This window comes from Streptomyces sclerotialus, assembly GCF_040907265.1.
Classification (GTDB): domain Bacteria; phylum Actinomycetota; class Actinomycetes; order Streptomycetales; family Streptomycetaceae; genus Streptomyces; species Streptomyces sclerotialus.
Genome location: NZ_JBFOHP010000002.1, coordinates 2,935,208 through 2,992,558, shown reverse-complemented (window position 1 = coordinate 2,992,558; position 57,351 = coordinate 2,935,208). Strand labels below are relative to the sequence as shown.

Sequence of the window (57,351 nt, the reverse complement as noted above, 5' to 3'; positions counted from 1 at the left end):
CGCAGTATGAAATACGGCATGGCCGGGGCCCGCGCCCCCGTTAGGCTGCGGGCCATGACCAGCGCATCCGACGCCGCCCAGCCCTCGCCCGTCCTCGACACCGCCCGCCGCGCCAGGGAGGCGGCCGCCGTGCTCGCCCCGCTGCCGCGCACGGCACGGGACGGCGCCCTGCTGGCCGTCGCCGACGCGCTGGTGGCCAGGACCGAGGAGATCGTCGCCGCCAACGCGGAGGACGTCGCCAAGGCCCGCGCGGCCGGCACCAGCGACGCCATCGTGGACCGGCTCACCCTCACCCCCGAGCGGATCGCCGCCATCGCCGCCGACGTCCGGCACGTCGTCGCGCTGCCCGACCCGGTCGGCGAGGTCGTCCGCGGCTCGACCCTCCCGAACGGCCTGGACCTGCGCCAGGTCCGCGTTCCGCTGGGCGTCGTCGGGATCATCTACGAGGCCCGCCCGAACGTCACGGTCGACGCCGCGGCCCTCTGCCTGAAGTCCGGCAACGCCGTCCTGCTGCGCGGCTCGTCCTCCGCGTACGCCTCGAACACCGCCCTGGTCGCCGTCCTGCGCGACGCCGTCGCCGCTGCCGGGCTGCCCGCCGACGCCGTCCAGCTGGTACCGGGCCAGAGCCGGGAGTCGGTGAAGGAGCTGATGCGCGCCCGCGGCCTGGTCGACGTGCTGATCCCGCGCGGCGGCGCCTCCCTGATCCGTACGGTCGTGGAGGAGTCCACCGTCCCGGTCATCGAGACCGGCACCGGCAACTGCCACGTGTACGTCGACAAGGACGCCGACATCGAGACGGCGCTCAAGATCCTCGTCAACAGCAAGGCGCAGCGCCCGAGTGTCTGCAACGCCGCCGAGACCGTCCTCGTGCACGCCGGCATCGCGGACGCCTTCCTGCCGCGCGCGCTGGCCGCGCTCACGGAGGCGGGCGTGATGGTGCACGGCGACGAGACCTGGCAGAAGGCCGGGCCCGGCATGGTCGCGCCCGCCACGGACGAGGACTGGGCCACGGAGTACCTCTCGTACGACATCGCCGCCGCCGTGGTGCCCGACCTGGACGCCGCCGTCGCGCACATCCGGAACTGGTCCTCCGGCCACACCGAGGCCATCGTCACCACCTCGCAGGCCGCGGCGCGCCGCTTCACCCAGCTGGTGGACGCGACGACCGTCGCGGTCAATGCCTCCACCCGCTTCACCGACGGCAGCCAGTTCGGCTTCGGCGCCGAGATCGGCATCTCCACGCAGAAGCTGCACGCCCGCGGCCCGATGGGCCTGCCGGAGCTGACCTCGACCAAGTACATCGTCACGGGCGACGGACACGTACGGGACTGACGCCGGGGCGGACGCGAAGCTGACGCTCCCTCGGGAGCGGAGGCGGGGACGCAGGCGGGAGCGCCCGCGGCGCGGAATGCCGCGGGCGAATTCCTGTCCTCCGGGGCGATTGTCCCGACCGAGGTGAATTCCCGCGCTCTCTGTCCGAATTGACCGTCCGCGGCTAATCTGGACGGGTGCCGGACGACGTGGGGGCCGGGCCGTTCCCGGACGGCAGTGAGCCCGACGAGCACCACCACGGGAACCACGGAGAGGCGGACGCGCACTCGCCCCGCGGGGGCGGGGGTGACGAGTTCGCCGCCGTGGTCTTCGACGAGGAATTCGTCCGGTCGGCCCTCATCCACGAGCCGACCGCCGTCGAGCGGATGGTCGCCGCGGCGCAGGCCCGCGCCGAGACGGAGGCCGGCCGGGGCCGCCCGCTGCCGGCCGGTGACCCGGACGGCGGCCAGGAGGGCGCAGAAGGGGCTGTGGAGGCCGCAGGAGCGCCGGACGGCCGGCCGGCCGGTGAGTTCCTCCCCTACAGCCCGTACGGCCCGTACGGCGGCGCTCTGCGCCCCTATCGCGGTACGGCCCGCTGGCACCGCCCCATCGCCTGGGTGCTGGCCGTCCTGATGGGCATCGGCATGGTCGTGCTCGCCTTCACGGCCGTCTACCGAGGCGCTTCGGGCCGCACGCAGACCCCGGCCCCGCCGCCCGCCACCACCGGCGTCGACGGCAGACCGCCCACCGCGAGCATCGGCCAGGCCCCCGCCTCCAGCGCCGAACGCGGCGGCCCGGCCCCGCCCGTCGTACTGCCTTCGGCCTCCGCCGACTCCGGCCCGCCGTCGGCGTCCGCCGTACCGCGCGAGCCCTGACCGGCCCACGCCCCTTTACGCCGTGCGCGCGCCGTGCCTGACCTGCACCGGGAAGTTGGCGCGCACCTGGGCGTTTACCTCGGCCGTCCCCGACCTACTCTTGTTGTATGACCGGGCCAGGTGACCCTCCCGAAGGGACCCCCGCGGGAGCCCCGGGCGGAGGGGAGGACGAGTACCGATCCGTCGTGTTCGACGAATCGTTCGTACGCGCTGCGCGATTGCAGGAGTTCTCCGCGCAGGAGCGGATGGGGGACCACGCGCCCGCGGTGCGCAGCCGCCACGCGTGGTCGCGCTTCGGCGGCTCCCGGCAGGCGCTGATCCTCGTCCTGCTGATAGCGCTGGCTTTCGGTACCGCGATCTACATGGGCGTCCGTCATCCGTACCGGGCTCCGGACCCCACCCCCGCACCGCCGCTGCGCAGTACGGTCATTCCGCTCGCGCCGGTGGGCACGGTGCCCGGCGGACAGCCCGGTGACCTGTACGACCACAGCCCGGCGGCCGGCTTCCGCACCGGCGCTGCGGGCGTCAACCTCCCCGTCGTACGGCGCACCGGACAGTTCTCCGACAGTCAGGTCATGACCGCGCTGACCACGGCGAAGGAGTACGTCGTACGGTCCTCGCTGGACCCGGACACGCTGGCCGGCGGGCCCGCGCGGGGCGTGCGGCTGCTGCTGGACACCTCGCAGCTCGACCAGTTCGACCGGAGTCTGAAGCGGCCGTCCGACGACGGGCGGCACGCCGCGACCGGCTGGCTGGTGCGGTTCGACCCCTCGCAGTCCCGGCTCGCCGACCCGCGCGTACGGGTCGACGGCACCCTCGCGGTGGAGCCCGCGGCGGGCGGTAACGCCCTGGAGGTCACCGCGGACTACACCTTCGTGTACGCGGTACGGCCGCCCGACGGCCGGACCTCCGCCGGGGGCCCGGGGAACACGGCACCGGCGGCTTCGGGGGAGGCGGCGCCGGTGGCATCGGGGAGCGCTTCCGGAAGCGTGACGACCGCGACGGCCACGAGCGCGACGGGCCCGGCGGACGACGGCAAGGCACGCGCCGCGGCGCGGCAGCGGGCCGACGGTGCGTCACTCTTCACCGTCCGCCGGGAGCTGCACTTCCGCTTCGACCGCGACGACCTGCGCGACCGCCGCCTGGAGGTCCAGTCGAGCTACCTCCAAGCGGGACCGATGTCCTGCAACTCCGGCCCGGAGAGCGCCCTGCGGCCGCTGCTCGCGGGTGAACGGGCCGGGAACGGCCGCCCCCAGGGCACCGACCCGTACGCCCACGGCAGCACCAACGCCTCGCTCTGCGGCGTCATGGCACCGTCGGCGGAACCGAGCCCGGTGAACTGAGCCCGGCGGGCCGGGGGCCGGTGCATGGAGCCCGGCGGGCCGGCTCCCGGTGGCTACTGGCCGGGCGCCGCGTCCGGGCCGTCCGACCGCGCGCGGCCCGAGCCGCCGCTCCGCCCACTGCCGAACACCGTGTCACGCAGCTTGCCGCCCAGGTCCCCGGCGCCGCCCGCGATGTCCCGCACCAGGCCCATCAGCGGGTCCTTGCTGTTGCGCACCGAGTCGGCGTAGTGCGTCGCCGACTCCTTGAAGGAGTCGGACACCGAGGTGTCCCTGTCCTCGTCGCGGCGCGGGTAGTGCCCCTCCATGATGCGCTGGTGGTCCCGCGAAGCGGCCCACTTCTTCAGCTCGGCGGCGCGCACCGTCGTGAACGGGTGGCTGCGCGGCAGCACGTTGAGGATCTTCAGGACGGAGTCGCGCAGGTCGCCGCCGCGCTCGTACTCCTCCGCCTGGGCCAGGAAGGAGTCGACGTTCATCTCGTGGAGGTGGTTGCCGCCCGCGAGCTTCATCAGGCCGCGCATGGAAGCCTGGAGGTCCTGGCCGACCAGCAGCCCCGCCCGGTCCGCCGACAGCTCGGACTTGCGGAACCACTCGCGCAGCCCGGTGACTATCGCCATGATCGCTACATTGCCCAGCGGGATCCAGGCGACCTTGAGCGCCAGATTCGTCAGGAACAGCAGTATGGTCCGGTACACCGCGTGCCCGGACAGCGCGTGGCCGACCTCGTGGCCGATGACCGCGCGCATCTCCTCCTCGTCGAGCAGCTCGACGAGCCCCGTGGTCAGCACGATCACCGGCTCGTCCAGGCCGATGCACATGGCGTTGGGCTGCGGGTCCTGATTGACGTACATCGGCGGGACCTTCTCCAGGTCCAGGATGTGACAGGCGTCCCGCAGCATGGCGTTGAGGTGGGCGAACTGCTGGTCGCTGACCCGCACCGAATCCGAGAGGTACAGCAGCCGCAGGCTGCGCTCGGGCAGCAGGCCGCTCAGTGCCTTGAAGACGGTGTCGAACCCGCTCAGCTTGCGCAGGGCCACCAGAGCGGACCGGTCCGCGGGGTGCTCGTACGCCCGGGAAGAGATCCCCGGGAACCGCCTGCGGTCCCTGCTCGGTACGCGCTCGCTGCCGTTCGGGCCATCCGTCATCGGTGCCTCCCCCTCATTCGACTGCGTAGATTCAGAGTAGAGGACGCCGCTGACAGCGCTTTGGATGCCCGGCGTACGCTGGCGGAGGAACGAATCGCCGCAGATGCCCGCAAGGAGCGTCCCCGCGCAGCGCATGCCGGGGCGGTCCCGTGCGCGCGGCGGTGGCCGGCCCGGCCGGCACCGAGGCCCGTGGAGCGTGGTGCGCACGGGCCCGCACAGAACCCGCACAAAGGAGCGCGACCCCTCATGGTGGACCCGAGCGTGCTGCTCGCCGCACAGACCTCCAACGCCGACGGACCGGGCTGGATCCTGCGCTCCGTGATCATCGTCGGCGTGCTCGGCGCGATCTTCATGGCGTGGTTCCTGCTGCGCGGCTACGGCGGCGACCAGGACTGAGGCGCGCTCACCCACGCGGGCCCGCGCGCCCGCGTAGTCGGTGACGCCTTGTGCGAGTACCGCCCCGGAGGCCGCGCGCCGGGCCCCGGACAAGGGCGGAATCCACCGGAAACGTCCCCTCGTGGGCCGTTCCGGCGGAGTCGGCGTGAGGTCCGGACAGGCCCGCGCTTACGATGTGGACAAGTCCCTGCCCGCATCAGCCCGGATTGGTTCTGCTGACGATGAGCCTGCACACCACCGCACACTCCGTCCTGGTCACCCTCGCCGAGGGCGGCGAGCACGGTGGCAACCACGACAGCCTCAACCCCGCCGTCACCGGCGGCGGCGCCCTCGTCGTGCTGCTGCTCCTGCTGTGGATCACCACGCGCTTCAACCGGGACCGCTGAGGCAGGGACCCGTATCCCTCGGCGCGCGGCGCCCAGTAGGGTCTGCACGCATGGGAGAGCAGACAGGGCCCGTGAAGCGGCGGCTCGGAGTGATGGGCGGGACGTTCGACCCGATCCACAACGGACACCTGGTCGCCGCCAGCGAGGTGGCCAGCCAGTTCCACCTCGACGAGGTCATCTTCGTACCGACGGGGCAGCCGTGGCAGAAGAGCCACAAGGCGGTGTCCCCGGCCGAGGACCGGTATCTGATGACGGTCATCGCGACCGCGTCCAACCCCCAGTTCTCCGTCAGCCGCATCGACATCGACCGCGGCGGCAAGACGTACACCATCGACACCCTCCGGGATCTGCGCGCCGAGCACTCCGACGCGGATCTCTTCTTCATCACCGGCGCCGACGCGCTCGGCCAGATCCTGACCTGGCGGGACGCCGAGGAACTGTTCTCGCTCGCCCACTTCATCGGGTGCACCAGGCCCGGCCACGTGCTCGCCGACCCCGGACTGCCCGAGGGCGGGGTCTCCCTGGTCGAGGTGCCGGCCCTGGCCATCTCCTCGACCGACTGCCGGTCGCGCGTCGCGCAGGGAGAGCCGGTCTGGTACCTGGTGCCCGACGGAGTGGTGCGCTACATCGACAAGCGCCGCCTCTACCGGGACGACCGGCGCCCCCACGACCACGACGACGACCGCTGACGACGACCGCCGACGGGGCCGAGACGGAGAGAGGGCACCGGTGAACGACCGACAGGATCCGTACGCGCCACGGGACCCGTACGCCCAGGACCCCTACGAGTACGAGCGGGGCCAGGGGCAGCAGGACGGGCCGGGGTACGTCTACGACGCCTACGGGCAGCCGGTGTACCAGGAGACGCCGCGTCAGCAGTACGACCCGTACGGCACGCAGTACGGCCACCCGCAGGCCCAGGGCTACGACCCGTCGTACGGCCAGGCCCAGGGGTACGGCCAGGGCGGTTACGAGCAGGGCCACGGCCAGGGCTACGACCCGTACGGCGGCTACCAGCAGCCCGCGCAGCAGGCCCAGCAGACCCAGCAGCAGACCTGGGTGCCGCAGCAGCCGCAGTACGGGCAACAGGAGTATGTCCAGCCGCAGCCCTACGAAGCGCAGCCCTCGTACGAGCCGCAGTCTCCGTACGAGTCGCAGGCCCCGTCCGGTGGCGGGTCCTCGCGGGAGGAGGCCTCTTCGGGCACGGGGCAGGCCCGGCCGGCCGGTACCGGTGGCCGCACCGACACCACGGACCGCCCCTCCGGCGAGGAGTACCGCACCGAACAGTTCTCGTTCATCGAGGAGCAGAACGAGGACTCCGAAGACGTCATCGACTGGCTGAAGTTCACCGAGAGCCGCACCGAGCGGCGCGAAGAGGCCAAGCGCCGCGGCCGCAGCCGCATCATCGCGCTGTCCGTCGTCCTCGCCCTGCTGGCCGTGGGCGGCGTCGGCTACCTGTGGTGGGCCGGCAAGCTGCCCGGCCTGGGCGGGAACGCCGCCGGGGACGCGGCCGCCGCCGCGGGCCAGAAGCGCGACGTACTGGTGGTCCACCTCCGTGAGACCGGCAGCGACGAGAGCTCGACGGCGCTGCTCGTGGAGAACGAGACCACCCACAAGGGCACCACCGTCCTCCTCCCCAACAATCTCGCGATCACCGGGGACGACGGCCAGGCCACGACCCTGGGCAAGTCCGTGAAGGACGCCGGCGCCGAACCCACGCGCGACTCCCTCAACACGCTCCTCGGCGCGGACCTGAAGGCGAGCTGGCGGCTGGACACGCCGTACCTGGAGAACCTCGTCGAGACGGTCGGCGGCATCACCGTGGACGCCGACACCACCGTGCCGGGCGCCAAGAAGGGCGACGACCCGCTGGTCAAGGCGGGCAGGGGGCGCGTACTGAACGGCCAGGCGGCCGTCGCGTACGCCACCTACCGGGGCCCGGGCGAGCTGCAGACGAAGCAGCTGGCGCGCTTCGGGCAGGTGATGCAGGCCACGCTGAAGCGGATGTCCAGCGACGCGGACGGCGCGACCGCGACCGTGAAGTCCCTGATGCAGGTCCTGGACCCGCCGCTCACGGTGGGCCAGCTGGGCAGCTCCCTCGCGCAGCGCGCCGAGCTCGCCAAGACCGGCGCGTACCGTACGACCGTGCTGCCCGTGCAGCAGGACGGCACGCTCAGTGCCCGGACCGCCTCCGACGTGGTCAAGGACATCCTGGGCGGCAAGGTCAGGAAGACGGATCCGAGCGCGACCGCCCGGGTCAGCGTCCGGAACGCCTCCGGCAGCCAGAAGGCGGTCGGACAGGCACAGGCCGCGCTGGTCAACGGCGGCTACTCGTTCGTGGACGGCGGCACCGCCGCGGGCTCCCTGTCGGCGTCCCGGGTGACGTACGGGGACGAGGCGCACAAGCCGCGCGCCGAGGAGGTCGCGAAGACCCTGGGCCTGCCGGCGAGCTCGGTGAAGAAGGGCAAGGTCGCTTCCAACGCCGACATCACGGTGCTGCTGGGCAGCGACTACAAGGGGTGACGGGCGCGGGGCGGGCCCGGCCCGGCCGGTGTTCCCGCCCCCGCCGCTCCTCTCCCGTTCCTGCGCTGACCAGCGCCGATTCCTGCTTGTCCACAAGCCCACCGGGGTGTCAGCGGTCCGTGAGACCCTTGAGGGGTACTTGACCGCTGACTCGGCCGCGGTCGGCGGGCCTTCCCGCGGACGCGCCGGGCAGCACCGCCATCGACCCGGAAGTTTGGCTTGTGACCGCCACGGACCGCTCCATCGAGCTCATCAACGCCGCCGCGCAGGCGGCCGCCGACAAGCTCGCGCACGACATCATCGCGTACGACGTCAGCGACGTCCTCTCGATCACCGACGCCTTCCTGCTGGCGTCGGCGCCCAACGACCGCCAGGTCAAGTCGATCGTCGACGAGATCGAGGAGCGGCTGAACAAGGACCTGGGCGCGAAGCCGGTCCGCCGCGAGGGCGACCGTGAGGCCCGCTGGGTGCTCCTGGACTACGTCGACATCGTCGTTCACGTCCAGCACAGCGAGGAGCGCGTGTTCTACGCCCTGGAGCGCCTGTGGAAGGACTGCCCGGAGCTGGAGCTGCCCGAGGACGCCAAGGCGACCCGCGGCCGGGCGGCGGCGCACGCCGAGGAGACGGCCGCCGAGCAGGACGGAGAGCTGCGCTGAACGGCACGAAGGCGGGCCGCGGCCGCAAGATCGTCCTGTGGCGGCACGGCCAGACGGCGTGGAATCTGGAGCGCCGCTTCCAGGGCACCACGGACATCGAGCTGACCGAGGTGGGCGTCGGGCAGGCGCGGCGTGCCGCACGGCTGCTCGCGGCGCTGAAGCCGGACGCGATCATCGCTTCGGACCTCAAGCGTGCGGCCCGCACGGCCGGTGAGCTGTCGGCGATCACTCACCTGGACGTGACGCACGACGAAGCGCTGCGGGAGACGTACGCGGGTGCCTGGCAGGGGCTGACGCACGAGGAGATCGTGGCGCAGTACGGCGAGCAGTACGCCGCCTGGAAGCGCGGCGAGCCGGTGCGCCGGGGCGGCGGCGAGCTGGAGACCGAGGTCGCGGACCGCGCGGCGCCGGTCGTGCGGCTGGCGGCCGACAAGCTGCCCGACGGCGGCACCCTGGTCGTGGTGAGCCACGGCGGCACGATCCGTACGACGATCGGCCGGCTGCTGGGCCTGGAGCCGCACCACTGGGAGGGTTTGGGCGGCCTGTCGAACTGCTGCTGGTCCGTCCTGGGCGAGGGCGCCCGTGGCTGGCGCCTGCTGGAGCACAACGCCGGCACGCTTCCCGAGCCGGTGCTGGGCGACGACGACTGACCCGGCGGCCCGGTCGGCGGCGGCTCTCCGGGGGCCCGCCGACGGCCGGCCGGACCCGGATTTCACATCTGGGCAGGTCGCAGGCTAAAGTTCTTCTTGTTCGCGGCGCCGCTGGGGAAAACCCCGGAGGAGCGGAACAAGACCCGGGGCTATAGCTCAGTTGGTAGAGCGCCTGCATGGCATGCAGGAGGTCAGGAGTTCAATTCTCCTTAGCTCCACAACCCGGATGATCCCGCCCTCTGGCGGAGACGGAGAGCGATTCTCCGCCTCGCCAGGAGGCGGGATCACTGTTGTTTCCGGGCACCTGGGGCGCGTTCGTTGTTGTGCGCGCCGGGGCGAGCGCCCGCGCAACGGCTTGTGCGCGTCTGCGCGGCGACGGCGGACCACCCGTCCGTGCTGGTCAGGCTGTGGGCCTGACCTGGTCGGCGGTCCGTGGCAGAATCGGACGGCGCCGGCAGGGGAGGAGAGGACGCGATGCCTACGAGCATCATCGAGGAGGTCCGTGACCTGCTCGGCGTTGCCGCCTCCGCGCTGCAGTGCCCTTCCTGCGGCTCGCCGCACGTGGCGCAGATGCTGGGCGACAACGGCGGGATCTCATTCGTCTGTACGGCCTGCGGCCACAGCTGGAGCTGACTGATGGGGGCACACAGCCGGAAGTGCGACTGGTGCGGCAGCGGTACGCCCATCGTGCGCGACATGGAGCCGCCGAACTCCGACTTCCAGTACTGGTGCGAGGAATGTGCCCGGGCGCTGATCATAAAAGGCGATCCCATCGAGACCTACCGTGAGCTGGACGGCGAGCCCATCTACGGCCGCCTGCTCGACGAGCACTGCACGCTGAAGCGTTTTTATTCTTTCGCCACGGCCTGAGCACCACCCGCGCGGGGGCGGATACTGACGGCCCGTCACCAGCCCTCTCAGGCGGCGCACCACCGCGCCCGGAGAGCATCCGCCGGCCGTGCATGACCGTTTCTCCACAACTTCGGCGCATAACACGCTCCCTGAGCTACTTTCTGTTCCAACGCCCCGGACCGGATCGGTCCACTCCTCTATGCGTGACCTGTGGATGATTGGCCGGAATCACCCCGTTGAGGGGGGAACTCCGGCCGTACCGTGAGGCGTTGTACAGCTCAGAGCTGCCGCCGCGAAACGGCCGGCGGCAAGGGGGAAGCGACGGGGGCCGCAAGTGACAGACACAGTTGTGGGGGACGCACCGCACACAGAGACCATCGCGGAGCGGGACGGACAGGCGACGGCGGCCGGACTCACGCCGTTCATCGACGCGTTGCGCGTGCCGCCCCTCATCAAGCCGGGCCGCGCGGAAGCCCTGCGCGGCATCACGATCGAGCAGCGAACCAGCTGGGTGCGGCTGCACTCCCAGCTGCCGCCCACCAAGGTGTGGGCGTACGAGGGGCATTACCCGGGCCCCACCATCGAAGTGCGCCGCGGCCGCAGGCTCCGGGTGTCCTGGACGAACCGCCTCACGGGCGCCTTCCCGGTGACCGCGGTGGAGGTGGCGGCGACACCGGAGGTGCCCGCGCCGCTGAACGAGCCGGGCCGCGGCGGTGCCGAGCCCATCGCGGGCGTGGCCGCGCTCCCGCCCTGGGTCGTCACGCACCTGCACGGCGCGGTGACCGGCGGCGGCAACGACGGCTGGTCGGAGAACGCCGTCTCGCCCGGCGACGCCCAGCTCTCGGAGTATCCGAACGACCACCGCGCGACGACGTGGTGGTACCACGACCACGCCATGGACATCACCCGCTGGAATGTCTTCTCGGGCCTGGCCGGCATGTATCTGCTGCGGGACGACGAGGAGGAGGCGCTGCACCTTCCCTCGGGAGAGCGCGAGATCCCGCTCGTCATCCAGGACCGCAACCTCGACACGGACGAAGAAGGCCGGCTGACCGGTCGGCTGCTCCACAAGACCCTGATCGTCGGCAAGGACAACCAGGGCAAGAACATCACCATCCCGTTCTCCGGCCCCTACACGCTGGTGAACGGCACGATCTGGCCGCACCTGGACGTCGACGCGCGCTGGTACCGCTTCCGGCTGCTCAACGCCTCCAACGCCCGGACGTACGCCCTCCAGCTGATCGACGAGGAGACGGGCCGTCCGGTCACCGGAGCGGTGCACCAGATCGGTTCCGACGGCGGGCTGCTGCCGCGTCCGCTGCCGGTGGACGGGACCCTGTCGGTGGCCTCCGCCGAGCGGATGGACCTGCTGGTCGACTTCGGCCGGCTGTGCGGCCGGCGGCTGCGGCTGGTCAACGCCGCGCCGGGGGTGGCGTATCCGCAGGTGATGCAGATCCGGGTCGGTTCGAAGAAGGTGTCCGATTCCTTCGTGCTGCCCCCGGTGATCTCGCCGACGTTCGAGCGGATCACCCATGAGACGGCGCCGAAGCACGAACACCGCCTGATAGCCCTCACCCCGCCGGGCCCGATCGGCAACGGCCACCCGGAGATGTGGGAGATGCACGAGGTCGACCCGGACCACGTCACCGTCCCGTCCGAGGGGATCATCCAGATCAAGGGGGCCGACGCCAGGACGCGTACGTACCGGCGCGGTGCCCGGATGTTCGACGACACCCTCGGCTTCATGGTCCGGTACGACGACTGGGAGCAGTGGAGCTTCCTGAACCTCGGCGGCGCCGGCACGCATCCGATGCACCTCCACCTGATCGACTTCCAGGTGCTCAGCCGCGACCGTTATCCGGCGGTGCCGGACAGCCCGTACGACAACGCGCTGGGAGGTACCCGCAGTCCGCTGGAGTACGGGGGCCGGCTGCCCATAGCCCCGGGTGACCAGGGCTGGAAGGACGTCATACAGGTGCCGCCGGGGCAGATGGTCAACGTGATCGGCAGGTTCCACGGCGCCAAGGGCCGCTTCATGTACCACTGCCATCTGCTGGAACACGAGGACATGGGGATGATGCGTCCGTTCGTGGTGATGCCTCCGGAGGTGCTGGTGTTCCATCACCACACCCCGGGCGGTGGCCACGACCACGGGGAGCACTGACCCGGGGCCCGCCGGTCCGGCGCAGGAGGACGGCGGTCAGCAGCAGGAGCGCGACCCCGGCGATCGGGTAGCTGCCGGAGAGGAGCATCTGGCCGCCGTTCTGGTGCAGTTCCGCGTGGCTGTGCGGGCGGTGCGGCACCCACCACAGCGCGAAGGAGGCGAAGAGCAGCCCGAGCCCTCCGGTGGCCGCCCAGAGCCGGCGGCCCGTCCGGGTGGCCCGTCCGCCGCGGCGTACGGCCTCCGTGCCCAGCAGGATCAGTGCCGGTACGGCCCACACCCAGTGGTGCGACCAGGAGATCGGGCTGATCAGCAGCGCGGTGGTGGCGCAGGCGACGGCCGCCCAGGCGCGCTGGCCGCGGAGCAGTGCGGTGGTGGCGAGCGCCAGCCCCGCGACCGCGGCCACGGCAGCGGCGGCCGGCCACCACAGGCCGGTGTCGGGCGTGTGCAGCAGTCGGGCGAGGACGCCGCGCAGTGACTGGTTGGCGGTGATCTCCACATCGCCCGGCCGGTCGGAGGCGAAGACGATCTCGGTCCAGAAGCGGGCCGAGTCGCGGGGCAGGGCCAGGGCGGAGAGGAGGACGGTGCCGAGAAAAGCGAGGACCGCGACGCAGGCCTGACGCAGCCAGGGGTTCCAGGTACCGCGCAGTCCCTGCCCCGGCTGCCGCAGCTGACGGGCGCGCAGCAGTCCCGCGAGCGCGAGCCACACGGCGAAGAGGGCGGGGGTGAGCTTGATCCCGGCGGCGATGCCGATGCCGATGCCGGCCCGGCGGTCGGTGTCCCGGCGGGTGACGTCCCAGAGCACGAGCACGGCGAGGAGGAGGTTGATCTGCCCGTAGCGCAGCGTCGTCCACACGGGCTCGCACCAGACGAGCAGTGCGGAGAGGGCGAGCGTCGCGGTGGCCTGCCGGGCGCGCGGGGCGCGCGTTCCGGGGGGCGGTCGAGGGCAGGCCGGTCAGGCGGAGCGTGAGGTGCACCACGGCGACCAGGAGCAGGAGGTTGCCGAGGGTGGCGAGCGTGCGCATCTCCGGGACGCCGAGGAGGGTCAGCGGCACGAAGAGCAGGGAGGCGAAGGGCGGATAGGTGTTGGGCAGCTGCGCGGAGGTGGCGAGCATGTCGTAGAGGTCGCCGCCGGTGCGGGCGGTCCAGCCCTCGGCGCGGTAGACCATCAGGTCCAGCATGGTCACGCCGGCCAGCCGCTGGACGATCCAGAAGACCGTGAAGGAGAGCGCACAGACCAGTGCGGCCGTCAGGAGGCGGCGACGGACGCCCTCGAGAGGGAGCGAGCCGCGGCGTCCGACGGACTGGTCGAGCTTCGGCGCGGTCACGTTCCAGGCCCCCGGTTTTGTTCGAGCACGGATTGTCGACAGTACTCCGGCCGCCGACCGCCTGGCCGGGTGCCGTGCTGGTGTGCCGTCGACCTTCAGGGGGCTCGGCGGGCTGCCGCCGGAGGGAGCCGGGAAAGCGATTTGGCAAAGGCCGGGGGCAGCCGTGTAATGTAGTCGATGTCGCCGCGAGGGAAACCCCGCGAAGACCACAACAGAACACGGGGCTATAGCTCAGTTGGTAGAGCGCCTGCATGGCATGCAGGAGGTCAGGAGTTCAATTCTCCTTAGCTCCACAGTGATCAGAGCGGGCCGTCCGAGAAGGACGGCCCGCTCTGTCGTGCACGCGGATTCCGTCCCGCCCGTGCCCGCTGGCTTCCGTGCGGGACGTCACAGCGCCGGGCCGCTCCGGGCGGTCACGGTTTCTCCAGCCGGAGGGCCAGGGCCGGGCAGCGGCGTACGGCGCGCTGGGCGCGGGCCCGCAGCGCTCCCGGGAGCACGTCCTCGGACAGCACGGGGAAACCGTCCCGGTCGAGTCCCACGGCCTCCGGCAGCAGCCCGGCGCACAGCCCGTGCCCCTCGCACAGCGTCCAGTCCACCGCCAGCCGCTCCCCGGCGGCCTCCGGGGCCCCGGCCCCCTCCACCGCGCCGCCCGCCGTCCCAGCGGCCTCTTCGGGCGGCAGCGGCAGCAGCCCGGCGGTGGGCCGCCCGCAGCCGCCGGCCAGGACGTGCGCGGCCAGGTCGTCGGGGAAGGCGGCGAGCGCCGACAGCACGAACCGGGCCGAGCCGTCGGGGTGTTTGCAGGCCCCCCGCCCCCGTACGCCGCGCGCCGCCTCCCGTACCGCCTCCAGGGCGGGCTGCCCGCCGCCGCCCAGCGCCTCGGCGAGCAACCCGGCCAGCGACGGCAGACCCAGTCGGCACGGTCCGCACTGCCCCGCCGACTCCGCCGCCAGCCACCGCGCGATGCGCAGCGCCTCGCCCAGCGGACACGTCGCCGCGGTCAGCGGCAGCACGGCGCCCGCGCCCAGCGCCCCACCGCGTGCCGCCAGCGCCTCCCGGGAGAGCGGCGTCCCGTACGCGGTGGCGGGGTCCAGCCAGGCGCCGTGGTAGCCGCCGATCAGGACGCCGGGCGGTGCGGGCTCGGCACCGCAGGACTGCAGGACGTACGGCAGCGGCACCCCGCTGGGCGCCTCGACGACCGCGGGTGCGGGGACCGCGCCGGAGACCGTCAGCAGGATCGTGCCCGGTTCGCCGGGCAGGCCGGTACTGGAGTAGAGGTCGGGGCCGAGGCGGGCGGCGACCGCGAGTTGGGCGAAGGTCTCGGCGTTGGACAGCAGCGTGGGGGCGCCGCCCAGCCCGGACTCGGCGGCCCGTGCCCGGCGGCCCGGCGGCACCGGTGGCCCGCCCTCGGCGGCCCGGATCAGCGCGGACGCCTCGCCGGAGACCAGGCGTTCGGGCGAGCGTACGACCTGCGCGTGCAGCGCACGCCCGCGCCGTTTGCGCCCCAGCCCCCGTTCCGCGAGGGCTTCCCGTACGGAGTTGTCGGCCGTGGCCTTCGTCACGCCGATGACCAGCAGGTGTGCGCCGAGGGCTGTGGCGGCCAGCAGCGCGCCGTCCAGGACGAGGTGTGGCGCGCGGCACAGCAGCACGGTGTCCTTGCGGCAGGCGGGCTCGCCCTCGCAGCCGTTCACCACGACGACGGGGCGTACCCCGCGGCGGGCCGCGGCCCCGGCGACCGCCGTCAGCTTCCGGGCGAACGGGAAACCGGCGCCGCCCCGGCCGCGCAGCGCCACGGAGTCGGCGACGGCGGCCAGCTGTTCCCCGGAGAGCGCCGGCAGCGACCCGTGGAGGAGCAGATGCCGCTTGCGGTCCAGCCGTTCCGCCTCGTCGAACCCGGCGCACAGTCGCGGCAGTCCGAGCACCCGTACGCCGGGCACGTCGGGCAGCGGCCCGCCGGCCGCGTACGGGACCAGCGTGGCGACGGTCATGGGGTACGGCCGTCCGGGTCGTGGGGGAGGGGCGCGCCCTCGGCACGGCCGCCGGAGATCGTGGGCTGCACCAGGGTGGGCGGGCCGGTCCACTCGGGGGCGTACGGCGCGGCACCGAGGCCGGCGTACGGGAGGTGCTCGGCGGGCACTTCGTCCGGTGCCCGGCCGTCGCCCGTCACGTAGCCGTCTCCGGACGGCGCGTACGGGGCGTACGCCGCGGAGACGTACGGCAGCGTCTCAGTGGGCGCGTCGGCCGGTACCCATGAAGGGACGCTCTGCGCGTCTCCTACGGGAGTGCTCGCCGTCGCCACTACGGGTGCGCTCGCGGTGGCCGCCTCAGGAGCGTCCGCGGGCGCTTCCGGGGCGGAGCGCGTACCCGGAGGCCCCGCTGCCCGGCGCCCGGCCCGGCGCCGGGCCGGCTTCCGTAGGCGCAGCGGCAACGAGAACGGCAGTTCCCGGCGCGGCATGAAGTACGGGAACTCCGCACACGGGGTGAAGAGCAGGCGGGCCAGCAGGGCGCCCATGACCGCCACGAGGCACAGCACGTACCCCGTGGTGACCCACCCCGAGGGCGCGCGGCCGGACTTGAGGCCGTGCAGGAGGGCCAGGCACCACGCGGCGTACGCGCTGGTGTGCAGGGCGCGCCAGCGCCCCGAGACCCGCCCGCGCCCGGCGAACGCGCTGCGCAGCGCGCCGGTCGCGGCAGCCAGGACCATCAGCAGTCCGGCCAGCGTGCCGAACCCGATGAGCGGTGCGGTGCCGGGTGCGACGGGTCCGGAGAGCACCACGGACGCGAACGGCAGGAACGCGTCCAGGAAGCGGGCGTGCTCCTCGGCCACCTTGACGGCGATGTGCAGCACCAGGAAGCCGAGCGAGGCGGTGGCCAGCGCCCGGTGGATGCCCTGGGCGAGGAGCCTGCTGCGCGGCGCCAGGACCGTACGGCCGGCCGCGAGCAGGCCCCAGACCACGGCGGCGGTGAGCGAGACGAGCGTGAGCACCCCGGCGGTGTGGTCGAAGAACGCGCGGAAGACGGGTGCCGCGGCGACGAGGGGGAGGATCAGGAGGGCGCCGGCCCCGGTGGTGAGCGCGGGGCGGGGCCTCCGCAGGCGCTGGGGGAGGCGTAAGTGGTGGGGGAGGCCGGGACGGCGGGTGCGGGCCGCCCGGCGCGCCGTCGGGCCCGGTAGCAGTTGCATGCCCGGCAAGCTAGGGGCCGTCGCACGGGCGGGCGGGCGGCTTGGCGTATCCCGCCCGCACGGTGCGACCCGCTGCTAACGTCGGTCCGTTCGCGCCCCGCACACCCGCTCGGCCGCTCCTTTTCCGGCACGACCACCGGTGTCCCGGCGGCCTACGGCGGCAGCCGGCAGGACTTCCCCGGCGCCTCCCCCTCCGAGGCGACGTCGGCAAGGGGCTGCCGCCTCGCTGCAGAGCCTGGGCAAGGACAGCTCGCTGCGCGCCGTCGCCGGCCACGACGACGTCACGGGCGTCGACACGCCGGGCAGGGGCTACGGGGGCTCTGCCCGGCGCTGAGACCCCCGTACGCCGGGCCGCTGTCCTGTCCGGCATGTGGGACGGAGCACCCGCGGGGGAACCTCGGCGCGGGCTCCTGGCGCGCTGCGGTACCCTGACGCCATGCGTGCCGTACGCCTTCTGCTTAGCGGGCCGCGCTGATCAGTACCGACCGGACCGGAGACTGCGAGGTCCGAGTCGGAATCGGCGCGGCGTCCCCTCCTGTGCGAGGGGCCTTTTTGTTTCCGGCGCCGACCGGCAAGAAGGTGCCCGCAAGGGGTGCGTTTCCGCAGGCAGAGACGATCGATGGAGCTTTTGGGACGATGAGCGAGACGACCACGGCCGCCGAGGCGGCGGCCCCGCACCGCTATACGGCCGCGCTGGCCGCGGACATCGAGGCACGCTGGCAGGACTTCTGGGACGAGAACGGCACCTACGAGGCGCCGAACCCCAGCGGTGACCTGGCCGGCGACCCGGAGCTGGTGAACAGGCCGAAGAAGTTCGTCATGGACATGTTCCCGTACCCCTCGGGTGCGGGTCTGCACGTCGGCCACCCCCTGGGCTACATCGCCACCGACGTCTTCGCCCGCTTCCAGCGCATGACGGGCCACAACGTCCTGCACACCCTGGGCTTCGACGCCTTCGGCCTGCCCGCCGAGCAGTACGCCGTCCAGACGGGCACCCACCCCCGGGTCTCCACCGAGGCCAACATCGTCAACATGAAGGCGCAGCTGCGCCGCCTGGGCCTGGGCCACGACCAGCGCCGTTCGGTCGAGACGATCGACCCGGCGTACTACAGGTGGACCCAGTGGATCTTCCTGCAGATCTTCAACTCCTGGTACGACACCGAGGCCAGGAAGGCACGCCCGATCGACGAGCTGGTCGCCCAGTTCGAGGCGGGCGAGCGGGAGACCCCCGACGGCCGCGCGTGGGCCGACCTGAGCGCCCTCGAGCGCGCCAACGTCCTGGGCGAGTACCGCCTGGCGTACGCCTCCGACGCGCCGGTCAACTGGTGCCCGGGCCTGGGCACCGTCCTGGCCAACGAGGAGGTCACCGCCGAGGGCCGCTCCGAGCGCGGCAACTTCCCGGTCTTCAAGTCCAAGCTGCGCCAGTGGAACATGCGCATCACCGCCTATGCGGACCGCCTGCTGGAGGACCTGGACGGGCTGGACTGGCCCGAGGCGATCAAGCTGCAGCAGCGCAACTGGATCGGCCGCTCCGAGGGCGCGCGGGTCGACTTCCCCGTGGGCGACGGCCAGCACATCACCGTCTTCACCACTCGCCAGGACACCCTGTTCGGCGCGACCTACATGGTGCTGGCCCCGGAGCACGACCTGGTCTCCGGCGAGGACTCGATCGTTCCGGACGCGTGGCCCGAGGGCACGCACGACGTGTGGACCGGCGGATACGCCACCCCGGCCGAGGCCGTCGCCGCGTACCGCAAGCAGGCCGCCTCGAAGTCCGACGTCGAGCGCCAGGCCGAGGCCAAGGACAAGACCGGCGTCTTCACCGGCGTGTACGCGACCAACCCGGTCAGCGGCGAGCAGGTCCCGGTCTTCATCGCCGACTACGTCCTGATGGGCTACGGCACCGGCGCGATCATGGCCGTCCCGGCGCACGACAGCCGTGACTTCGCCTTCGCGCGCGCCTTCGAGCTGCCCATGCGCTGCGTGGTCGAGCCCTCGGACGACCGCGGCACCGACCCGTCCACCTGGGACGACGCCTTCTCCTCGTACGACGCGAAGATCGTCAACTCCTCCTCCGACGCGATCTCCCTGGACGGCCTGTCGGTCGCCGAGGCCAAGACCCGGATCACCCAGTGGCTGGGCGTCCAGGGCATCGGCGAGGGCACCGTGAACTTCCGGCTGCGCGACTGGCTGTTCAGCCGGCAGCGCTACTGGGGCGAGCCCTTCCCGATCGTGTACGACGAGGACGGCGTGGCGCACGCGCTGCCCGAGTCGATGCTGCCGCTGGAGCTGCCCGAGGTCGAGGACTACTCCCCGCGCACCTTCGACCCGGACGACGCCGACACCTCCCCGGAGACCCCGCTGTCCCGGAACGAGGAGTGGGTCAACGTCGACCTGGACCTGGGTGACGGCCGGGGCGTGCGGCGCTACCGCCGTGAGACCAACACCATGCCCAACTGGGCCGGCTCCTGCTGGTACGAGCTGCGCTACCTGGACCCGAACAACGCCGAGAAGCTGGTCGACCCGGCCAACGAGCAGTACTGGATGGGCCTGCGCGAAGGCCAGCCGCACGGCGGTGTCGACCTGTACGTGGGCGGCGCCGAGCACGCCGTGCTGCACCTGCTGTACGCCCGCCTCTGGACCAAGGTGCTGCACGACCTGGGGCACATCGCGTCCCGCGAGCCGTTCCACAAGCTGTACAACCAGGGCATGATCCAGGCCTTCGTGTACCGGGACAAGCGTGGCATCGCGGTCCCGGCGGCCGAGGTCGAGGAGCGCGACGGCAAGTTCTACTACCAGGGCGAGAAGGTCAGCCGCGTCCTCGGCAAGATGGGCAAGTCCCTGAAGAACGCCGTCACCCCGGACGAGATCTGCCAGGAGTACGGCGCCGACACGCTGCGGCTGTACGAGATGGCGATGGGCCCGCTGGACGTCTCGCGTCCCTGGGACACCCGCGCCGTCGTCGGCCAGTACCGTCTGCTGCAGCGCCTGTGGCGCAACGTCGTGGACGAGGCCACCGGTGAGGTCACCGTCGTGGACACCGAGCCGGACGAGGACACGCTGCGGGTCCTGCACAAGACCATCGACGGCGTCCGTCAGGACATGGCCGGACTGCGCTTCAACACCGCGATCGCCAAGATCACGGAGCTGAACAACCACCTGACGAAGTCCGGCGGCAGGGTCCCGCGCTCCGTCGCCGAGAAGCTGGTGCTGCTGGTCGCGCCGCTGGCTCCGCACATCGGCGAGGAGCTGTGGCGCAAGCTGGGCCACACCGAGACCGTGGTGTACGCGGACTTCCCGGAGGCCGACCCGGCGTACGTCGTCGACGAGACCGTGACCTGCGTCGTGCAGATCAAGGGCAAGGTCAAGGCCCGTCTGGAGGTCTCGCCGTCCATCTCGGACGCGGACCTGGAGGCGGCGGCGCTGGCCGAGCCCGCGGTCGTGACGGCACTGGGCGGTGCCGGCATCCGCAAGGTGATCGTCCGGGCGCCGAAGCTGGTCAACATCGTTCCGGCCTGATCCGGTCCCGGTGCGCGCCCGTCCGCGGGCGCGCACCGGGGAAGCTCCCTAGGGGGAGGTTGGGGGTTCTTGGGGAACCCTTGACCTGCCGGGCCCGTTTACGGTGGGAGAAGGAAGCCGTCCGCCCGGCGGCCGAGCCCCACGTGAGGGAAGCCCATGACCACCGTGCTCGTGATCCTCGCCCTGCTCTTCGTGCTGTTCGTCGCGGCAGGGGTCTTCGTGACGGTCAAGGCCGTCTCGGCGGCCAAGCGCGGCGTGGACCGTACGGTCGCCCAGGCCCGCCGCACGGTCGAGGACACCACTCTGCGAGCCCGTCGGTACACCCAGTCCGGCCCGGCCGGACACCTCGCCGAGCTGCGGCACTCGCTGCGCACGTCGATGCGTGCCACCCAGGAGGCGCTGCGTGCGGCATCCGCCGAGGACCAGTCGCTGCGCGAAGCGCTGAACCTTTTCGGACAGCTCAGTGCGCACGGCCATGAGCTGGACGACGAACTGAAGCGTCTGGAGCGCGAGCCGGACCGGGAGCGCATCGCCCAGTGCCTCCCTGAGCTGCGCGAACGCGTGGAGCGGGTCATGCACGCCGCGGATTCGCTGCGCTGGGCGGCCCAGGACCGGGCCCGCAAGTTCGCCGCCGACGACCTGTCGGCGCTCGCCGGGCAGATCGACATGGAGGCCGGCGCGCTGCGGCACTGGACCCCGGCGGCGGGTGAGCGCGAGACGGCGCACGGTCCGGGTGCGGGCGCCGTACCGGACCCGCTCGCCGCATGGCCGCCGGCGGCGGAGCCGGACACCGCACAGCCGCAGGAGGGCCCGCGGGCCATCAATGCCCCGGACCCGCGCATACAGGCCCCGTACCCCTGGCAGAAGACGGCCCGCCCGGAGAACTCGGGCTGAGGCCGGTCACGGTTGGGGGCCGTACGGTCACGGGCCGTTCGCCGGCGGCGTCGTTCGCCGGTGTTGCCGACGGCCGACGGATGATCCGCGATCGCGCGAAGTTGGCTGTGGCGCATCGTTCCGTGATCAGAGAAGATCTTGAAAGAGGGCCCGCACTGTCGGGCACCGGGTTCCCCGGATAACCTCCCAGTCATGTCCCGCCATGTCGCGATCGTCACCGATTCAACGGCCTACCTGCCGCGGGCGGCGCTGGAGCGCCACGGCATCACGGCGGTCCCGCTGACCGTCGTCCTCGGCGACGAGGCCCTGGAAGAGGGAACGGAGATCTCGGCCAGGTCGGTTGCCCAGGCACTGCAGAAACGCAAGTACGTCACCACCTCCCGCCCCGCTCCGGAGGCGTTCGCCGAGACCTACCGTGAGGTCGCCGCGGCGGGCGCGAGCGGCATCGTCTCGCTCCACCTCTCCTCGGAGTTCTCCGGCACGTACGACGCGGCGGTACTGGCGGCCAAGGAGGCGCCGGTCCCGGTCCGCGTGGTGGACACCGGCATGGTCGCCATGGCGCTGGGCTTCTGCGCCCTGGAGGCCGCGGAGGTCGCGCAGGCCGGTGGGGACGTCGACGAGGCGGTCGCCGCGGCCGAGAAGCGCGCCGAGGGGACCTCCGCCTACTTCTACGTCGACACCCTGGAGTACCTGCGGCGCGGCGGCCGCATCGGTGCGGCCCAGGCCCTGCTGGGCTCAGCGCTCGCGGTCAAGCCCCTGCTCCAGCTGGCCGACGGGCGTATCGAGCTGCTGGAGAAGGTCCGCACCGCTTCCAAGGCCATCGCACGCCTGGAGGAGATCGTCGCGGACCGGGCGGGAACGGATCCGGTCGATGTCGCGGTCCATCACCTCGCCGCGACGGAACGCGCCGACGCACTGGCCGACCGCCTCCGCGCCCGCGTACCGGGACTGGCGGACCTGCACGTCAGCGAGGTGGGCGGGGTGATCGGCGCGCACACGGGCCCGGGACTGCTCGGGGTCGTGCTCTCGCCGCGGTAGACGGGGCACCGGTTCTTCCTCCCGGCTCGTACGGCTTCATCGGCGAAGTGTTTTTCTCCCCCGAGCGATCGCCCGGGTGACCGGGTTATCCACAACTCCCCGGTTATCCACGGAATTCGACGTTGATCGACGGGATGCGCGAAATCTCTCTAGCGTCGTCGTCATGACTTCGCGATCTCGCACATCCGCCCGTGTTCCCGCCCCCGCCCCCGACTCCGACTCAGACTCCGACTCCGCCCCCGACTCCGAGCGGCCGGGCCGTCCACCGGACCGTCCACCGGGCCGCCCGCCGGATCCACCGCCCCCGTCCGGCTTCTCTTCCCGGACTCCGACGGTGCGCGCGATCCCGGCGCCGTCCCGCTGGCGGACCGCGTTGCAGGAGCGCCTGCCGCTGTGGCTCCAACTGCGCTGCGGCACGGACCCGAAGGCGCTCGTCGCCCTCGGCGTCGTGCTCCTGATCGCCGTGGCCTTCGCCGTCCACCACTTCTGGTCCGCCCGCCCGCAGGCCGTACGGGCGCCGGCCACCCAGCACGCCTCGATGCCCGCCGCTGGCGGCACCCCGGCCGCGGCAGGCGTGCCGTCCAGTACTCCGGACCGCCGCGTCGTCGTGGACATCGCGGGCAAGGTGCGCCGCCCCGGGCTCCACCGCCTCCCCTCGGGCGCCCGTGTCGCCGACGCCCTGCGGGCCGCGGGTGGCGTGCGGCCGGGCACCGACACCCGCACGCTGAACCGTGCCCGGCTCCTGGTGGACGGCGAGCAGATCGTCGTCGGAGCGCCGGGCGCCGCCCCGCCAGGAGCGGGCGGTCAGCCTGCTTCCGGTGGCGCTCCGGGCGCCGCGGGTGCCGCAAGCACTTCGAGCGGCGCCTCGGGCGTCGGCGCCACCCCTGCCGGACCGGTCAGTCTGAACTCCGCGACCGCCGCACAGCTCGACACCCTCCCCGGCGTCGGACCCGTACTGGCCCAGCACATCATCGATTTCCGCACCCAGCACGGCGGCTTCACCTCGATCGACCAGCTGCAGGAGGTCAACGGCATCGGTGACCGCCGCTTCGCCGACCTGCGCCCCCTGGTGCAGCCATGACCATTCCCTCCTCGCCGGCCGCCACGTACGGCCCGGCCGACCCGCACCCCGCGGCCGACACCCGGCCGGAAGGGACCGACTCGCCGCAGGCGCCACCGCCTGGCCCGAGGATGGAGCCCGGCCCGAGGGTGGACGGTCCGACGGGGGAGCCGGCCGGTCCGACGGGGGAGCCGGCCGGTCCGCGGACGCAGGGGCCGGTGGAACCACCGGACGCGGGCTCCGCGGACCTGCGACTGGTCGCGCCCGCGCTGGCCGCCTGGGGAGCCGCCGCGCTGGCCCTGGACGCGCCCGTCAGCGCGCTCGTCCTGATCGGCACGGCCGCCCTGGCCCTCGCCGGTCTCGTGCTCCTCCGGGCCGTGCGCCGTCGGGCGGGAACACTGGTCGCGGTGGCCGCAGTGCTGCTGTGCGCGGTGGCCGGTGCGGCCTCGGCGGCGCTCCAAGGCGCCGACCTGCGGCGTGGCCCGGTGCCCCGGCTCGCCCATCAGTACGCCCAGGCCACCGTCGAGTTGGAGGTGATCGAGGACCCGCACCTCGCCCGGCAGCGCGAAGGCGGCGCCCAACACATGCCCGCCGCTGTCGTGTTCGCTGCCGAGGTACGACGGGTCACCGCCCCGGACGGTGCGGTGACCGCGACCCGTACCCCGGTGCTGGTCGTCGTACCTCAGCAGCCCCAACAGCCCCAACAGCCCCAGCAGACCCAAAAGTCGCAGCAGACCGAACGGTCCCAGCAGTCCCGACCGGCCCCGCAAGGTGCCGCTGTCACCGGCTCCTGGCGTTCCCTTCTCCCGTCGACCCGCATCCGGGTCGAGGCCCGGCTCGCGCCCCCGCTGCCGCCCGCCGGCCGCACGGCCGCCGTGGTGCGGGTGGCGGCCGACGCGCCACCGCCCCGGCGGATCAGCGGCCCCACCCCCGTCCAGCGTCTCGCCGGCTCCCTTCGGGCAGGCCTGCGCGAGGCGTCCGAGGATGTGCGGCCCGATGCCCGCGCCCTGCTTCCGGGGCTCGTCGTGGGCGACACCTCCCGCGTGACCCCGGAGCTGGACGGCGCCTTCCGGGCCACGGACCTGACGCATCTGCTCGCCGTCTCCGGCAGCAATCTCACGATCGTGCTCGTCCTGCTCATCGGCCCGCCGCACCTCGCCGTGCGCGCCGAACGCCGTGGGATCGCGCCCCGGCTGGGCCTGTCCCTGCGGACCACGGCGATGATCGGCGGCGCGGTCGCCCTCGCCTTCGTCGTCGTGTGCCGCCCGGACCCCAGTGTGCTGCGCGCCGCCGCATGCGGCCTGATCACCCTGCTCGCCATCGGCTCCGGCCGCCGCCGTACGCTGCTGCCCGCGCTCGCCGCCGCCGTCCTGCTGCTCGTCCTCTACGACCCCTGGCTGGCCCGCAGTTACGGCTTCCTGCTCTCCGTACTGGCCACCGGCGCGCTGCTCACCCTCGCGCCGCGCTGGAGCGCCGCTCTGCAACGCAGGCGCGTGCCGCCCCGCCTCGCCGAGGTGATCGCCGCGGCCGCCGCCGCGCAGGCCGTGTGCGCGCCGGTGATCGCGGTGCTCGCCGCCCGCGTCGGACTGGTCGCCGTACCCTGCAATCTGCTCGCCGAGCTGGCCGTCGCCCCCGCGACCGTGCTCGGGTTCGCGGCGCTGGCCGCCGCGCCCCTCCTGCCGCCGCTCGCCGCCGCGCTCGCCTGGTGCGCGGGGTGGCCCACGGAGTGGATCGCGGCCATCGCCCGTACGGGAGCCGCGCTGCCCGGCGCCGAGTTCGGCTGGCCCGGCGGCTGGGCCGGGGGCCTCCTGCTGGCTGCGGCCATCGCCGCCCTGGTACCGGTCGCACGAGCCTTGCTGCGGCGCCGCCGGTTGTGTGTCGTCTGCGCCCTGCTCCTGGTCGTCCTCGTCGTCCGCCCCGTGCCGCTGACCCGGATCGTCACCGGCTGGCCGCCTCCGGGCTGGCGGCTGGCGGTGTGCGACGTCGGTCAGGGGGACGGTCTGGTGCTCGCGACCGGCCCGGGCAGCGCGCTGGTCGTGGACACCGGCCCCGACCCCCGCGCCATGGACCGCTGCCTGCAGGAACTGGGCGTCCGTCGGATCCCGCTGCTCGTCCTCACCCACTTCCATGCCGACCATGTGGACGGCCTCACCGGGGCACTGCGCGGCCGCGGCGTCGGCGCGCTGCAGACCACCGTCCGGGACGACCCGCCGGACCAGGCCGCGTCCGTACGCAAGGCCGCCGCGGCGCACGACGTACCGGTGGTCCGGGCCATGCCGGGGGAGCGGCGCAGGACCGGCCCGGTGACCTGGGAAGTCCTCTGGCCCCCACCCACCGGCTTTCTGCCCGAGGGACCGAACAACGCCAGTGTCACGCTGCTCGTACGCACTGCCGGGCTGAGCGTTCTCCTGCTCGGTGACCTCGAACCGCCCGCCCAGCAGGGGCTGCTGGCCGCGCACCCCGGGCTGCGCGCGATCGATGTGCTCAAGGTGGCGCACCACGGCTCCGCCTATCAGGACCCGGCACTTCTGAATGCGCTGGCGCCCCGGCTCGCAGTGATCAGCTGCGGTGCGGAGAATCTGTACGGACATCCCGCTCCCAGCACCGTCGCCGCGCTGCGCATACAGGGCGCCAGGGTGCTGCGTACGGACACCGACGGCGCGATCGCCGTAACGGGCAGTGCCACCACCGGCCTCGCGACCGTCACCAGCAACGGCCGACGCCGACCCCCGACACACCGATCCCCGACACGCCGATCCCCGGCACACCGACCCCCGACGCCCCCTTCTGCATCACCCGGGCGCTTTGCGCGCAGGCGGTCGGCCGTCAGGGACGGCATACCGGTCAGGGACGGCATACCGAGGCCGACAGGCTCCGGTCGTCGGCGCAGGGCACGTGCTTGTACATCCGCATGACGTTCTTCGCGGTGTCGGAGCTCAGGTAGGTCAGGAACTTCGCGGCGAGCGAGCCGTCCGCCGGATGTCCGTAGGTGTAGAGGAACTCAACGGTCCAGAAGGGGTATTCATGCTGCTGTCCCCACTCGATGTCGGGCTCGTGCCCGTCCAGCCGGATGGCGACGACGTGCGGCCGCTTGGCCGCCGCGTAGGTCTCGGCGTAACCGATCGCGCCTTCCACCCGGTCCACCGTGTCGAGCAGCCCCGTCGTGCTGTTCACCTCGCAGCGCGTGACCCGGGCCCGCTCGTCCCGGTCCTTGCCGGTGCAGTCGTACGACGACACCACGCCCGGCTCCGAACGGTGCAGCACGGTCGTCTCGAAGGCCCGCCGGGTACCGGAGTCCGCGTCGCGGCCGACGAGATGGATGGCGAGGTCTTTGCCGCCCACGTCCTTCCAGTTGGTGTAGGTGCCGTCGTAGATCTTCCGCACCTGGTCGAGGGTGAGGTTGTCCACGCCGGTGCGCTCGTTGACGACCAGGCTCAGCAGGATGACGCCCACCCGCTCGCCCTGCAGCCGCCCGTAGATCGAGGGGGCGGGCACGTCGGACATGGCGAGGAAGGACGGGCTGCCGGAGCGCGCGGCGCGCCCCGCGCGGTTCAGGTTGGCCAGACCGGAGAGGCTGCCGCTCTTCGCCACCTCGATCCTGGCGCCGGGACAGCGTGCCTGGTACTGCCGGGCGATCTCCTGCATCGGGGGAGCGAACGCGGTGGAGCCGTCGATGGTCAGCCGCCCGGTCGCGCATTCGGCGCGGGCGGGCACGGCCGGGGTGCTGAGCAGCAGACCGCCCAGCAGCCCGACCAGGACGATGAAGAGGCCGCCGAGGGCGAGGCTCGGCTTGCGCGGTCCCCAGCGCTGAGTGTTGCGGCGGATCCGGCCGCCGCTGAGGAAGCCGCCGACGACCACGTCACCCCGGGCGTGCGTCCGGCGGCCGTCCGTGGTGTCCTCGTCCGCGTCGGAGAGCAGCACCAGCAGCTTGAAGTGGTTACGGGTGTTGAGCGGGACCTTCGGTATGTGCAACCGGTTCCCGCTGTACCGGAGCCCGGCGCCGGAGCGGGTCAGCATGCCGATGAGGTCGGCGGGGTTGGCGTCCGGTACCTCGACGCCGATGACCGTGCGGCCGGTGAACTCCACCGTGAGCGGTTCCTGGTAGTCCTGCCGCACGATGTCCTTGCTGCCGTCGTTCTCGATCCGCAGCAGCGCCAGCGTGGCGTCGGTGATCTCCTGTTCCTGTCTCAGGAGTCTCAACTGCACGAGACTGTGGGCGTCCTGGGGGTTCATGCCGATCGGCGTGTCCATCTGGACGCGGTAGCCGATGCGTTTGCGTCCGGGCAGGAAGCGTTCCACGGCCCAGATCATGGCGGTGACCACGAGGCCGGCCAGGGCCAGGATGGTCTCGGTGTCCGGCATGCCCATAGCGACCTCGCAGAGGAGAAGAGGGAGGAGAAGAGAGCAGAGGAAGGGGGGAGAAGGGCGGGGAGAAGGGCGGGGAGAAGGGCGGGGAGAAGGGCGGGGAGAAGGGGACGCCTGGGGTGATGCCCGCACTGTAGGGAGGCGTCTTCGCGGCGGAGCACGCTTCGGCAAGCCTTCACCAGAGGTTCAGCCGCCGGCCGTCGGAGCCGATGGAACCCGGACCTGTAAACTCCAGAATATGAGGATGAGTGAGGGCGTCGAGTGGGGGCTGCACTGCTGCGTGACGCTGGCCTGGCTCGGCGACGAGCGGCCCGTGTCCACGGCGAAGCTGGCCGCCTCCTTCGACCTGCCGGCCGCGTACCTCAACAAGCGTCTTCAGGCGCTCGTACGGGCCGGGATCCTCAGCTCGACGCCGGGCGCGCGGGGCGGCTTCCGGCTCGCCCGGCCACCGGAGGCGATCACACTCATGGACGTGGTGGCCGCGATCGAGGGGCCGGACGAGGCGTTCCGCTGTACGGAGATCCGGCAGCAGGGCGCGGGCGCCGAGGTGGCGGGGCGCGACTTCCGGCAGCCCTGCGGCATCGCCACGGCCATGCGCCGGGCCGAGCTGGCCTGGCGCCGTGAGCTGGCGGCACAGACCCTCGCCGACATCCTCGCCGCGGCCCCGGCCACGGCGGCGGACCGCACCCGCCGCTGGTTCGCGACGGAAAGGACGGGCAGCTGATGGAATCCGACCCCACGAAAGCCGCTGACGCGGCGAAAGCCACCGACGCGGCCACGACCACGACCACGGCTACCGACGGAGCGAAGGCCACCGACGCGGCCAAGGCCACGGACACCGATGGAGCGAAGCCCACCGACGCTGCCGGGATCGGGGCCGCCGCCGGGACCGGGGCCTCGGCCGGGATCGGGGCCGCCGCCGGGATAGGGGCCTCCGCCGGGAGCGGGGACATCGAGGCGTATCTGCGGCGGATCGGTGCGGAGCGGCCCGTCGTGCCTGATGCCGAGGCGCTGCGGCGGCTGCACCTTCAGCACCTGCGCACGGTGCCGTTCGAGAACCTCTCCATCCACCTCGGCGAGGAGATCGTCCTCACGGAGCGGGCCCTGCTGGACAAGGTCGTACGGGACCGTCGCGGCGGCTTCTGCTACGAACTCAACGGCGCGTTCGCGATGCTGCTGACCGCGTTGGGATACGACGCCGAGCTGCTGTCCGGCCGGGTCTACGGCGAGGACGGGCGGCTGGGCATCCCGTACGACCACGCGGCCGTGCGCGTCCGCACGGCCGACGGACCGTTGCTGGCCGACGTCGGGTTCGGGCGGCACAGCCACTTCCCGCTGCGGCTGGACACGGCCGAGGAGCAGGCCGACCCGGGTGGCGTCTTCCGGTTCGTGGCCACGGACGAGGGCGACCTCGACGTACTGCGGGACGGGGCACCGCAGTACCGGCTCGAACTGCGGCCCCGGGTGCTCGGCGACTTCGAGGCCGGCTGCTGGTGGCAGACCACCTCCCCGAAGTCGCACTTCACGCAGTCACTGGTCTGCTCGCGGCTGACCGAGGACGGGGGCCGGATCACGCTCTCCGGCCGTACGTTCGTGAGCACCGCGCCCGACGGCAGCCGGACGGAGCGCGAGATACCCGAGGACGAGCTGCTCGCCGCCTACCGCACCCACTTCGGTATGTCCCTCGACCGCACACCGGTCACCCCGTCACCCCGGTGATCGGACGCCTCGACCAGCTAGCTCGGCAGGTCGACGAGACCGGAGAGACCGGCGAGATCGGCGAGGCCGGCGAGGCCGGTCCGTCGGTCGGCTAGGGGCGCTCGGGCTCCAGCCAGCCTTCGTACTCCGCGGCCAGGGTGTCCAGCGTGGCCGGGTCGCAGGCGGCCTCGGGGTCCTCGAGGACGACCAGCCACTGTGCGTCCTCGGCGTCGTCCTCGCCGGCCAGGGCGTCCCGTACGAGCTGCGGCTCCTGGGCCACGCCGTACTCCTCGGTCAGTACCTCGGCCACTTCCTCGGCGGCGTCCCGGTCGGGCAACACCAGTACATGTCGAACATCGCTCACCCCGCCATTCTCCGACAGCGGGGAGCGTGCCGGCCGGGGTGGTGGGCGGGGACCGTGGCGGCGGTCGCGGGCGGGTGTGTCAGTGGGGCGTGGGATGCTGGTCCGCGATGGCCAGGAAGACAGCAAACGACGATCCGCTCGCCTCCGTCACGCTCGCCGTGGGGCAGGAAGAGCTGCTGCTCGACCGTGCGGTCCAGCAGGTGGTGGCGGCAGCGCGGGCCGCCGACGCGGACACCGACGTGCGCGACCTCACGCCCGACCAGCTGCAGCCCGGCACGCTGGCCGAGCTGACCAGCCCGTCGCTCTTCGCCGAGCGCAAGGTCGTGGTCGTGCGCAATGCGCAGGATCTGTCCGCGGACACGATCAAGGACGTCAAGGCGTACCTCGGCACGCCGGCCGAGGAGATCACGCTGGTGCTGCTGCACGCGGGCGGCGCCAAGGGCAAGGGGCTGCTGGACGCCGCGCGCAAGGCCGGGGCGCGTGAGGTGGCCTGCCCGAAGATGACCAAGCCCGCCGACCGGCTGTCGTTCGTGCGGGGGGAGTTCCGTACGGCGGGGCGGTCCGCGACGCCGGAGGCCTGCCAGGCGCTGGTGGACGCCATCGGCAGTGACCTGCGGGAGCTGGCCTCGGCGTGTGCGCAGCTCGCGGCGGATGTCGAGGGGACGATCGACGACGCGGTGGTCGCGCGGTACTACACCGGCCGGGCCGAGGCCTCCAGCTTCACGGTGGCCGACCGGGCGGTCGAGGGGCGCGCGGCCGAGGCCCTGGAGGCACTGCGCTGGGCGGTGTCGACCGGCGTCGCGCCCGTCATGATCACCAGTGCGCTGGCGCAGGGCGTCCGGGCCATCGGCAAGCTCGCCTCGGCGCCGCGTGGCTCCCGCCCCGGGGATCTCGCCCGGGAGCTGGGCATGCCGCCGTGGAAGATCGACCGGGTGCGGCAGCAGATGCGGGGCTGGTCGGCGGACGGCGTGGCGGTGGCCCTGCGCGCGGTCGCCGAGGCCGACGCGGGCGTCAAGGGCGGCGGCGACGATCCGGAGTACGCCCTGGAGAAAGCCGTCGTCACGATCGCCCGCGCGGCCCGCTCCCGCCGCTAGGCCCTGACGGGCCGGTTCTCCGACAACCGCCGGGCCAGACCCGCCGGGCCGGACCCGCCGGGCCGGACCCGCCGGGTTGGTCCCCGCCGGGCCGGACCTGGGCCGGGCCGGATCCCGCCGGGTCGGGCCTGGGCCGGATCGGATCCCGCCGGGACGCCCCGGCCGGGCCGGACCCCGCCGGGCCAGGCCTGAGCCGGGCCGGACCCGCCGGGACGCTTCGGCCGGGCCGGACCTACCCGGCCCAGGCCCGGCAGTCCCGGCAGGTCCGGCCCGTGGCGGGTCTCAGTTCTTCAGCTTCTGCAGGGTCTGGGTGGCGCTTGTGCGGAGCATGGCGGCGGCCTCGTCGGAGGTGGGGTGGTCGGTGGTGTCGCTGCTGCCGGCGTAGCTGGACCAGGTGGTCTCGTACGTCAGCCAGCCGTCGCGCACGCCGAGCACGACGTACGTGCTCTTGCTGTCAGGGGATTCGTCGCGGCTCACGAGGTACGCCTCGTCGCCGATGCCCTGCACGGGCGTGACCTTGTAGTCGTTCGACCCCTGCTGCTCGTACGACCGGTACTGCGCCGCGAATTCGGGTGCCGGGTCGGTCTTCTTGTGCAGGAACGCCTTCGTGTAGACGAAGGTGGAGGAGTAGTCGTCGCTGCCCGCGTCCTCGGACACCAGGTCCGCGTTGCACCACATCGAGTCCAGCGCGGCGTCCTGAGCGCCGCTGGCCTCGGGGTTCTCGGCCGCGCTGGACGAGGTGCTGCTGTCCTCCATCCTGAAGCGCGCGTCCTCGAACGGGGTCCAGGAGGTGGCACCGCAGAGATCGGTCCGGTAGCTGTAGCCGCGCAGGTCAGGGTCGGGCTCGCCGCTGAGGCCGCCGGTGGGGAACAGCACGCCCGCCCAGACGGCCGAGGCGGCCACGGCCCCGCCGACGGCCCACAGCCAGGAGGGCAGCCCCTTGCCGCCACTGCTGCCGCTGCCGCCTGCTCCGCCCGGGCCACTGCCGTAGCCTCCGGGGGCGCCGACGGGTACGCCGCCCGGCATGGTCGGGGCGCCGTGGGCACCGGGGCCGGTCGCCGGGTAGCCGTAGCCGGCCGGCTGCTGGGCGTACGGGTTCTGCTGCGGCACCTGGCCGTACGGGCCCGTCGGCTGAGGAGGCTGCGGTCCCTGCCGGCCTTGCGGTCCGGTCTGCGGCTGCTGAGGTGCCAGAGGTGGTGGAGGCGGTGGGCCCTGGGGAGCCTGTGGCGGCTGCTGGGCGTACGGATTGGGCTGTTCCCCCGAGTTGGACATGGGCGGCAGCGTATCCGAGAGGAATCAGCCACCGCTGCCCCACCATGGCCTGGACCTTTCGCCCCACAGAGGGCAGCCGGGCCCACCGCCGCAGGGGGACCGGGGCCTTCCGCCGCAGGGGAGCCGGGTCCACCGCCGCAGGGGACTGAGGCCTCCCGCCGCAGGGCGACCTGGGCCTTCCGCCACAAGGCGCCGGCCCTCCGCCACAGGGGGAGCCGCCGCCCTCGCACCGGGGCCCACCGCCGCAGGGCAGCCGGGCCCTCCGCCGCAGGGGAGCCGCCGCCCTCGCGCCGGGGCCCACCGCCGCAGGGAAGCCGGGCCCCCACCTCAGGGGACTGAGGCCTTCCGCCGCAGGGGGACCGGGGCCTTCCGCCGCAGGGGCACCGGGCTCACCGCCGCAAGGAAGCCGGGCCCTCCGCCACAGGGGCAGCCGCCGCCCTCGCGCCGGGGCCCACCGCCGCAGGGGCACCGGGCCCTCCGCCGCAGGGGCACTGGGCTCACCGCCGCAAGGCGCCGGCCCCTCCGCCGCAAGGAGAAGCCCGCAAGCCGAGGACCCCGCCTCGCCCTGGGGAAGGGCGGGACGGGGTCCTCGGTGTGTATCGGGTGCGCCGCACCCGCGTGGCGAACGCAGGCCGCGTGCGGCGCGGGGTGCCGGGGAGGAGCGGAGAGAGGGGCCGCTGGGCCCTCACCGGCGGTGAAGCGTGGTGGCTGCCGTACAGGTCAGGACCCGTGACGGCGACCGCGAGGCCTCCGGGGAGGCCTCAGGTGAAGCACCGGAAGGTCAGGCCTTGAGGGACGCGACCTTCTTCGCCAGCGCCGACTTCTTGTTGGCGGCGGCGTTCTTGTGGATGACACCCTTGCTGACGGCCTTGTCGAGCTTCTTGGCGGCCTCGGCCTGGGCGGTGGTGGCCTTCTGCAGGTCACCGGCCTCCACGGCCTCACGGGTGCGACGGATCGCGGTCTTCAGAGTCGACTTGACAGCCTTGTTGCGCTGACGAGCCTTCTCGTTGGTCTTGATCCGCTTCATCTGGGACTTGATGTTCGCCACGAAAGAGCCTTTTCAGGTTCGTTGGGTTCCGGGAGGCCGAGCGGCAGCTCGTCCGTTCCCGGGCTTTCTGCGTGTCGCGTACATGAGAGGGCACGAAACACGGTGGACCAGGCTACCAGCAGGGGTAACGGCCGCCCAAACCGGACCGGAGGCCGCTGTACGGCCGCGCCGGGCCCCGGTGCGGCCCGGCGTCCCCGCGCCTCCCGAGGAGTTTGGGGCCGCGGCTCATGGGACGATAGGGAGGACTGAATGCCCGAGTCCCGCCTACCGCGTTATCTGACCCGCGTTCTCTGAATGGACCTCTGCGTGCCCGCGACCCCTACGAACGTGCCGGAGCCGAGCCGTACCGACCCGGCTCTCATCCGTAACTTTTGCATCATCGCGCACATCGACCACGGCAAGTCGACGCTTGCCGACCGGATGCTCCAGCTGACGGGAGTCGTGGAGCAGAGGCAGATGCGCGCGCAGTACCTCGACCGCATGGACATCGAGCGTGAGCGGGGCATCACGATCAAGTCCCAGGCGGTCCGGCTGCCCTGGGCCCGTACGGATGAGGAGAACGGGCAGACCCACATCCTCAACATGATCGACACCCCCGGGCACGTCGACTTCACGTATGAGGTCTCGCGGTCGCTCGCCGCGTGCGAGGGGTGCATCCTGCTCGTCGACGCCGCCCAGGGCATCGAGGCGCAGACGCTCGCCAACCTGTACCTGGCGATGGAGCACGATCTCCAGATCATCCCGGTGCTCAACAAGATCGACCTGCCGGCCGCCCAGCCGGAGAAGTTCGCCGCCGAGCTCGCGAACCTCGTCGGCTGCGAGCCCGAGGACGTCCTGAAGGTCTCCGCGAAGACCGGTGTGGGCGTGGACGAGCTGCTGGACAAGGTCGTGCGGGACGTGCCGGCGCCGGTGGGCGTGAAGGACGCGCCGGCCCGCGCGATGATCTTCGACTCGGTGTACGACGCGTACCGCGGTGTCGTCACGTACGTGAAGGTCGTCGACGGCACGCTCAGCAAGCGCGAGCGCATCAAGATGATGTCGACCGGCGCCGCGCACGAGCTGCTGGAGATCGGGACGAACTCGCCGGAGATGCAGGCCGCCGACGGGCTGTCCGTCGGCGAGGTGGGTTACCTGATCACCGGCGTGAAGGACGTCCGGCAGTCCAAGGTGGGTGACACGATCACCCAGCTCACCAAGGGCGCCGAGGAGCCGCTCGGCGGCTACAAGGACCCCAAGCCGATGGTCTTCTCGGGTCTGTATCCGCTGGACGGCTCGGACTACCCCGAGCTGCGCGAGGCGCTGGACAAGCTCCAGCTGAACGACGCGGCGCTGGTGTACGAGCCGGAGACCTCGGCCGCGCTGGGCTTCGGTTTCCGCGTGGGCTTCCTCGGCCTGCTGCACCTGGAGGTCATCCGGGAGCGGCTGGAGCGCGAGTTCGGCCTCGACCTGATCGCCACCGCGCCGAACGTGATCTACGGCGTGACGATGGAGGACGGCACCGAGCACGAGGTGACCAACCCCTCCGAGTTCCCCAGCGGCAAGATCGCCGAGGTGCGCGAGCCGATCGTGCGGGCGACGATCCTGACCCCGAGCGAGTTCATCGGCTCGGTCATGGAGCTGTGCCAGAACCGCCGCGGCAATCTGCTCGGTATGGACTACCTGTCCGAGGACCGGGTGGAGATCCGGTACACGCTGCCGCTCGCCGAGGTCGTCTTCGACTTCTTCGACCAGCTCAAGTCCAAGACCCGCGGTTACGCCTCGCTGGACTACGAGCCCACCGGCGAGCAGGTCGCCGACCTGGTCAAGGTCGACATCCTGCTGCACGGTGACCAGGTCGACGCGTTCTCCGCGATCTGCCACAAGGAGAAGGCGTACGCGTACGGCGTCCGGCTGGTCTCCAAGCTGCGTGAGCTGATCCCGCGGCAGGCCTTCGAGGTGCCGGTCCAGGCGGCCATCGGCAGCCGGGTGATCGCCCGCGAGACCATCCGCGCCATCCGCAAGGACGTCCTCGCCAAGTGCTACGGCGGTGACATCTCCCGTAAGCGGAAGCTGCTGGAGAAGCAGAAGGAAGGCAAGAAGCGGATGAAGATGGTGGGAAGTGTGGAGGTTCCGCAAGAGGCCTTCATCGCGGTCCTGTCCTCGGACTCCGACGGTGACTCCAAGGGCAAGAAGTAACGCCGTACGGTGACCGCCGCGTATCGGCGGAGCACCGCTGAGCGGTGCCGGGCGTCCGTTCCCAGCCGGGACGGGCGCCCTTCGCGTTCCTGCGGCGCCGCATGTCAGCGGCGTGTTCTCGCCCCCGCCGGTCCGTTTCGCGAGGAGTGTGAGCCCGGTCACCTACAGTGAGTCGCCGGGTGTTCACCCTCGGGTGGCAAGGTGCCGGTTCGGGTGCCGGAACGCGGGGGAAGACGGCTCTGAGAACCGTCGCGCGGATCCGCCGCACCGGCCCGGCGCACACCGATCGGTCACAAGGTGAACGAGTGTGTCGCAGGCCCTTACATGGGGGCGCGACGCGTTCTAGTCTGATCCTGCTCGAAGGTTACTCGCGAGTCACCAGCAATGAAGCGGGCCCCGGAGGAACACGTGACGGACAGCCAGTCGTTGATCGAGAACCGGCCACCTTCCGTGGCGACGCTCTTCCTGGAGCGGGTCGCGGCCACCCCCGAGAGCGAGGCCTACCGCTATCCCGTGCCGCCTGCCTCGGGCCAGGGCCCGGACGACTGGAAGTCGCTCACCTGGGCCCAGGCCGCACAGCGCGTGTACGCCACCGCCGCCGGCCTCGTCGAGCTGGGCGTGGCCCCCGAGGAGCGGGTGGCGCTGGCGTCCAGCACCCGGGTCGAGTGGATCCTCACCGACCTCGGTGTGCTCTGCTCGGGCGCGGCCACCACGACCGTGTACCCCAGCACCAACGCGGACGAGACGGCGTACATCCTCGCCGACTCCGGCAGCCGGGTGATGATCGCCGAGGACGCCGCGCAGCTGGCCAAGGCCCGTGAGTGCCGCGCCGAGCTGCCGGACCTCGCGCACGTCATCGTGATCGACGAGGCGGCCGCCGTACCGGCCGAGGGCGACCCCGAGGGCTGGGTGCTCTCGCTCGCCGAGCTGGAGCGGCGCGGCGCCGCGTACCTGGAGAAGAACCCCAGCTGTGTGAAGGAGCGGGTCGCGGCCCTCCGCGCCGACCAGCTGGCCACGCTGATCTACACCTCCGGTACGACGGGCCGTCCGAAGGGCGTCCGGCTGCCGCACGACTGCTGGGCGTACATGGCCCGCGCGATCCAGGCGACCGGCCTCGTCAACGAGGACGACGTGCAGTACCTCTGGCTGCCGCTCGCGCACGTCTTCGGCAAGGTGCTGACCGCCGGCCAGATCGCCCAGGGGCATGTCATCGCCGTGGACGGCCGGGTCGACAAGATCATCGAGAATCTGCCGGTCGTGCGGCCGACGTACATGGCAGCCGTGCCGCGGATCTTCGAGAAGGTCTACAACGGCGTCGCCGCCAAGGCCCGCGAGGGCGGCGCGGCGAAGTACAAGATCTTCCAGTGGGCGGCCGGCGTCGCCCGCGAGTACGCCAAGGTCTCGCAGGACAACTTCCGTCGCACCGGCACCGCCTCGGTGCCGTTCGGACTCGCCGCCAAGCACAAGGTGGCCGACGCCCTCGTCTACGCCAAGCTGCGCGAGGCGTTCGGCGGGCGGCTGCGCGCCGCGGTCTCCGGCTCGGCGGCGCTCGCGCCCGAGATCGGCTACTTCTTCGCCGGCGCCGGCATCCACATCCTGGAGGGCTACGGCCTGACCGAGTCCAGCGCGGCCAGCTTCGTGAACCCCGGCGAGGCGTACCGCACCGGCACGGTCGGCAAGCCGCTGCCCGGTACGGAGGTCCGGATCGCCGAGGACGGCGAGATCCTGCTCCGCGGTCCCGGCATCATGCAGGGTTACCACGGGCTGCCGGAGAAGACGGCCGAGGTGCTGGAGTCGGACGGCTGGTTCCACACCGGTGACATCGGCGAGCTGTCCGCCGACGGCTACCTGCGGATCACCGACCGCAAGAAGGACCTGATCAAGACCTCCGGCGGCAAGTACATCGCCCCGGCCGAGGTGGAGGGCCAGTTCAAGGCGGTCTGCCCGTTCGTCTCCAACGTCCTCGTGCACGGCGCCAACCGCAACTTCTGTACGGCGCTGATCGCCCTGGACGAGCCGACCATCCTGACCTGGGCCAAGGAACACGGCCTGGCCGGCAGGACGTACGCCGAGGTGGTCGCCACCGAACAGGTCCGCGAGCTGATCGACGGCTACGTCGAGCGGGTCAACGAAGGACTGCAGCGCTGGCAGCAGATCCGCAAGTTCCGCATCCTGCCGCGGGACCTGGACATCGAGCACGGTGAGGTCACACCCAGCCTCAAGGTCAAGCGGCCGGTCGTCGAGCGCACCTTCAAGGACCTGCTGGACGACATGTACGCCGGTACCCGCGAGTCCTGACCCGGCCGCGCCGGGGTCCGCAGCTGAACGGGCGGGCCCCGACCGGTCGGCCGGCGGGCGCGGCAGGGGTCACGGGCGGCCGTGGCGCAGCGCCCGTACCGTCTCCTCCAGGGCGGCCATCCTCGCGCGCAGCTCGCCCGCTTCGAGGTGGTCGCTGCCGGCCAGCGTCTCCTCCATGGCGGCGATACGGTCCGCCAGCTCCTCGATGCGGTCCCGGTCCTGCTGCCGCAGCCGGCGCAGCTGGCGGTTCTTCTGGTGCAGCTCCAGGAAGACCTTCACCTTGGCACGCAGCACCCAGGGGTCGAAGGGTTTGGTGAGGTAGTCGGCGGCTCCCGTGGAGTAGCCGCGGAAGGCGTAGCCGGAGTCGGCGTCCGTCCCGGTCAGGAAGATGATCGGGATGTGCTTGGCCTGGTCGAGACGTTTGATGTTGGTCGCGGTCTCGAAGCCGTCCATGCCGGGCATCAAGATGTCCAGTAGTACCACCGCGAAATCCTGCCTGAGCAGCGCTTTCATCGCTTCCTCGCCGGACCGCGCGCGAACGAGCGGTTCACCGAGTGAGCGCAGCACAGCTTCCAGCGCGGCGAGGTTCTCTTCCATGTCGTCGACGAGGAGGATCCCCGCCCGGTCGTCGCTGAGGGTGCTGGTGACGTGGTTCATGACTGGCCTTCTGAACTGGTGTACTCCTACGGACCACTGTCTTCGCCCCTGCCGGCCGCTTCGGCCGGGTCGCCGTCGCCCTCCTGGCCTGCCGGCGCGCCGCCGTCGGGGGACGGCGCGGACGAGCGGTACTTGGAGAGCAGATCGACCGCGACGTTCAGCAGCCGGTCCACGTCGAGGGGCTTGGGGAGATAGTCGTTGGCACCTGTCTCCAGCGACTTCTCGCGGTCGCCCGGCATGGCCTTGGCCGTGAGGACGACAACGGGGAGATCGGCGTACCGCGGGGTGCGCCGGATGGCGCGGATCGTTTCGTACCCGTCCATCTCCGGCATCATGATGTCCATCAGGACGAAGTCGATGCCGGGGTTCTTGCCGAGCATCTCGATGGCCTCCCGGCCGTGCTCGGCGTAGATCACCCGCATGCCGACCCGGCTGAGGACGTTCGTCAGCGCGAAGGCGTTGCGGATGTCGTCGTCGACCACCAGTGCCTGGGCGCCCGAGAGCAGCTCGCCGGTGGCGCCCCTGGCCCACTGCTCCACGTTGGAGACGGCGGGCCAGGCGGTCTCCTCGGGGACCCCGGACGGCGCGGGAGCCAGTGGCCGGGGAGGCTCCGGCGGCGTTTCCTCCGGGGCCGCCTCGCCGGTGATGTCCTGGTCCTCGACGGCGGGCAGCGGCTCGACGGGGTCCGCGGTGCCCCGGCACCTGACGGGGATGCGGAAGACGAAGGTGGAACCGGCGCCGGGCTCACTCTCGGCCGTGAGGATGCCGCCCAGCAGGCCCGCTATTTCCCTGCTGATGGAGAGGCCGAGGCCGGTGCCGCCGTACTTCCGGTTGGTCGTGCCGTCGGCCTGCTGGAACGCCTCGAAGATGACCGGCAGCTTCTCGGGCGCGATGCCGATGCCGGTGTCGGTGACGGTGAAGGTGACGGTCTCGTCGGCCGCCAGGTCCACATGCAGGTCGATCTTGCCCTTGGAGGTGAACTTCAGGGCGTTGGAGAGGAGGTTGCGCAGTACCTGCTTGATCCGCTTCTCGTCGCTGTAGAGCTCCTTGGGCACCACGTCGGTCACCGAGACCTCGAAGGCCAGGCCGCGGTCCAGGGTCAGCGGTCGGAAGGTGTCGTGGACGTAGTTGAGCAGCTTGATCAGTGGCACCCGGGCGGGGAAGACGTCCATCCGGCCGGCCTCGATCTTGGAGAGGTCGAGGATGTCGTTGATCAGCTGGAGCAGTTCGGAGCCGGAGCGGTGGATCATCGCCGCGCTCTCCACCTCGTGCCGGCTGAGGTGGCCGTGCTCGTTGTCGATGAGCATCTGCGCGAGGATCAGCAGGGAGTTCAGCGGATTGCGCAGCTCGTGCGACATGTTCGCCAGGAACTCCGTCTTGTACCGCGAGGAGCTGGCCAGCAGCGCGGCCTTCTCCTCCAGCGCGGCGTTGGAACGCTGCAGCTCGGCCTGGCGGCGCTGGAGCTCACCCGTCCGCTCCTGGAGCTGGCGGGCCAGCCGCTGGGACTCGCTGAGCAGCGACTCGGTACGGGAGTTGGCGACGATGGTGTTGATGGCGACGCCGATGGTGTTCACGAACTGGTCGAAGAAGGCGAGGTGGACGTCGGAGAAGCGGGAGAAGGACGCCAGCTCGATCACGCCGAGGGTCTGGTCCTCGAAGAGCACGGGGATGATCACGACGGTGGTCGGGGCCGCCTCGCCGAGCCCGGAGTCGACCTTGATGTAGTCCGACGGCACCTCCTCCACCAGGATGCGCTTCTTCTCGATGGCGGCCTGGCGCACCAGGCCGTGGCCGTGCGAGCCGGGGGTGTCGATGCTGGCGTCGTGCGCCGAGCCGTACCCCGCGATGAAGTCCAGGCGCAGCTCGTCGGTCTCGGCGCTGGCCAGGAAGAACGCGCCGTACTGCGCGTTCACCAGCGGCGTCAGCTCGCGCAGGATCAGGTCGGCGACCTCCACCAGGTCGCGGTGGCCCTGCATCAGGCCGGCCAGCCGGGCGAGGTTGGCGTCCAGCCAGTCCTTGGCGCGGGTGGTCTCGCGGAGGTTGGAGACCATCATGTTGATGTTGTTCTTCAGCTCGTCGACCTCGCCGCGGGCCTCGACCGTGACGTTGCGCGTCATGTCGCCGGAGGCCACCGCGCTGGTCACCTCGGCGATCGCCCGGACCTGCGTGGTGAGGTTCAGCGCCAGCTCGTTCACACTGGTCGTCAGGGACTTCCACGTGCCGTAGACGCCCTCGACGCGGGCCTGGCCGCCCAGCTGGCCCTCGCTGCCGACCTCGCGGGCCACCCGGGTCACCTCGGAGGCGAACGAGGACAGCGTGTCCACCATGGTGTTGAGCGTGGTCTTGAGCTCCAGGATCTCGCCGCGCGCATCGACGTCGATCTTCTGCGACAGGTCGCCCTGCGCGACGGCGGTCGCGACGAGCGCGATGTTGCGCACCTGCGTCGTGAGGTTCGACGCCATGAAGTTGACGTTGTCGGTGAGGTCCTTCCAGACCCCGGAGGCGCCGCGCACCTGCGCGCGCCCGCCGAGGTTGCCCTCCGTACCGACCTCGCGGGCGACCCGGGTCACCTCGTCGGCGAACGCCCGCAGCTGGTCGACCATGCCGTTGACGGTCTCCTTCACCTCCAGGATCTCGCCGCGCGCATCCACCGAGATCTTCTTCGACAGGTCGCCGTCGGCGACCGCGGTGGTGACCTGGGCGATGTTGCGTACCTGGGAGGTGAGGTTGGAGGCCATGAAGTTGACGTTGTCGGTGAGGTCCTTCCAGACGCCGGAGGCACCGCGCACCTGGGCCTGGCCGCCGAGGTTGCCTTCCGTACCGACCTCGCGGGCGACCCGGGTCACCTCGTCGGCGAACGCGGAGAGCTGGTCGACCATCGTGTTGATCGTCGTCTTCAGCTCCAGGATCTCGCCCTTGGCCTCGACCGTGATCTTCTTGCCGAGGTCACCCTCCTTCACCGCCGTCGCCACAAGGGCGATGTTGCGCACCTGGGTGGTGAGGTTGTCCGCCATGAAGTTGACGCTGTCGGTGAGGTCCTTCCACATCCCCGACACCCCGCGCACCTGCGCCCGGCCGCCGAGCCGCCCGTCCGTACCGACCTCGCGGGCGACCCGGGTCACTTCGTCGGCGAACGCGGAGAGCTGGTCGACCATCGTGTTGACGGTCTCCTTCAGCTCCAGGATCTCGCCGCGCGCGTCGACCGTGATCTTCTGGCTGAGGTCGCCGTTGGCGACCGCGGTGGTGACCTGGGCGATGTTGCGTACCTGGGAGGTGAGGTTGGAGGCCATGAAGTTGACGTTGTCGGTGAGGTCCTTCCAGACGCCGGACACGCCGGGCACCTGCGCCCGGCCGCCGAGCCGGCCCTCCGTACCCACTTCTCTGGCCACCCGCGTGACCTCGTCGGCGAACGCGGAGAGCTGGTCGACCATCGTGTTGACCGTCAGCTTCAGCTCCAGCAGCTCGCCGGTCGCCTCGACCGTCACCTGACGCGTCAGGTCGCCGCGCGCCACCGCCGTCGTCACCGCCGCGATGTCCCGCACCTGCGCGGTCAGCCGGGCGGCCATCGTGTTGACCGCCTCCGTGACGTCCCGCCAGCTCCCGGACAGCCCGGCGACCTTGGCCCGGCCGCCCAGCCGCCCCTCGTTGCCCGACTCCCTGGCCACCCGGGTGACCTCACCGGTGAACAGCGAGAGCTGATCGACCATGGAGTTCACCGCGCGGCCCAGCCGGCAGCGGTCGCCGCGCAGCCTGCGATGGCCGTCGTGCAGCTCCACGCGCTGCGTCAGGTCACCGCCCGCCACGGCGTTCAGCACCTTCGTCGCATGGGCGGCCGGAACGACCAGCGCGTCGATGATGTCGTTGGCCGCCAGGACGGAGGAGGTCCAGGTGCCCTGGCCGGGGCTGGCCGTCATCCGCTCGTCCAGCCGGCCCTGGCGGACCAGCTCCGAGCGCAGCCGCACCAGTTCGTCGGCGTGGTGCTGGGTGCGGATGACGATGTCGTTGAACGCCCCGTGCAGCTCGGCGAGTACGCCGTCGTACGCCACGGGGAGGCGGGTACGGAAATCACCTGAGGACATCGAGACGAGCGCGGACAGCAGCGGCTTGAGATCGGCTGTGCGCACCCAGTCGGTGCCTGTCTCCCGCGGAGCGCGGGGCACTGCAGAATCCACCGACATAGTGGCCCACTTCAGTAACTCGGTGCGAATGGGTGGGCTCAGTCTGTCACCCTGAAGGTGGCGCAATCGGCGCTATTGCGGAACTGCTCGGGAGTGCTCAATGAGGACGACAACTCCGTCGGAATCCGACGTGGTGCGCAGGCGGGCCGTGGCCCGGCCCGACGCCGCCCCCGGCGCCGGCAGAGACGAGTCCGCCGAGGGCTGCCCGGCCGGTGGCCGGCAACCCGCCGCCGGTGCATACGGAGGCGAGAGCTCCCGCGCCGTCGGCCTCCCCGGGGCGCCCATCGCCGCCGGCGCCGCCCGGCAGTTCGTCCGTACGACGGTCGCCGACTGGGCCACCCGCGAGCTGCCCGGCGCGCAGTATCTGACGGAGCGCCTCGCCGAAGAGGCCGAGCTGCTCGTCAGCGAGCTGGTCACCAACGCCGTCGTGCACGCCGGGACCGCCGTCGAGCTGCTCTGCCGGCTGGACGAGGACGGCCCCTGCACCGCCGTGATCGTCGAGGTCTCCGACCACCACCCGGCGCGCCCGGTGCGCGGCCGCCACGACGCGGTGACGGCCGAGGGCGCAGGCCGTGGGCTGCAGCTGGTCGGCGCGCTGGCCGACGCCTGGGGCATCACGTACCGGCGCACGCTGAAGACCGTGTGGTTCCGGGTGACGGCCGACGGCCCGGAGGCGGGGTACGAACCACCCGTCGAGGTGTTCGACGCGCACCACCCGGTGACAGGCGGGCCGCAGGCCACCGTGCTGATGTCCCCCGCGCCGCAGCGGGCCGCGCTGCGGCGCTGCGAGGTCGAGCGGCTCGACCACGGCGCGCTGTCCTTCCTCGCCGAGGCGTCCGACCTGCTCAGCGGGCAGCTGGACGCGGACCAGGTGGCCGCGCTGGTCGCGCAGCTGATCGTGCCGCGGATGGCCGACTGGTGCGCGGTGTGGCTGGACGACGGAGGGGACTTCGGCACGCCCCGCCTCTCCCGCGTCTGGCACGCCACGGAGAGCCGTATCGACGGGCTGCGTGAGCTGCTGGTGAAGGACCCGCCGGTGCTGACCGGCCGGGGCGGCGAAGGCCAGACCCCGGGCGCGGGGCCCTGGCCCTGGCCCGGCGAGCCCAGCGGCTTCGGCCCCGGCGGCGCGGCCCTGGCCTGCCCCCTGATCTCCGGCGTACGGCGGCACGGCACGCTGCTGATAGGCAGGGCAGGACTGCTGCGCTTCCCCGACGAAGTGGTCTCGCTCATCGAGGACCTGGCGGGCCGGGTGGCCCGGGCCATCGCCACCGCCGACGCCTACAGCCGCCAGGAACGCATCAGCAGGGTGCTGCAGCGCCGGCTGCTGCCGGGCCGGCGCGCCGAGGTGCCGGGCGTCGCCTCGGCCGTGGTGTACGAGCCGCGCGAGGGCGCCTGGGCCGGCGGCGACTTCTGGGACCTCTTCCAGGCGAGCGAGGGCCGCTGGTGCTTCATGCTCGGCGACGTCTGCGGCAGCGGCCCGGAGGCGGCGGCCGTCACCGGTCTGGCCCGTCCGGTGCTGCGGCTGCTGGCCCGCGAGGGGTACGGCGTCGGCGACGTGCTGGACCGGCTGAACCGCACGGTCGCGCGGGAGGCCGCCGACTCCGTCGCGGCGGTGGCCGCCGCGGTGGTCGAGGCCGGTTCCGAGGCGGAGCTGCAGCCCGGCTACCGCGAGGAGAGCGAGCAGGCACGCTTCCTCTCCCTCCTCTACGGCGAGATCGTCCCGCACGAGGGCGGGGCCGGGGGAGCGCGCTGCACGATCGCCAGCGCGGGGCACCCGCTGCCGCTGGTCCTCGGTACGGACGGCACGGTACGGGCGGTCGCCGGGCCGCAGATGCTGCTCGGCGTCCTGGAGGACACGGCGTACGAGAGCGAGTCCTTCGACCTCGCGCCCGGGGAGACGCTGCTGTGCGTCACCGACGGCGTGACCGAGCGGCGCTCGGGCGGGCGGCTCTTCGACGACGAGGACGGGCTCGCGCAGGCCCTGGCGGAGTGCGCGGGGCTGGGCGCCGACGGCGTCGCCGAACACCTCCGGAGCCGGGTGCACGCCTTCGGGCCGACCCCGCCGGACGACGACCTGGCGCTGCTGGTCCTCCAGGCGCTGCGGCCGTAGCGGGACGGCGGAAGGGGGCACTCGCCGAGTACCGGACAATGGACGTATGCCTTCTGCACTCCCCGACGGCGAGCCCATGCCCGAGGACGGGGCGCTGCCCGCCTCCGCCCTGGACGGAGCGGGCGAGCGGCCGCTCGGGTTCTATCTGCACGTGCCGTACTGCGCGACCCGCTGCGGATACTGCGACTTCAACACCTACACCGCGAACGAGCTGCGCGGTTCCGGCGGTGCGCTCGCCTCGCGCGAGAACTACGCCGACACCCTGATCGAGGAGATCCGGCAGGCCCGCAAGATCCTCGGCGCGGACCCCCGCCAGGTCGAGACGGTCTTCGTCGGCGGCGGTACGCCCACGCTGCTGCCGGCCGCCGACCTCTCCCGCATGCTCGCCGCCATTCGCGACGAATTCGGCTTCACGCCGGACGCGGAGATCACCACCGAGGCGAACCCGGAGTCCGTCGACCCGCGCTACCTCGCGGAACTCCGCGCGGGCGGCTTCAACCGGGTCTCCTTCGGCATGCAGAGCGCCCGGCAGCACGTCCTCAAGATCCTGGACCGTACGCACACCCCGGGCCGCCCCGAGGCCTGCGTCGCCGAGGCCCGCGCGGCCGGCTTCGACCACGTCAACCTGGACCTGATCTACGGCACGCCCGGTGAGTCCGACGACGACTGGCGGGCCTCCCTGGACGCGGCGGTCGGCGCGGGCCCCGACCACGTCTCCGCGTACGCGCTCATCGTGGAGGAAGGCACCCAGCTCGCCCGCCGCATCCGCCGCGGCGAGGTCCCGATGACGGACGACGACGAGCACGCCGACCGTTACCTCATCGCCGAGGAGACCCTGACCGCCGCGGGCTTCACCTGGTACGAGGTCTCCAACTGGGCCACGTCCGAGCCGGCCCGCTGCCGCCACAACGAGCTGTACTGGACCGGCGCCGACTGGTGGGGCGCGGGCCCCGGCGCGCACAGCCACGTCGGCGGCGTCCGCTGGTGGAACGTGAAGCACCCGGGCGCGTACGCGCAGGCGCTGAGCGAGGGCCGGTCGCCGGGCGCGGGCCGCGAAGTCCTGGCGGACGAGGACCGCCGGGTGGAGCGCATCCTGCTGGAGCTGCGGCTGGCGGCGGGGTGTCCGTTGGAGCTGCTGCGCCCGGCGGGTCTCGCGGCAGCGGAGGAGGCCCTCTCCGACGGCCTCCTGGAGCCCGGCCCGTACGAGGAGGGCCGCGCCGTCCTCACCCTCCGCGGCCGCCTCCTCGCGGACGCGGTGGTGCGGGATCTGGTGGACTGATCACTCGCGGGAGTGAACTGCTGCAGTTTCCGAGTGACGTTGCCTACGCTGTCCCTAGGCTGCCGCCGACAGCACGCGGCGAATGTGGAGGACCACGGAGATGACCGCTGTGGACGAGCGCATGATCGCTGTATTCGACGAGCACCCCGAGCTCTTCGAGGGGTACAAGATCGAGCTCTTGCGGGGGAACATCGTGATGATGGCGGGGCCCGATCGGGTCCACAACTGGATCGTGCAGGATGTTCAGGACCAGATCCCACGGGAGCGTTGGCACCGTCTCCAGACCCAAGACATTGCCATCCCCGGCGAGAGCAGTGAGCCGCAGCCGGATCTCGTAGTGTTCGAGAAGGGGGCTGTCGAGGGGCCGGGCCGCCTCATCCCCTCCCCGGCCGTCACGTTGCTGGTGGAGGTCGTCTCCAAGAGCACCGGCGACGCGGACTATGGCGTCAAGCGTTCCATCTACGCCGCTGGATCGGTGCCCGCGTACCTGATCATCGATCCGTTCGAGGCCGAGTGCCTCCTGCTCACCGAACCGACAGGCAAGGGCGAGCAAGCCGACTATGAGGTGGAGCGGACGGTCAAGTTCGGCGCCCCGGTGCCACTTGACATGCTCGGCATCGAATTGGACACCAGCGGCTTCGGCACACTGCCGAAGGTCAGGCGCCATCGCCGGCCGTAACAAAGTCGATCAGCTCCTCCACCCGCCCCAGCAGCGCCGGCTCAAGGTCTTTGTACGTACGCACCGAGCCGAGGATCCGCTGCCACGCGGCCCCCGTGTTCTCCGGCCAGCCGAGGGCCCGGCAGACGCCCGTCTTCCAGTCCTGGCCGCGCGGGACGGACGGCCAGGCGGGGATGCCGACGGACGCCGGCTTCACGGCCTCCCAGATGTCGATGTACGGATGGCCGACGATCAGGACGTTCGCGTCCGTGACCGACGCGGCGATGCGGGACTCCTTGGAGCCGGGCACCAGGTGGTCGACGAGGACGCCGAGGCGGGCGTCCGGGCCGGGGGAGAAGGAGCGGACGATCGAAGGAAGAGCGTCGACGCCCTCCAGGTACTCCACCACGACGCCTTCGATGCGCAGGTCGTCACCCCAGACGCGTTCGACCAGTTCCGCGTCGTGGCGGCCCTCGACGTAGATGCGGCCGGCGCGGGCGACCCGGGCGCGGGCGCCGGGCACGGCGAGGGAGCCCGAGGCGGTGCGCTGCGGTCCCTGGGGGCGTGCGGACGCGGCGGAGGGGCGAACGAGGGTGACGACCTTGCCCTCCAGGAGGAAGCCGCGGGGCGTCATCGGGAAGACCCGGTGCTTGCCGAAGCGGTCCTCCAGGGTGACCGTCGGTCCCTCGGCGGTCTTCTCGCAGCGGATGACGGCCCCGCAGAAGCCGGTGGCGACCTCTTCGACGACGAGATCGGGCTCGGCCGGCACCTCGGGCGCGGGGCGCTGCTTCTTCCATGGGGGAGTGAGGTCGGGACCGTACTGTCTGCTGCGCATTCGACAGACGATATGCGCGGACGGCGCCCCTCGGGTGGGCTAGACGGGCGACACGCCGAAGCGGCGGGCGAGCTCGTCGCGCTGGGCACGGACGAAGCGGGCATCCACGACGGCGCCGTGCCCGGGGACGTACCGCGCGTCCTCGCCCCCGAGGGAGAGCAGCCGGTCCAGCGCCCCCGGCCAGCACGCGGGCAGCGCGTCGGGGCCGGCCTGCGGCTCGCCCGACTCCTCGACGAGGTCGCCGCAGAAGACGATCTCCGGCTCGCCGGGCCCGCACCGTACGCAGACCGCCAGGTCGTGCGCGGTGTGCCCGGGCCCGACGTTGGCCAGCAGGACGCGGCGGTCGCCGAGCTCCAGGGTGCGTTCGCCGCACACCGCGTGCTCCGGGACCACCACGATGTCCACGGCCTCGGCGGTCGCGCCGGGATCGGCCCCGTTGCGTACCGCGTCGCCGAGCAGCGCCTCCGGCTCGCGCCGCAGCAGCTCGGCGAGCCCGGTCGCGCCGAAGACGGTCACGCCCGCGAACGCCGCCGTGCCGAGCACATGATCGAAGTGCGGATGGGTGAGGGCGATGTGGGTCACCTCACGGCCGAGCACCTCGCGCACCTGGCGGCGCAGCTCCGCGCCCTCGCGCAGCCCGGACCCCGTGTCGATCATGAGGACGCCGGTGGTGCCGGCCACGACCCCGACGGTGGCGTCCCAGCCCGGCAGCCGACGGCGTGCGACGCCGTCCGCGAGCCGCTCCCAGCCTGCCTCTTCCCAAGTCGTGCCCATACCGCGACGCTAGCCCGGATACCGGGAAATCGCGCGCGGCCGCCCGGCTGACCTGGGCGGATCCCGGGGGCATGGACCGGTCCCGGCGCGATACGGTGGCCCGCCGGGCCGCGAGCCGTGTCGCCCGGCCTTGCCCTGGCCGTGCTACCCGGCCGTACACTGGACCGGGGTTTGGCACTCGGACCGGTCGAGTGCCAGGGACGGTCGGACCCCGGCCGGACCTGCGGCCCCGGTCAGGCGGCCGGAGACGGCCTGGGAAAAGCGCGGGACTGGAGGTGTGCGCGATGCTCAGCGAACGCAGACTCGAAGTGCTGCGTGCCATCGTCCAGGACTACGTCGGCACCGAGGAGCCGGTCGGCTCCAAGGCGCTCACGGAGCGCCACCACCTCGGCGTCTCACCGGCCACCGTCCGTAACGACATGGCCGCGCTGGAGGACGAGGGCTACATCGCGCAGCCCCACACCAGCGCCGGCCGTATCCCCACCGACAAGGGTTACCGCCTCTTCGTCGACAAGCTGGCGGCGGTCAAGCCGCTGTCGGGTCCCGAGCGCAAGGCGATCCACAGCTTCCTCGACAGCGCGGTGGACCTCGACGACGTCGTGGCCCGTACGGTGCGGCTGCTCGCGCAGCTGACCCGGCAGGTCGCGGTGGTGCAGTACCCCTCGCTGACCCGGTCCACCGTCCGGCACGTGGAACTGCTGTCGCTGGCACCGGCCCGGCTGATGCTCGTCCTGATCACCGATACCGGACGGGTCGAGCAGCGCATGATCGACTGCCCCGCGCCGTTCGGCGAAACGTCTCTGGCGGACCTGCGGGCCCGGCTCAACAGCCGTGTCGTGGGACGCCGGTTCACCGACGTGCCGCAGCTGGTGCAGGACCTTCCCGAGTCCTTCGAGACGGAGGACCGGGGCACGGTCTCGACAGTGCTGTCGGTGTTGCTGGAAACTCTGGTGGAGGAGACCGAGGAGCGGCTGATGATCGGCGGTACCGCCAATCTCACGCGCTTCGGACATGATTTCCCGCTGACGATCCGGCCGGTGCTGGAGGCACTTGAGGAGCAGGTCGTGCTGCTCAAGCTGCTGGGAGAAGCCAAGGATTCGAGCATGACCGTGCGCATCGGGCACGAGAACGCTCACGAAGGCCTCACTTCCACATCGGTCGTCGCCGTCGGCTACGGTTCGGGCGACGAGGCAGTCGCCAAACTCGGCGTGGTCGGACCGACCCGCATGGACTACCCCGGAACGATGGGAGCGGTACGCGCAGTGGCACGTTACGTCGGACAGATCCTGGCGGAGTCGTAAGTGGCCACGGACTACTACGCGGTCCTCGGTGTCAGCCGCGACGCCTCGCAGGACCAGATCAAGAAGGCTTTCCGGCGGCTGGCGCGCGAGCTGCACCCGGACGTGAACCCGGATCCCAAGACCCAGGAGCGGTTCAAGGAGATCAACGCCGCTTACGAGGTGCTGTCGGACCCGCAGAAGAAGCAGGTCTACGACCTCGGCGGGGACCCGAACTCCCAGGGCGGCGGCGCCGGTGCCGGCGGCTTCGGCGCGGGCTTCGGCAACTTCTCCGACATCATGGACGCGTTCTTCGGCACGGCGTCGCAGCGCGGGCCGCGCTCGCGCACCCGCCGCGGCCAGGACGCCATGATCCGGCTGGACGTGGAGCTGAACGAGGCCGCGTTCGGTACGACCAAGGACATCCAGGTCGACACCGCCGTGGTGTGCACGACCTGCTCCGGCGAGGGCGCCGCGCCCGGCACCTCCGCGCAGACCTGTGACATGTGCCGCGGTCGCGGTGAGGTCTCGCAGGTCACCCGGTCCTTCCTGGGCCAGGTCATGACCTCCCGGCCCTGTCCGCAGTGCCAGGGCTTCGGCACGGTCGTGCCGACCCCGTGCCCCGAGTGCGCGGGCGACGGCCGCATCCGGTCGCGCCGTACGCTCACCGTCAAGATCCCGGCCGGTGTGGACAACGGCACCCGCATCCAGCTCGCGGGCGAGGGCGAGGTCGGCCCCGGCGGCGGCCCGGCCGGTGACCTGTACGTCGAGATCCACGAGGTCGCGCACCCGGTCTTCCAGCGGCGCGGCGACGACCTGCACTGCACGGTCACCATCCCGATGACCGCGGCGGCGCTGGGCACGAAGTGTCCGCTGGAGACGCTGGACGGGGTACGCGACGTCGACATCCGGCCCGGCACCCAGTCCGGCCAGTCCATCCCGCTGCACGGCTGCGGCATCACGCACCTGCGCGGTGGCGGCCGCGGTGACCTGGTCGTCCACGTCGAGGTCCAGACCCCGGGCAAGCTCGACCCGGAGCAGGAGGAGCTGCTGCGCCGGCTCGCCAAGCTCCGCGGCGAGGAACGCCCGACGGGCCAGTTCCAGCCGGGCCAGCAGGGGCTGTTCTCGCGGTTGAAAGATGCCTTCAACGGACGATGAGAGGCGCTGAACGCTGTGTACACGGTCGCTCCCCGATTCGGGGGGCGGCCGTGACGCGTGACACGATGTGGGCATGCCCACCGCGCTGACCGAGCTGAGCCCTCACCCGATCGTGCAGGCGCCCATGGCCGGCGGCGCCTCGTGTCCCGAGCTGGCCGCGGCCGTCAGCGCCGCCGGCGGCCTGGGCTTCCTCGCCGCCGGATACAAGACGGCCGACGGCATGTACCAGGAGATCGAGCGGCTGCGCGGGCTGACCGGCCGCCCCTTCGGCGTGAACCTCTTCATGCCGCAGCCCGAGCTCGCGGACGACGCGGCCGTCGAGGTCTACCGCGAGCAGCTCGCGGGCGAGGAGACCTGGTACGGGACCGCGCTCGGTGACGCCCACGGCGCCACCGACGACGACTACGACGCCAAGCTCGCCATCCTGCGTGAGGACCCGGTACCGGTCGTCTCCTTCACTTTCGGCTGCCCCACAGCCGAGACCGTGGAATCCCTGGCCCGGGTAGGCACGTACACCGTCGTGACGGTCACCACGGCCGCCGAGGCGCGGGCCGCGCAGGAGGCCGGTGCCGACGCCGTGTGCGTTCAGGGCACGGAGGCGGGCGGCCATCAGGGCACCCACCGCGACGACCCGCAGAGCGACGGCACCGGCGCGGGCGTCGGCCTGCTGACGCTGATCGCCGAGGTCCGCGAGGCCGTCCGGCTGCCGGTGATCGCGGCGGGCGGGCTGATGCGCGGCGCGCAGATAGCCGCCGTGCTGGCGGCGGGCGCGGTGTCGGCGCAGCTCGGTACGGCGTTCCTGGCCTGCCCCGAATCCGGCGCCCACCCGCTGCACAAGCAGGCCCTGACCGACCCGCTGTTCGCCCGTACGGAGCTGACCCGGGCGTTCTCCGGGCGCCCGGCCCGCGGGTTGGTGAACCGTTTCCTGCGCGAGCACGGCCCGTACGCCCCGGCCGCCTATCCGGCCGTCCACCACCTCACCTCGCCGGTCCGCAAGGCCGCGGCGCAGGCCGGTGACCCGCAGGCCATGAACCTGTGGGCGGGCCAGGGCCACCGGCTGGCCCGGCGGCTGCCCGCGGCAGACCTGATGGAGGTGCTGGTGGCCGAACTGGCCGCGGCACGTGCCGTGTCGAACCCCTCCGGCCCCGCCGGACCCGGATCCCTTGGGAGTGCCCCGTGACCGCCCCGGTCTTCCTCGTCGACTCGCTGGCCGGCGCCGCGCCGGGCGTGGCCCTCACCCTGGACGGCCCCGAGGGACGGCACGCGGTGTCCGTTCGGCGGCTGCGCGTCGGTGAGGAGATCGTGCTGACGGACGGCGCGGGCACGGGCGCGTACGGGACGGTCGCCGCGGTCGAGGGCAAGGACCGGCTGGACGTCGCGGTGACGGACGTACGGACCGAGGAGCCGCCGCGGCCGCGCATCACGGTCGTCCAGGCGCTGCCCAAGGGCGACCGCGGCGAACTGGCCGTGGAGACCATGACCGAGACCGGCGTGGACGCGATCGTGCCGTGGCAGGCGGCCCGCTGCGTGACGCAGTGGAAGGGCGAGCGGGGCGCCAAGTCGCTGACGAAGTGGCGCAACACGGCGCGGGAAGCCGGGAAGCAGGCACGCAGGCTGACGTTCCCCGAGGTCGCGGCGGCCGCGTCGACGAAGGGCGTGGCGGAGCTGCTGTCCGGTGCGGCCTTCGCCGCCGTACTGCACGAGGAGGGCAGCGAGCCGCTGGCCCGCGCCGAACTCCCCGCCGACGGCGGCATCGTGCTCGTCGTCGGGCCCGAGGGCGGCGTCTCGCCGGAGGAGCTGGAGCTGTTCGCGGCGGCCGGGGCGAAGCCGTACCGGCTGGGCGCGAGCGTCCTGCGGACCTCCACGGCCGGCACGGCCGCCACGGCACTGCTGCTGGGCCGCACGGGCCGCTGGGACTGAGCCCCGCGGGCCGTACGGCCTTGCGCGCCGGATCGGGTGGTGTCAGATCAGCGTGGCGTTGAGCGTGATGTTCTTGACGCCCGCCAGGGCCTGGCTGACCGGGCAGTTCTTCTTGGCGTCCTCGGCCGCCGCCTGGAAGTCGTTCTCCGACAGGCCGGGGACACTGGCCTTCACGGTCAGCACGATGCCGGTGATGCCCTCGCCGGGCTGGAAGGTGACATCGGCCTGGGTGTCGACCGTCTCGACGGTGTAGCCCTTGCCCGCCAGGCCGTGCGAGAACGCCATGGAGTAGCAGGAGGAGTGGGCCGCCGCGATCAGCTCCTCGGGGCTGGTCGTGCCGTTCGGCTGCTCGGCGCGGGCCGGCCAGTTCACGTCGTACGTACCGATGCCGGAGGAGTCCAGGGCCACCTGGCCCTTGCCCTCCAGCAGGTTGCCTTCCCAGTGGGTCTTGGCCGTGCGCGTCGTTGCCATGTGGGTCGCTCCCGTATGTGGCGGAACTCAACTTTTCGCGGCCCAGGTTAGTGATGGTCGGGCCGGCCGGGGGAGCGCCGCGCGGAGTTGGCCGGAGCGGGCCTGTCGGGCCGCGTGGCGGCGATGGCACGCTGCGGGGCATGAAGGGACGCGTGCGGGGCCGTTGGTTACGGGCGTTGGCAGCGGCGGGTGCCGCGGGTGCGGTGGCCGCCGGAACAGCGGCGTGTGAGCCGTCCGGCTACTCCAACACATCCGCGATAGCGGTGACGACGGACCGCCAGGGGACGCGGGCACTGGAGTGGGAGAGCGTCGACGTCCGCTGGCTCAGCTGTACGGCGTCGGCGCCGAACGGCGGCGCACCGGAGGCCACCCCCGGCGCGGGCGGCGGCAGCGCCAGGGTCGACTGCCAGGGCGAGAGCGCCAGCGGCGAGCGGATCACCATCCGAGGGAATGTGACCAGGGAGGTCAACGGCCGGTGCGTGGAGGGCAGTGGCCTCACCGCGCGGGTCGGCGACCGGGTGATCTTCCGTACGAACACCATCGGCAACTGCAACGCCCCGGCCGCCGGAGGTACGGAACAGCCGAACTCGAACCCGGACTCCAACCCCGCCCGTGACGACAACCCCGGCGGCGACAACAGCGGCGGGGGCGGCGGCGACAACCCCGGCGGCGACAACGGCGGCGGGGGCGGCGGCGACAACGACAACAGCGGTGGCGGCGGCAGCGACGACGGCAACAGCGGCGGCGGTGGCGGCGACAACGAGAACGGCAACGACAACGGCGGCGGGAACGGCGACGACGGCAACGGCGACGACGGCAACGGCGACAACGGCGACGGGGACTGGAACGGCGGCCACGACGACTGCCCCGACGGCGGCCACGACGACAACGGCCACGACGACGGCAAGTGGCACGACGACCACGGCGACGGTGGCGACCACAAGGACAACGGCGGTAACGACGACCACGACGGCAGCGACAACCACGACGACAACGGCGGCAACGACGACCAGGGCGACGGTTCGAAGGACCGTTCCGGCACCTGGGTGGCACGCTAGTGACGGCCGGCCGGTCCCTGATCGGTACGATGCGGGTCGTACGAGCCGACGACCCGTGAGGAGCGCACCGGTGGCGGGAGAACCGCAGGCCGACTGCCTGTTCTGCAAGATCGTGGCGCGCGAGGTGCCCGCCACGATCGTCCGAGAGACCGAGACGACCGTCGCCTTCCGCGACATCAACCCCCAGGCGCCCACCCACGTCCTGGTGATCCCCAAGTCCCACCACCCGGACGCCGCGTCGCTGGCGGCCGCCGAGCCGCAGGTCGCCGCCGACGTGCTGCGCGAGGCGGGCGAGGTCGCCGCGGAGGACAAGGTCGACGGCACCGGCTTCCGCATCGTCTTCAACACCGGCACGGGCGCCGGCCAGACCGTCTTCCACGCGCACGCCCACGTGCTCGGCGGCCGCGGCCTCAACTGGCCCCCCGGATAACGGCCACCGGAGCGGATCAGCACCTTGTCCGTACGTGAACTGGTCGTCCTCGGCACCGCCAGCCAGGTGCCCACCCGGCACCGCAACCACAACGGCTACCTGCTGCGCTGGGACGGCGAGGGCCTGCTCTTCGATCCCGGCGAGGGCACGCAGCGCCAGATGCTGCGCGCCGGGGTCGCCGCGCACGACCTGAACCGGCTGTGCGTCACGCACTTCCACGGTGACCACAGCCTGGGCCTGGCCGGGGTGATCCAGCGGATCAACCTCGACCGGGTGCCGCATCCCGTCACCGCCCACTACCCCGCGAGCGGAGCACACTTCTTCGAGCGGCTGCGCTACTCGACGGCCTACCGGGAGACCGTGAAGCTGCGGCAGGAGCCGGTGTCCGGCGACGGCGGCACGATCGCCGACACGGCCCGCTGGACGCTCACCGCGCGCCGCCTCTCGCACCCCGTCGAGTCCTACGGCTACCGCCTCCAGGAGCCGGACGGGCGGCGGATGCTGCCCGAACGGCTGGCCGAGCACGGCATCTCAGGGCCCGCGGTGGGCCGGCTGAACCGGGAGGGCTCGGTCGTCCGGGAGGACGGCCGTGCGGTCACCCTGGAGGAGGTCAGCGAGGTACGCCCTGGCCAGTCGTTCGCGTTCGTGATGGACACCCGGCTGTGCGCCGGGGCGCACGAGCTGGCGGCGGGCTGCGACATGCTCGTCATCGAGTCCACGTTCCTGGACGGAGACCGGCGGCTGGCGGAGGAGCACGGCCACCTGACGGCGGGCCAGGCGGCCATGGTCGCGCGCGACGCCGGCGTCCGGCACCTGGTGCTCACGCACTTCTCGCAGCGGTACGCGGACCCCGCGGAATTCGAGCGCGAGGCCCGCGAGGCCGGTTACGAGGGCGAACTGACCGTCGCCCGGGACCTGATGCGGGTGCCGCTGCCCAAGCGCCGCCCCTAGGGCGCCGCAGGACAGGGCGCCGCAGGTCAGGGCAGGTAGTACATCGGGTTCGGCAGCTTGAAGGTGCGGTCCGCGTAGCCGCCCTTCAGGTCCGAGTACTGGTCGCCGAAGTTGGCCACGATGTCGTAGCCCTGGGATTCGATGTGCTTGCGGGTGCCGGACTTGTACTCGACGGTCGAACAGCCGGCGCCGCACGGCAGGTAGGCCGGCGGGTTCTGCTTGTCCTTGAGGTAGACGTGCCCGCGGTCCAGCGGGACGTCGTAGCCGACGTTCTTGAGGTTGCGGACGCTCCAGTCGCGCTGGGCCTCCTTGCGGCCGGTGACGAAGAAGACCTCGTACCCCTTGGCGCGGGCGTGGTTCACCAGCGCGTCCATGCCGAAGACCGGGGCCATGTCGTGGCTCTTCAGGTATGCGTCCTGGGCCTTCTCGTCGAAGGCGAACCCGATCTGCAGCTCGAAGTTGTAGGTGAGCAGCGTGGTGTCGTCCATGTCGAGGACGACGGCGGGCTTCCCGGTCCCCTTGTGGTGCCGCACCGCGCTGTCCAGGTAGCGCTGCGCCTTCGCCTCGATGCCGCGGACCTGGCGGGCGTAGTTGCTCTTCGGGGAGGCGTGGTGCTGCCCGTCGGCGGTCACGGTGTCGCCGTAGTACGCCTTGATCCGGTCCTGCACCTGGGTGAGGTTGGGTATCTCCTTGTCCGAGTGCGGGACGGAGTGTTCGGCGGTGGCCTGGCCGACGCCGAACGCGGTGGTGGCGGCGACGGCCGCCGCGGCGGCGAAAGCGCCCAGGCGCGCGCGGAAACGCATGTACTTCTCCTGCGGAGTGGAGCGGAAAGGGGACCCCGGTAGATCTAGCAGGCGTTGCTTCTGCGTATCTACGCGCGGAGATTAAATGGTTGGCAAATCATGCGAGGGTGGCACGGAGTGCCAGAGAGCCGGTGGCGGGGTGCCGGTGGGTGCCGGTGTGAAGTCGACGGGGAGCCGGTGTCAGCGCCACTCGGGCGCGCCCGCGCCCTGTGCGTGCGGCGCGGCCGCCTCGATCTTCGTGCGGACATCGGTCATGACCGCGACGATCCGCCGCTCGCGTTCCTCGGTGAGCCGCGCGACCGGGACGGAGGCGCTGATCGCGTCGGTCGCCGGGGAGTCGTACCGCAGCGCGAACCCGAAGCCGGCGATGCCGGTGACCCCTTCCTCGCGCTCGGTCGCGTAGCCGAGCGCCCGTACCCGCGTGAGGTCGGCCGCGAGCGCCGCGCGGTCGGTGAGGGTGTTCTCGGTCAGCGCCGCCAGCGGCCCGTCCGGCAGCGGGAGCGTCCCGTCCGCCGCCCGCTCGGCGAGCAGCGCCTTGCCCAGCGCGCTCGCGTGGGCCGGCAGCCGCCGCCCGACCCGGCTGATCGTCCGCAGGTACGCGCGGGACTCGCGGGTGGCGAGGTAGACCACGTCCGGGCCGTCCAGCCGGGCCAGGTGGACGGTCTCGCCCAGCGCCTCGGACGCCTCGTCGAGGTACGGGCGCGCGGCCCGGACCAGGGGGTCGGTGTCGAGGTAGCTGGTGCCGGCCAGCAGGGCGTGGATGCCGATGCCGTACAGCGAGCCGGTGGTGTCGGTGCGCACCCAGCCGCGGTCGATGAGGGTCTGGAGCAGTGCGTACATGCTGCTGCGTGGCACGCCCAGCTCCTCGGCCAGCTCGCGCAGCCGGGCCGGGCGGTCGCCGCGGGACGCGAGGACCTCCAGCAGCTCCACGGTGCGGGCCGCCGACTTCACTTCGCGGACCCCGCCGCCCCTCTCCGACATGCGCCGATGGTAGCCGCGGAGGCTGTCCCGGGCCGCAGGCCGGCTGCCGGTCCGGACCGTATGCCGGCTGCCGGACCTATTGACGGCCGTGGGGCGCGTCTCTAGCTTCTATTCTCATCCGTGGACGCCATCTACATATGGAGACAGGCTCATGACGGCCTCACCGGTCACCGAACGGTTGCGCG

General features: G+C 72.2%; 46 protein-coding genes, 2 tRNA genes and 2 pseudogenes (1 of these 50 running past the window's edge). 35 read left to right on the top strand and 15 right to left on the bottom strand.

What is annotated here, in order from left to right; translation table 11 throughout:
* The first annotated feature begins 54 nt into the window (after positions 1–54).
* From AAC944_RS13360 to AAC944_RS13350, 3 genes are all read left to right on the top strand, one after another.
* A complete protein-coding gene (locus tag AAC944_RS13360; RefSeq protein WP_030614709.1) occupies positions 55–1,332 on the top strand; it encodes a glutamate-5-semialdehyde dehydrogenase in 1,278 nt (425 codons plus the stop codon).
* Between the two features lie 176 nt (positions 1,333–1,508).
* Positions 1,509–2,186, top strand: a complete 678-nt coding sequence (locus AAC944_RS13355) for an SCO2584 family spore wall biosynthesis protein (protein WP_030614707.1) — start codon at positions 1,509–1,511, stop codon at positions 2,184–2,186.
* Between the two features lie 107 nt (positions 2,187–2,293).
* On the top strand, positions 2,294–3,529 hold the full coding sequence (locus AAC944_RS13350; RefSeq protein ID WP_030614704.1) for an SCO2583 family membrane protein: 1,236 nt from the start codon (positions 2,294–2,296) through the stop codon (positions 3,527–3,529).
* A 53-nt stretch (positions 3,530–3,582) separates the two neighbouring features.
* Here AAC944_RS13350 and AAC944_RS13345 read toward each other — a convergent pair whose 3' ends face one another.
* Entirely contained in the window at positions 3,583–4,671 is a 1,089-nt protein-coding gene (locus tag AAC944_RS13345) for a M48 family metallopeptidase (protein ID WP_030614701.1), read from the bottom strand.
* A 246-nt stretch (positions 4,672–4,917) separates the two neighbouring features.
* On the opposite strand from AAC944_RS13345, the gene AAC944_RS13340 reads away from it, so the two are divergent.
* The 10 genes from AAC944_RS13340 to phsA all read left to right on the top strand — a co-directional run bounded on the left by AAC944_RS13340 (position 4,918) and on the right by phsA (position 12,298).
* On the top strand, positions 4,918–5,067 hold the full coding sequence (locus AAC944_RS13340; protein WP_196942999.1) for a hypothetical protein: 150 nt from the start codon (positions 4,918–4,920) through the stop codon (positions 5,065–5,067).
* A gap of 221 nt (positions 5,068–5,288) precedes the next feature.
* The gene (locus AAC944_RS13335; protein WP_030614699.1) at positions 5,289–5,453 is read left to right on the top strand and encodes a hypothetical protein; all 165 of its coding nucleotides are present in this window, start codon (positions 5,289–5,291) and stop codon (positions 5,451–5,453) included.
* Between the two features lie 50 nt (positions 5,454–5,503).
* A complete protein-coding gene (gene nadD, locus AAC944_RS13330; protein ID WP_037772208.1) occupies positions 5,504–6,142 on the top strand; it encodes a nicotinate-nucleotide adenylyltransferase in 639 nt (212 codons plus the stop codon).
* Positions 6,143–6,182: 40 nt separating this feature from the next.
* Positions 6,183–7,976 carry an LCP family protein gene (locus AAC944_RS13325; protein WP_030614692.1) on the top strand — a complete coding sequence of 598 codons (1,794 nt, stop codon included), beginning with the start codon at positions 6,183–6,185 and terminating at the stop codon, positions 7,974–7,976.
* A gap of 221 nt (positions 7,977–8,197) precedes the next feature.
* Positions 8,198–8,632 (top strand): ribosome silencing factor, encoded by a 435-nt coding sequence (rsfS, locus tag AAC944_RS13320; protein ID WP_030614686.1) that lies wholly within the window; start codon positions 8,198–8,200, stop codon positions 8,630–8,632.
* Positions 8,629–9,282, top strand: a complete 654-nt coding sequence (locus tag AAC944_RS13315) for a histidine phosphatase family protein (RefSeq protein ID WP_030614683.1) — start codon at positions 8,629–8,631, stop codon at positions 9,280–9,282. Before rsfS ends, AAC944_RS13315 begins: the two co-directional genes overlap by 4 nt.
* Before the next feature lie 145 nt (positions 9,283–9,427).
* Positions 9,428–9,500 (top strand) — tRNA-Ala (locus tag AAC944_RS13310).
* 256 nt (positions 9,501–9,756) lie between these two features.
* Complete coding sequence (locus AAC944_RS13305; RefSeq protein ID WP_107054143.1) at positions 9,757–9,915, top strand: hypothetical protein; 159 nt, start codon at positions 9,757–9,759, stop codon at positions 9,913–9,915.
* Positions 9,916–9,918: 3 nt separating this feature from the next.
* Entirely contained in the window at positions 9,919–10,152 is a 234-nt protein-coding gene (locus AAC944_RS13300) for a hypothetical protein (protein ID WP_030614681.1), read from the top strand.
* A 316-nt stretch (positions 10,153–10,468) separates the two neighbouring features.
* Positions 10,469–12,298 carry an O-aminophenol oxidase PhsA gene (phsA, locus tag AAC944_RS13295; protein ID WP_107054142.1) on the top strand — a complete coding sequence of 610 codons (1,830 nt, stop codon included), beginning with the start codon at positions 10,469–10,471 and terminating at the stop codon, positions 12,296–12,298.
* A gap of 358 nt (positions 12,299–12,656) precedes the next feature.
* On the opposite strand, the pseudogene AAC944_RS13290 reads toward phsA, so the two are convergent.
* Positions 12,657–13,151, bottom strand: a pseudogene (locus AAC944_RS13290) (glycosyltransferase 87 family protein); the annotation flags it as partial.
* A 692-nt stretch (positions 13,152–13,843) separates the two neighbouring features.
* Between AAC944_RS13290 and AAC944_RS13285 the strand changes: the two are divergent.
* A tRNA-Ala gene (locus AAC944_RS13285) sits at positions 13,844–13,916 on the top strand.
* 59 nt (positions 13,917–13,975) lie between these two features.
* On the opposite strand, the pseudogene AAC944_RS13280 reads toward AAC944_RS13285, so the two are convergent.
* Positions 13,976–15,608: pseudogene (locus tag AAC944_RS13280) on the bottom strand (NADH-ubiquinone oxidoreductase-F iron-sulfur binding region domain-containing protein); the annotation flags it as partial.
* Positions 15,605–16,801, bottom strand: coding sequence for a ferric reductase-like transmembrane domain-containing protein (locus AAC944_RS13275; RefSeq protein ID WP_051871751.1), 1,197 nt, complete (start codon positions 16,799–16,801; stop codon positions 15,605–15,607). The gene AAC944_RS13275 and the pseudogene AAC944_RS13280, both read right to left, overlap by 4 nt.
* 636 nt (positions 16,802–17,437) lie before the next feature.
* Here AAC944_RS13275 and leuS point away from each other — a divergent pair.
* The 5 genes from leuS (at position 17,438) to AAC944_RS13250 (ending at position 26,227) form a co-directional block, all read left to right on the top strand.
* Entirely contained in the window at positions 17,438–20,320 is a 2,883-nt protein-coding gene (leuS, locus tag AAC944_RS13270) for a leucine--tRNA ligase (protein ID WP_030614670.1), read from the top strand.
* A 156-nt stretch (positions 20,321–20,476) separates the two neighbouring features.
* A complete protein-coding gene (locus AAC944_RS13265) occupies positions 20,477–21,214 on the top strand; it encodes a hypothetical protein (RefSeq protein WP_030614667.1) in 738 nt (245 codons plus the stop codon).
* A 192-nt stretch (positions 21,215–21,406) separates the two neighbouring features.
* On the top strand, positions 21,407–22,252 hold the full coding sequence (locus tag AAC944_RS13260; protein ID WP_030614664.1) for a DegV family protein: 846 nt from the start codon (positions 21,407–21,409) through the stop codon (positions 22,250–22,252).
* 334 nt (positions 22,253–22,586) lie between these two features.
* The gene (locus AAC944_RS13255; RefSeq protein ID WP_063759937.1) at positions 22,587–23,333 is read left to right on the top strand and encodes a ComEA family DNA-binding protein; all 747 of its coding nucleotides are present in this window, start codon (positions 22,587–22,589) and stop codon (positions 23,331–23,333) included.
* A gap of 197 nt (positions 23,334–23,530) precedes the next feature.
* Entirely contained in the window at positions 23,531–26,227 is a 2,697-nt protein-coding gene (locus tag AAC944_RS13250) for a ComEC/Rec2 family competence protein (protein WP_368397174.1), read from the top strand.
* On the opposite strand, the gene AAC944_RS13245 is transcribed toward AAC944_RS13250, so the two are convergent.
* Complete coding sequence (locus tag AAC944_RS13245) at positions 26,157–27,674, bottom strand: PstS family phosphate ABC transporter substrate-binding protein (RefSeq protein WP_196942997.1); 1,518 nt, start codon at positions 27,672–27,674, stop codon at positions 26,157–26,159. The two genes, AAC944_RS13250 and AAC944_RS13245, sit on opposite strands and share 71 nt — an antisense overlap.
* Positions 27,675–27,915: 241 nt before the next feature.
* Between AAC944_RS13245 and AAC944_RS13240 the strand changes: the two genes are divergently transcribed.
* Positions 27,916–28,401, top strand: a complete 486-nt coding sequence (locus AAC944_RS13240; RefSeq protein ID WP_030614655.1) for an RrF2 family transcriptional regulator — start codon at positions 27,916–27,918, stop codon at positions 28,399–28,401.
* Positions 28,402–28,601: 200 nt separating this feature from the next.
* Positions 28,602–29,396 (top strand): arylamine N-acetyltransferase family protein, encoded by a 795-nt coding sequence (locus AAC944_RS13235; RefSeq protein ID WP_438272825.1) that lies wholly within the window; start codon positions 28,602–28,604, stop codon positions 29,394–29,396.
* Between the two features lie 91 nt (positions 29,397–29,487).
* On the opposite strand, the gene AAC944_RS13230 is transcribed toward AAC944_RS13235, so the two are convergent.
* Complete coding sequence (locus tag AAC944_RS13230) at positions 29,488–29,739, bottom strand: hypothetical protein (RefSeq protein ID WP_063759935.1); 252 nt, start codon at positions 29,737–29,739, stop codon at positions 29,488–29,490.
* A gap of 107 nt (positions 29,740–29,846) precedes the next feature.
* Between AAC944_RS13230 and holA the strand changes: the two genes are divergently transcribed.
* Positions 29,847–30,833 carry a DNA polymerase III subunit delta gene (holA, locus tag AAC944_RS13225; RefSeq protein WP_030614647.1) on the top strand — a complete coding sequence of 329 codons (987 nt, stop codon included), beginning with the start codon at positions 29,847–29,849 and terminating at the stop codon, positions 30,831–30,833.
* Between the two features lie 282 nt (positions 30,834–31,115).
* Here the strand turns inward: holA and AAC944_RS13220 are convergent, their stop codons facing one another.
* A complete protein-coding gene (locus AAC944_RS13220) occupies positions 31,116–32,105 on the bottom strand; it encodes a hypothetical protein (RefSeq protein WP_368397173.1) in 990 nt (329 codons plus the stop codon).
* A gap of 781 nt (positions 32,106–32,886) precedes the next feature.
* On the bottom strand, positions 32,887–33,153 hold the full coding sequence (gene rpsT, locus AAC944_RS13215; protein ID WP_030614640.1) for a 30S ribosomal protein S20: 267 nt from the start codon (positions 33,151–33,153) through the stop codon (positions 32,887–32,889).
* A 306-nt stretch (positions 33,154–33,459) separates the two neighbouring features.
* On the opposite strand from rpsT, the gene lepA reads away from it, so the two are divergent.
* A complete protein-coding gene (gene lepA, locus AAC944_RS13210; RefSeq protein ID WP_368397172.1) occupies positions 33,460–35,328 on the top strand; it encodes a translation elongation factor 4 in 1,869 nt (622 codons plus the stop codon).
* A 384-nt stretch (positions 35,329–35,712) separates the two neighbouring features.
* Complete coding sequence (locus AAC944_RS13205; RefSeq protein ID WP_438272798.1) at positions 35,713–37,626, top strand: AMP-dependent synthetase/ligase; 1,914 nt, start codon at positions 35,713–35,715, stop codon at positions 37,624–37,626.
* Between the two features lie 69 nt (positions 37,627–37,695).
* On the opposite strand, the gene AAC944_RS13200 is transcribed toward AAC944_RS13205, so the two are convergent.
* Together AAC944_RS13200 and AAC944_RS13195 are read right to left on the bottom strand one after the other, a co-directional pair.
* Positions 37,696–38,283: a response regulator gene (locus tag AAC944_RS13200; RefSeq protein WP_030614632.1), complete on the bottom strand. Its 588-nt coding sequence runs from the start codon at positions 38,281–38,283 to the stop codon at positions 37,696–37,698.
* Positions 38,284–38,309: 26 nt separating this feature from the next.
* Positions 38,310–42,461: a HAMP domain-containing protein gene (locus AAC944_RS13195; protein WP_368397171.1), complete on the bottom strand. Its 4,152-nt coding sequence runs from the start codon at positions 42,459–42,461 to the stop codon at positions 38,310–38,312.
* 100 nt (positions 42,462–42,561) lie between these two features.
* Between AAC944_RS13195 and AAC944_RS13190 the strand changes: the two genes are divergently transcribed.
* The 3 genes from AAC944_RS13190 to AAC944_RS13180 all read left to right on the top strand — a co-directional run bounded on the left by AAC944_RS13190 (position 42,562) and on the right by AAC944_RS13180 (position 46,529).
* Entirely contained in the window at positions 42,562–44,571 is a 2,010-nt protein-coding gene (locus AAC944_RS13190; RefSeq protein WP_030614629.1) for a SpoIIE family protein phosphatase, read from the top strand.
* A gap of 46 nt (positions 44,572–44,617) precedes the next feature.
* Positions 44,618–45,850 carry a radical SAM family heme chaperone HemW gene (gene hemW / locus AAC944_RS13185; RefSeq protein WP_030614627.1) on the top strand — a complete coding sequence of 411 codons (1,233 nt, stop codon included), beginning with the start codon at positions 44,618–44,620 and terminating at the stop codon, positions 45,848–45,850.
* Positions 45,851–45,950: 100 nt separating this feature from the next.
* A complete protein-coding gene (locus AAC944_RS13180; protein WP_030614625.1) occupies positions 45,951–46,529 on the top strand; it encodes a Uma2 family endonuclease in 579 nt (192 codons plus the stop codon).
* Here AAC944_RS13180 and AAC944_RS13175 read toward each other — a convergent pair.
* Together AAC944_RS13175 and AAC944_RS13170 are read right to left on the bottom strand one after the other, a co-directional pair.
* Positions 46,507–47,343 carry a DUF3097 domain-containing protein gene (locus AAC944_RS13175; RefSeq protein WP_030614622.1) on the bottom strand — a complete coding sequence of 279 codons (837 nt, stop codon included), beginning with the start codon at positions 47,341–47,343 and terminating at the stop codon, positions 46,507–46,509. The genes AAC944_RS13180 and AAC944_RS13175 overlap by 23 nt on opposite strands.
* Before the next feature lie 39 nt (positions 47,344–47,382).
* Positions 47,383–48,117: an MBL fold metallo-hydrolase gene (locus AAC944_RS13170; protein WP_030614619.1), complete on the bottom strand. Its 735-nt coding sequence runs from the start codon at positions 48,115–48,117 to the stop codon at positions 47,383–47,385.
* A gap of 284 nt (positions 48,118–48,401) precedes the next feature.
* Between AAC944_RS13170 and hrcA the strand changes: the two genes are divergently transcribed.
* The 4 genes from hrcA (at position 48,402) to AAC944_RS13150 (ending at position 52,472) form a co-directional block, all read left to right on the top strand.
* On the top strand, positions 48,402–49,418 hold the full coding sequence (gene hrcA, locus AAC944_RS13165) for a heat-inducible transcriptional repressor HrcA (protein WP_030614617.1): 1,017 nt from the start codon (positions 48,402–48,404) through the stop codon (positions 49,416–49,418).
* Complete coding sequence (gene dnaJ / locus AAC944_RS13160) at positions 49,419–50,552, top strand: molecular chaperone DnaJ (protein ID WP_030614614.1); 1,134 nt, start codon at positions 49,419–49,421, stop codon at positions 50,550–50,552.
* Positions 50,553–50,625: 73 nt separating this feature from the next.
* A complete protein-coding gene (locus tag AAC944_RS13155; RefSeq protein ID WP_030614610.1) occupies positions 50,626–51,732 on the top strand; it encodes a nitronate monooxygenase in 1,107 nt (368 codons plus the stop codon).
* The gene (locus AAC944_RS13150; RefSeq protein ID WP_030614608.1) at positions 51,729–52,472 is read left to right on the top strand and encodes a 16S rRNA (uracil(1498)-N(3))-methyltransferase; all 744 of its coding nucleotides are present in this window, start codon (positions 51,729–51,731) and stop codon (positions 52,470–52,472) included. Before AAC944_RS13155 ends, AAC944_RS13150 begins: the two co-directional genes overlap by 4 nt.
* 42 nt (positions 52,473–52,514) lie before the next feature.
* On the opposite strand, the gene AAC944_RS13145 is transcribed toward AAC944_RS13150, so the two are convergent.
* Entirely contained in the window at positions 52,515–52,943 is a 429-nt protein-coding gene (locus tag AAC944_RS13145) for an OsmC family protein (protein ID WP_030614603.1), read from the bottom strand.
* A 140-nt stretch (positions 52,944–53,083) separates the two neighbouring features.
* On the opposite strand from AAC944_RS13145, the gene AAC944_RS13140 reads away from it, so the two are divergent.
* The 3 genes from AAC944_RS13140 to AAC944_RS13130 all read left to right on the top strand — a co-directional run bounded on the left by AAC944_RS13140 (position 53,084) and on the right by AAC944_RS13130 (position 55,382).
* Positions 53,084–54,001 carry a hypothetical protein gene (locus AAC944_RS13140; RefSeq protein ID WP_196942992.1) on the top strand — a complete coding sequence of 306 codons (918 nt, stop codon included), beginning with the start codon at positions 53,084–53,086 and terminating at the stop codon, positions 53,999–54,001.
* A gap of 70 nt (positions 54,002–54,071) precedes the next feature.
* Complete coding sequence (locus AAC944_RS13135; protein WP_030615132.1) at positions 54,072–54,431, top strand: histidine triad nucleotide-binding protein; 360 nt, start codon at positions 54,072–54,074, stop codon at positions 54,429–54,431.
* Positions 54,432–54,455: 24 nt separating this feature from the next.
* The gene (locus AAC944_RS13130; protein WP_030614597.1) at positions 54,456–55,382 is read left to right on the top strand and encodes a ribonuclease Z; all 927 of its coding nucleotides are present in this window, start codon (positions 54,456–54,458) and stop codon (positions 55,380–55,382) included.
* 26 nt (positions 55,383–55,408) lie between these two features.
* On the opposite strand, the gene AAC944_RS13125 is transcribed toward AAC944_RS13130, so the two are convergent.
* Both AAC944_RS13125 and AAC944_RS13120 read right to left on the bottom strand, forming a co-directional pair.
* Entirely contained in the window at positions 55,409–56,185 is a 777-nt protein-coding gene (locus tag AAC944_RS13125) for an HAD family acid phosphatase (protein ID WP_030614594.1), read from the bottom strand.
* A gap of 180 nt (positions 56,186–56,365) precedes the next feature.
* The gene (locus tag AAC944_RS13120; RefSeq protein WP_030614591.1) at positions 56,366–57,166 is read right to left on the bottom strand and encodes an IclR family transcriptional regulator; all 801 of its coding nucleotides are present in this window, start codon (positions 57,164–57,166) and stop codon (positions 56,366–56,368) included.
* Between the two features lie 151 nt (positions 57,167–57,317).
* Between AAC944_RS13120 and AAC944_RS13115 the strand changes: the two genes are divergently transcribed.
* Positions 57,318–57,351: the beginning of a 5-dehydro-4-deoxyglucarate dehydratase gene (locus tag AAC944_RS13115; RefSeq protein WP_030614588.1), read on the top strand. It continues 905 nt past the right edge of the window; the window shows 34 of its 939 coding nt (coding positions 1–34); the start codon lies at positions 57,318–57,320; its stop codon lies beyond the right edge, outside the window.

What these genes read in the sequence shown, in the direction of transcription:
- AAC944_RS13195 (WP_368397171.1), bottom strand. Translation starts at nt 42,461, where the DNA reads ATGTCGGTGGATTCTGCAGTGCCCCGCGCTCCGCGGGAGACAGGCACC.
- AAC944_RS13260 (WP_030614664.1), top strand. Translation starts at nt 21,407, where the DNA reads ATGTCCCGCCATGTCGCGATCGTCACCGATTCAACGGCCTACCTGCCG.
- AAC944_RS13140 (WP_196942992.1), top strand. Translation starts at nt 53,084, where the DNA reads ATGAAGGGACGCGTGCGGGGCCGTTGGTTACGGGCGTTGGCAGCGGCG.
- holA (WP_030614647.1), top strand. Translation starts at nt 29,847, where the DNA reads ATGGCCAGGAAGACAGCAAACGACGATCCGCTCGCCTCCGTCACGCTC.
- AAC944_RS13170 (WP_030614619.1), bottom strand. Translation starts at nt 48,117, where the DNA reads ATGGGCACGACTTGGGAAGAGGCAGGCTGGGAGCGGCTCGCGGACGGC.
- AAC944_RS13300 (WP_030614681.1), top strand. Translation starts at nt 9,919, where the DNA reads ATGGGGGCACACAGCCGGAAGTGCGACTGGTGCGGCAGCGGTACGCCC.
- AAC944_RS13175 (WP_030614622.1), bottom strand. Translation starts at nt 47,343, where the DNA reads ATGCGCAGCAGACAGTACGGTCCCGACCTCACTCCCCCATGGAAGAAG.
- AAC944_RS13245 (WP_196942997.1), bottom strand. Translation starts at nt 27,674, where the DNA reads ATGCCGGACACCGAGACCATCCTGGCCCTGGCCGGCCTCGTGGTCACC.
- AAC944_RS13335 (WP_030614699.1), top strand. Translation starts at nt 5,289, where the DNA reads ATGAGCCTGCACACCACCGCACACTCCGTCCTGGTCACCCTCGCCGAG.
- AAC944_RS13190 (WP_030614629.1), top strand. Translation starts at nt 42,562, where the DNA reads ATGAGGACGACAACTCCGTCGGAATCCGACGTGGTGCGCAGGCGGGCC.
- AAC944_RS13155 (WP_030614610.1), top strand. Translation starts at nt 50,626, where the DNA reads ATGCCCACCGCGCTGACCGAGCTGAGCCCTCACCCGATCGTGCAGGCG.
- AAC944_RS13305 (WP_107054143.1), top strand. Translation starts at nt 9,757, where the DNA reads ATGCCTACGAGCATCATCGAGGAGGTCCGTGACCTGCTCGGCGTTGCC.
- AAC944_RS13340 (WP_196942999.1), top strand. Translation starts at nt 4,918, where the DNA reads ATGGTGGACCCGAGCGTGCTGCTCGCCGCACAGACCTCCAACGCCGAC.
- hrcA (WP_030614617.1), top strand. Translation starts at nt 48,402, where the DNA reads ATGCTCAGCGAACGCAGACTCGAAGTGCTGCGTGCCATCGTCCAGGAC.
- AAC944_RS13180 (WP_030614625.1), top strand. Translation starts at nt 45,951, where the DNA reads ATGACCGCTGTGGACGAGCGCATGATCGCTGTATTCGACGAGCACCCC.
- AAC944_RS13125 (WP_030614594.1), bottom strand. Translation starts at nt 56,185, where the DNA reads ATGCGTTTCCGCGCGCGCCTGGGCGCTTTCGCCGCCGCGGCGGCCGTC.
- AAC944_RS13275 (WP_051871751.1), bottom strand. Translation starts at nt 16,801, where the DNA reads ATGCAACTGCTACCGGGCCCGACGGCGCGCCGGGCGGCCCGCACCCGC.
- AAC944_RS13205 (WP_438272798.1), top strand. Translation starts at nt 35,713, where the DNA reads ATGAAGCGGGCCCCGGAGGAACACGTGACGGACAGCCAGTCGTTGATC.
- hemW (WP_030614627.1), top strand. Translation starts at nt 44,618, where the DNA reads ATGCCTTCTGCACTCCCCGACGGCGAGCCCATGCCCGAGGACGGGGCG.
- AAC944_RS13120 (WP_030614591.1), bottom strand. Translation starts at nt 57,166, where the DNA reads ATGTCGGAGAGGGGCGGCGGGGTCCGCGAAGTGAAGTCGGCGGCCCGC.
- AAC944_RS13145 (WP_030614603.1), bottom strand. Translation starts at nt 52,943, where the DNA reads ATGGCAACGACGCGCACGGCCAAGACCCACTGGGAAGGCAACCTGCTG.
- AAC944_RS13345 (WP_030614701.1), bottom strand. Translation starts at nt 4,671, where the DNA reads ATGACGGATGGCCCGAACGGCAGCGAGCGCGTACCGAGCAGGGACCGC.
- AAC944_RS13220 (WP_368397173.1), bottom strand. Translation starts at nt 32,105, where the DNA reads ATGTCCAACTCGGGGGAACAGCCCAATCCGTACGCCCAGCAGCCGCCA.
- AAC944_RS13350 (WP_030614704.1), top strand. Translation starts at nt 2,294, where the DNA reads ATGACCGGGCCAGGTGACCCTCCCGAAGGGACCCCCGCGGGAGCCCCG.
- AAC944_RS13200 (WP_030614632.1), bottom strand. Translation starts at nt 38,283, where the DNA reads ATGAACCACGTCACCAGCACCCTCAGCGACGACCGGGCGGGGATCCTC.
- AAC944_RS13360 (WP_030614709.1), top strand. Translation starts at nt 55, where the DNA reads ATGACCAGCGCATCCGACGCCGCCCAGCCCTCGCCCGTCCTCGACACC.
- AAC944_RS13240 (WP_030614655.1), top strand. Translation starts at nt 27,916, where the DNA reads ATGAGGATGAGTGAGGGCGTCGAGTGGGGGCTGCACTGCTGCGTGACG.
- nadD (WP_037772208.1), top strand. Translation starts at nt 5,504, where the DNA reads ATGGGAGAGCAGACAGGGCCCGTGAAGCGGCGGCTCGGAGTGATGGGC.
- AAC944_RS13265 (WP_030614667.1), top strand. Translation starts at nt 20,477, where the DNA reads ATGACCACCGTGCTCGTGATCCTCGCCCTGCTCTTCGTGCTGTTCGTC.
- leuS (WP_030614670.1), top strand. Translation starts at nt 17,438, where the DNA reads ATGAGCGAGACGACCACGGCCGCCGAGGCGGCGGCCCCGCACCGCTAT.